This window comes from Streptomyces sp. CBMA291 (assembly GCF_014596525.1).
Classification (GTDB): domain Bacteria; phylum Actinomycetota; class Actinomycetes; order Streptomycetales; family Streptomycetaceae; genus Streptomyces.
The window spans coordinates 1-41,666 of the sequence record NZ_MSJP01000075.1; the positions used below are offsets into that span (position 1 = coordinate 1).

Below are 41,666 nucleotides of genomic sequence, written 5' to 3' on the forward strand. Positions count from 1 at the left end.
CCCCCCCCCCGCCCCCCCCCCCCCCCCCCGCCCCCCCCCCCCCCCCCCCCCCCCCCCCCCCCCCCCCGCCCCCCCCCCCCCCCCCCGGCCCCCCCCCCCCCCCCCCCCCCCCCCCCCCCCCCCCCCCCCCCCAACCCCGCAAGGGCCTCCGCAGGGCCCGCCGCACCAGGGACCCCCGCAGCCTCCCGCGCACCAGGGGCCCCCGCAGCAGCAGTTCCAGCCGCCGCGCGCGCCGCAGGGCTGGACGGCCGTCGTCGCTCCCGACCGCGACTACTTCCTGGCGATGATGCAGCGCAGCGGCCCCGAGGCGACGGGCCTGAACCTGCCCGCGTACTCCCCGGCCAAGCAACTGCCGCTCCAGGGCAGCCAGATCTCGATCGGACGGCGTCGGCACTCCACCGGCGAGGCCCCCGACATCGATCTGTCGGTGCCGCCGGAGGACCCGGGCGTCTCGCACCAGCACGCGGTGCTCGTGCAGCAGCCGGACGGTTCGTGGGCGGTGGTGGACCAGAACTCCACCAACGGCACCACGGTCAACGGCGGCGAGGAGCCGATCCAGCCCTACGTACCGGTGCCGCTCCAGGACGGCGACCGGGTGCACGTCGGCGCCTGGACGACGATCACGATCCGGCTCGGCTGAGCCGGCGCACGCCCGCCCCCGGGGGCCCGGCGGTGCGGTCCTCCGGGACCGCCCGCCGGGCCCCCGCGCCGGTTCCGCCCCCTTCCGCCCCCTTCCGCGCGGTTCCGCCGGTCTCGCCCCGGGGGCCCGCGCTCCCCCGGCCCCGCCCCCGGTCCTCGTTCCCCGGTCCTAGGACGGGTCGTCTGAGACGATGGAACGGTGAACGAGATTCCCGGGGAAACCGTGCAGGAGCAGACCTTCTACGAGCAGGTCGGCGGCGAGGAGACCTTCCGCCGCCTGGTCCGCCGCTTCTACGAGGGCGTCGCGGAGGACCCGCTGCTGCGCCCGATGTACCCGGAGGAGGACCTCGGCCCCGCCGAGGAGCGTTTCGCGCTCTTCCTCATGCAGTACTGGGGCGGCCCCCGCACCTACGGCGAGCTGCGGGGACATCCCCGGCTGCGGATGCGGCACGCCCCGTTCAAGGTGGACCGGGCGGCCCACGATGCCTGGCTGGGTCATATGCGGACCGCCCTCGACGAGGCGGCCCTCGCCCCCGAGCACGAGGCCGAGCTGTGGCGCTATCTGACGTACGCGGCGGCGTCGATGGTGAACTCGGCGGACTGACCCCCGTATCCCCACCGTCTCGTTTCCCACCTCTTCGATCACGGACGAACACATTCCGGAGTCGAAACCCCGAATAACGGTCACGATCCCATCAAGGTCGGTCCGTCAGCTGTTTCCAGTCACCCGTGCACTCTGAAAGCATCCGGAGGAAGTACCGGGAGTGTCCGGCGTGGTTCCGCACCGCGCCCCACGCTCAGGCTGTCCAGGGGGATGGGTGACGGGGTTCGTATTTCTGCGCGTCAGGGCGCACCGGCTGCTGCTCGCCGCGGCGCTCCTCGCCGTGCTCCTGACCACCTCGGTGCTGGCCACCCTCGCCTCCCTCTCCGGGGCGATCGGTGACGCGGCGCTCCAGGCCGGACTGCGGGGGCGCTCCGCGCCCGCCGCCGCCCTCCTCGTCACCGGTCAGATACCGGCCGCCAAACGCGCCTCCGCCGAAGCCGCCGTCCAGGAAGGCACCCGGCGGACCTTCGACGGACTGCCGGTGACCGTACGGCGGCTCGAACGCTCGGGGCCGTACGCGCTGCCCCGGGACCTCCAGTCGCCCGACGCCCGCGCCGGAGACCCCGACCTCACCCACTTCGCCGCGCTCGACCGCTCCCGGCTCGCCCTCGCCAAGGGCGCCTGGCCGTCCGCCGCCAAGACCGGCGGGGTGATCGAGACGGCGGTGCCCGAAGAGGCCGCCCGCAGGCTGCGGATCGGCCCCGGCACCGTGCTCCCCCTCGTCGACCGGCTCGACGGACCGGCGGTGAAGGCCCGGGTCACCGGCGTCTACCGGCCCGTCGACACCCACGACCTGTACTGGCAGCTGGACCCGGCGGGCGGGCGCGGAGTGCGCACGGTCGCCTTCACCACGTACGGGCCGCTGCTCGTCGACCCCGCCGTCCTCGCCTCCGGGGCGGTCAGCTCCGGGGACACCTCCTGGCTCGGCACCGCCGACTACGCCGGATTCACCACCGACCGGGTCGGCGCCCTGCGCGCCTCCTCGACCGAGGGCCCGAAGGCGCTCGCCGAGGACCCCGGCCCGTTCGGGACGACGATCTCGGTCTCCACCAAGCTGCCGACCGTCCTGGAGCAGACCCAGCGGGCCCTGCTCGTCTCCCGCTCGACGCTGCTGATCGTCGCCGTCCAGCTGGTGCTGCTCGCCGCGTACGCGCTGCTGCTCGTCGCCCGGCTGCTCAGCACGGAGCGCTCCGGCGAGACCGCGCTGCTGCGGGCCAGAGGCGGCTCGCGGCGCCGGATCGCCGGGCTCGCCGCCGTCGAGGCGCTGCTGCTCGCGCTGCCCGCCGCCGTCGCCGCCCCGCTGCTCTCCACCCCGCTGACCCGGCTCTTCGCCGAGCGGTCCGACCTCTCCTCGCTCGGCGTCAGCCTGGACACGAGCCCCTCCGCCACGGTGTGGCTGGTCGCCGCCGCCGTCGCCCTGTGCTGCGCGGCGGCCGTCGTCGCCCCCGCGCTCGCCGCCGGGGACGGCTCCGCCGTCTCGCTGCGCAAGGGCCGCTCCGCCTCGCTGCCCGGTCCCGTCCGGGCCGGTGCCGACCTCGGTCTGCTCGCCATCGCCGCCGTCGCCTTCTGGCAGCTCCAGCGGCCCGCCGCCGCCGGTGGCACCCTCGGCGCCGACGGGCCGGACGGCGGCTCCATCGACCCGGTCCTGATCGCCGCCCCCGCCCTCGCCCTGCTCGCCGGAACGGTCCTGACACTGCGTCTGCTGCCGCCCGCCGCCAAGCTGGCCGAGCGGCGCGCGTCGGGCGGGCGGGGGCTCTCCGTCGCCCTCGCTGGCTGGCAGTTCAGCCGCCGCCCGCTGCGCGGCGCGGGCCCCGTCCTGCTTCTCGTCCTCGCCGTGGCGATGGGCATGCTGGCCATCGGACAGAGCAACTCGTGGGAGCGTTCACAGCGCGACCAGGCCGACTTCCGGGCCGGTGCGGCCGTCCGCGTCCTCGGCTCGGGCCCCGGCGAACCCACCCAGACCGAACAGCTGGCCGCCGTGCCGGGCGTCCGTGCGGTCGCCCCCGTGCACCGCGCCACCATGGACGTCTCGGGGAAGAGCGCGACCGTCCTGGCCCTGGACACCCGCAAGGCCGCCGACGGAATGCTGTTCCGCCCCGACCTCGCGGGCACCCCCGTCCGTGACCTGCTCGGCCCGCTCGCGCCGCCGAGGAAGCCGCGCCCCGGGCTCGCCCTGCCCGCCGGGACCCGGACGCTCACCGTCGACCTGCGGCTCGCCGAGCCCGTCGGGCCCGCCCGGGTCACCGCCGTCCTGGAGGACCCGGACGGCGTCCCGTACCGGCAGCTCCTCGGCGAGCTGCCCGCCGACCGGCGCGTCCACCGGCTGAGCCTCGATCTGGCCGCGCTCACCGCCACCCCCGGCGAGCAGGGGAACCAGGGCTCCACCGGCCTGCTCACCCTCACCGGACTCGAATTCGGCGGTGACGTCCAGCCCGGCGAGGAGGCCGCGCAGACCCTGCACGTCGAGCGGTTCGGCGTCGTCCGCGCCGACGGCGGCGAACAGGTCCACGCCCCCGGGGAGACCCTCGCCACCTGGGCGCACTCCTTCGAGCAGACGCGGCTGGGCGACCCCCAGTCGCCCATCCCCACCTCCGGTGTCGCGGGCTCCGCGACCGGCGGCCGGCCCGCGCCCTTCCGGCTCGCCTTCCAGCTCGCAGGGCCGCCCCTCGACTCCAACTACATGGGCGTCGAGTCGTACACCGTCCGGATGAACGCCCCCGGGGCGAAGGCGCCCGGCTACCTCCAGGCGATCGCCACCCGGAGCTTCCTGACGGGCATCGGGGCCAAGCGCGGCGACCTGGTCGAGGTCGCCCTCGGCGGGCGCCGGATCGACGTCGTCGTCCGCCAGGTCGTCGACGAGCTGCCGACCACCGGCACGGGCGCGGCCACCGCCTCCGCCGCCTCGGCCACCGCCGAGGACGGCGGCACGGTCCTCCTCGACCTGGCCGCGGTCAACCAGTACCTGTCCACCGACGAGGCCGTGACCGTCCCGGCGACCGAGTGGTGGCTGACCGTGGAACCCGGCCGCGCCGCCGACGTCGCCGCCGCCCTGCGCGCCCGGCCCAACACCGACCCCGCCCAGGTCCTCGTCCGCGACGAGATGGCGGGCGAACTCCTCGGCGACCCGCTGGGCGCCGGTCCCAACGCCGCCCTGATGGCCGTCGCCGCGGCCGCCGCCGCGCTCGCCGCCGTCGGCTTCGCCGTCGGCTCGGCCGGTGCCATGCGCGAGCGGTCCGCCGAGTTCGGCGTCCTGCGGGCGCTCGGCACCCCGCAGCGGCGCCTCGCCCGGCTGATCGCCGCCGAACAGGGCCTCCTCATCGGCATCGGGCTGCTCATCGGCATCGGACTCGGCACCGTCCTGGCCCGCGCCGTCGTCCCGCTGGTCGTCCTGACCGGCCAGGCGGCCCGCCCGGTGCCCCCGGTCCTCGTCGAACTGCCCCTCGGCCAGGTCGCCCTGCTGCTCGCCGGGGTCGCCGTGCTGCCGCTCGCCGTGGTCGCCGCCATCGCCCTGCGCCGTACGGACCCCGTCGTGACCCTGCGCCACCAGGGGGTGGGCTGATGTCCCCCGTCGAAGAGCCGGACACCGGGGCGGCCCCCGGCACCTCCCCCGTACGCAGGAAGGCCCCCGACATGCCCCGGTCCCGGTCGTCCCGGCCCGACAAGCCCGCCCGCGCCGTGGCGCCCTGGGTGCGGACCCGGCTGCGGACCGCGCCCTGGGCCGCCCTCTCGCTCGCCCTCCTGGTCCTGGTCACCGCCTACCTCGCGGCGGCGCTGCCCCGGGCCATGGACGTGTACGAGACCGAGGGCCTGCGGCACGACATCGGCACCGCCGCGCCCCGCACCAGCGTCCTCGAACTGACCACCGAGGCACCCGGTCTCGAACTGCCGCTCGCCAACCGGGAGGCCGGCGTCGCCCCCGACCTCCTCGACCAGGCGTACCGGGAGGCGAGCGGACTGCTGCCCGCCCCGCTGCGGACCGACCCCCGCCAGTCCGTCCACGGGATCCGCACCGTCAAGCGCGTCGAAGGGCTCGACCCCTGGCTGCCCCGGCCCGACGGCATCCCTCCCGAGCTGGTCCTCGCCTCCCCCTCCGATCTCGCGGGACACAGCACCCTGCGCGCCGGGCGGCTCCCCGAGGGCACCGCCCGCCGCCCCGAGGCAGTGGTGACCGCGAAGACCGCCGAGGCGCTGCACCTCAAGCCCGGCTCCGTCGTCCACGTCCCCAGCCGGGTCGGCGCCGAGCCCCTCGCCTTCACCGTCACCGGCATCGTGGAACCGCGCGGCCCCGAGAGCACCTACTGGGCCGTCGAGCCGCTCCTCGGCACCCCCGCGCTCGCCCCGATCGTCGGCGACGACGTCAAGTACTTCTGGCAGGGGGCCCTGCTCGTCTCCCCCGCCTCGGCGCCCTCGCTGCTCTCCGGCACCGGCGAGCCCGAGCTGTTCTTCCGCTACCGGCCCACCGCCGGGCACCTCACCGGACGGGACGCCGAAGCGCTCTCCGCCGCCCTCGACTCGGTGACCGGCGGCCCCGACCTGGTGCGGCTGCGCCAGGTCGTCGGGCCCACCGGAGCGATGTCCACCGGGCTCGGCGGGATCGTCGACTCCTACCGTTCGATGCGCGGGGCGATCACCCCGGTCGTCGCCGTCGCCGTCTTCGGGATCGGGGCCGTCGCCGCCGTCGTCCTCGCCATGACGGGCGCCCTGTTCACCGCCCGCCGCGACAGCGAGCTGGCCCTGATCCGCTCGCGAGGCGCCTCGCTCACCGGCATCGGCCTCCGGCTGCTCGGCGAGACCTCGGCGGTCGTCCTGCCCGCCGCCGCGCTCGCCCTGGGCCTCGCCGTGCTGACCGTACGGGCGCCGGGCACGGGTCCCGGCAGTGGCACCGAGGCCATCCCGCTGGCACCGTCGGTGCTGGCCGCCGCCGGGGTCGCGCTGATCGCCGCGCTGGTACTGCCCGTGCGGGCGGTCGTCCTGCACCGGCGGCCCCGGCTGCACGGCGGGCGCGACGACCTGCTGACCGCCCGCCCCTCGACCCGCCGCACGGTCCTGGAACTCACCCTGCTCGTCCTCGCCGTCGGCGCCGTCGCCTCGCTGCGGCTGCGCGGCGCCGAGGACGGCGACTACCTGGTCAGCGCCGCGCCCGTGCTGGTCGGTCTGATCGCCGCGATGCTCCTCGTCCGGATCTACCCACTGCCGCTGCGCTGGGCGGGCCGCCCGGCCCGCCGGCTGCGCGGGGTGGTCGGCCCGCTGGCCCTGGCCCGCGCCGGACGCTCCTCCTCCACGGGCACGCTTCCGCTGCTCGCCCTGGTCCTCGCGCTGACCACGGCGGCGTTCGGCGGCTCGGTCCTCTCGGGCGTCTCCACCGCCCGCGACCGGGCCGCGCTCCTGGCGATCGGCGCGGACGCCAGGATCGACGGCTCCGCGCAGTCGACCCCGCTGCCCGGGGGCCTCGTCGAGAGCATCCGGGGCACGGCGGGCGTACGGGACGTGGCACCGCTCCAGATCGAGTACGGCGTGTCGCTGCCGTCCGCCCAGGGGACCGCCGTCCAGGCGATGAGCGGCACCCTGGTGGGAGTCGAGCCCGGCTCGTACACCCGGCTCGCCGACCGCACCGGCTTCGGCGCCTTCCCCGCGGGGCTGCTCGCCTCCACCGGCAAGGGTGGCAAGGAGGTGGCGGCGCAGACCGAGCGGGTGCTGCCCGCGATCGCCTCGCCTTCGGTCGCCGAACGCCTCGGCACCGAGCCGAAGGAGATCGTGACGGCGGCGGGCGTGTTCCGGGTGAAGGTGGTCGCCGTCCGGCCCACCACCCCGGCCCTGCCCGGCACCGACTTCCTCGTCGTCAACGGCGCCGACCTCACCTACCGCACGGACACCGCACTGCTCGTCACCGGCTCCGCCGACGGGACCGCGCTGCGGGCCGCCGTACGCGCGAAGACGACCTCCCTCGAAGTGGCGACGCGCGCCGAGGAACGCACCGGGTACGTCGACTCGCCGCTCCAGTCGGGCGCCGAGCGGATCTACCTCGGCGCGATCGGCGCGGGCGCCGGTTTCGCCGTGGTCGCGGTGCTGCTCTCGCTGCTCCAGAACGCGCCGGAACGCACCATGCTGCTGGCCCGGCTGCGGACGATGGGCCTCACCCGGAAGCAGGGGCGGCGGCTCCTCGGACTCGAAGCGCTGCCGCAGGCGCTGCTCGCGGCGGCCGGCGGAATGCTGGTCGGCTGGGCGACGGTGCCGCTGCTCGCCCCCGGCATCGACCTCTTCCGGCTCGCGCTCGCCACCACCCCGGGCTTCGCGCCGCTGGACTCCGCCCCGCTGCGGGCGGACCCGTGGTCGCTGGTGGTGCCCGCCGTCGCGGTGGTCCTGCTGACGGCCGCCGCCGCGGCCGGGCAGGCCTGGTGGGCGGGGCGCAGGGGCTCGGTCAAGGAACTCAGGGCAGGAGACGCACGATGACGAAGTCCGGTACGCCGAGCGAGGCAGCGCCCGGGGCGGGGGCCGCCTCCGGCACCACCCTGGAGGAGCTGGAGCGGCGGGCGACCGCACGCCGGGACCGTCCCTCGTACGGCCATGACGCGCTCATCGCCTGCGACCGGCTGGTGCGGATCTTCACCACCGACGGGGTGGAGGTGCAGGCGCTCCAGGGACTCGACCTCCTCGTCAAGGAGGGCGAGCTGATGGCCCTGGTCGGCGCGTCCGGCTCGGGCAAGTCGACGCTGATGAACATCCTCGCGGGCCTGGACGTGCCGACGGCGGGCGCGGCGCGGGTCGCGGGGTGCGATCTGCTCGCCATGGACGGCAAGGCCCGGCTGCGCTACCGGCGCGAGGTCGTCGGCTTCGTCTGGCAGCAGACCGCCCGCAACCTCCTCCCCTATCTGACGGCCGCCCAGAACGTGGCGCTGCCCATGCAGTTGCGGGGCCGCGCCAAGCAGAAGGCCGAGCGGGCGGAGGAGCTGCTCTCGATGCTGGGCATCGCGGAGATCCGCGACCGGCGCCCGCACCAGCTCTCCGGCGGACAGCAGCAGCGGGTGGCCATCGCCGTCGCCCTCGCCAACAACCCGGCCGTCCTCCTCGCCGACGAGCCCACCGGCGAGCTGGACTCGGCCACCGGCGAGCAGGTCTTCGCGGCCTTCCGGCGCGCCAACGAGGAACTCGGCACGACGATCGTGATCGTCACCCACGACCAGGCGGTCGCCGGCGAGGTCCGCCGCACGGTCGCCATCCGCGACGGCCGCACCTCCTCCGAGGTGCTGCGCCGCACGGAGGTCGACGAGCAGGGCCAGGAGTCCCTGGTGGCACGGGAGTACGCGATGCTCGACCGCGCGGGCCGCCTCCAGCTCCCGGCGGACTACACCCAGGCCCTGGGCATGGAGCACCGGGTGGCACTGGAACTGGAGCAGGACCACATCGGGGTGTGGCCGGACGACGTGGAGGGGTGAGCCCCCGGCCGCGCCCTGCCGTGCGGGGGCGGTCAGGGGTGGGGGCTGGTGGCGGGCGGGGCGGAAGTGGGCCCGGCTCGGGGGTGGAGCCGGGCCCTGGCGGAGCTCGTACGACGTCGGGGGAAGGGTCTCGGGGGCGTCCGGGTCCGGCGGGGGTCAGGTCCGGGGGGTCGCCGGGGCCACGGACAGGGTCGTCGGGGCGGCGGTGCGCAGGGCGATCGAGCCGTACGGGGTGCGCAGCCGGAGCCACGGGCCGGAGGCGAACAGCGCGACCGGCGCGGAGGCGGCGACCCCTGCGGGCGGCAGGAATCCCAGGGACTGGGCCGCGTGCACGGCCCGCAGCGGCAGCCCGGTGGGGGCCAGGGTGCGGGACCAGATCTCGCGGCCGATGAGGTCGCGCTCGGTCCGGGTGCGCCGCTCCTCGGGCAGTTCCCCGTCCCGGCGGCGGAACTCGGCGACGGCGGCGGCGACCGCGCCGCGCATCTCGGCGGCGGTGGGCAGTCCTTCGACCGGCCGCCAGCCGGAGCGGGGCGGAAGGACTCCGGCCCAGGGCGGGCCTGTGACGGCGCCGGGGACGACCGCCTTGCCCGCCGACTCCTCGATGCCGTCGAGGAGTTCCCCGGCGGAGACGGTGACGTCGAAGTCGGCCGCGTCGACGAGCCGGGCCGTACGGATCGCGAGGACCTCGAACGACGGCGGCCGGCCGAAGACGGCGAGCGCCCCGCCGCCCGCCTGGAGGCGGACGGCGGCGGCCCGGTCGTAGTGGACGAGCCGGGTCAGGAAGGCGGCGAGGGCCGCCGCCTCCCTGGCGTCGTCGAAGTGCAGCGGTGCGAGCACGGTCATGCGGCCGACGTCATCCCGTCGTCGACGTACTCCTCCAGGAAGCCGCGCTCCTCGGGGGTGATCCGCCGGGGACGCTGTGCTTCCAGGTCGAAGGGGACGACGACCGTCGAGGCCCGTACGTAGGTGACGTCCGGGTCCTTGATCTCGTACGCGATCGTCAGCGACGCCGCGCCTATCTTCGTCACCCACGACTCGATGATCACCGGCTCGTGCCGGTGGACCAGCGGGCGCAGGTAGTCGATCTCGTGCCGGGCCACGACGGACCCGCCGGAGAACGAGGGGGAGCCGTCCCCCGGCGCCAGCCGGAACATGAAGTCGATCCGCGCCTCTTCCAGGTACCGCAGGAAGACGACGTTGTTGACGTGCCCGAAGGCGTCCATGTCCGACCAGCGCAGGGGGCAGCTGTAGCGGTGTCTGGCCACTGACCTCAGCCTCGGGTCAGCTTCTTGTACGTGGCGCGGTGCGGGCGGGCCGCGTCCGGGCCGAGGCGCTCGATCTTGTTCTTCTCGTAGGACTCGAAGTTGCCCTCGAACCAGAACCACTTGGAGTCGCCCTCGTAGGCGAGGATGTGGGTGGCCACCCGGTCCAGGAACCAGCGGTCGTGGGAGATGACCACGGCCGCACCGGGGAACTCCAGGAGCGCGTTCTCCAGGGAGGACAGGGTCTCGACGTCGAGGTCGTTGGTCGGCTCGTCGAGGAGCAGCAGGTTGCCGCCCTGCTTGAGGGTGAGCGCCAGGTTGAGGCGGTTGCGCTCACCGCCGGAGAGCACGCCGGCCGGCTTCTGCTGGTCCGGGCCCTTGAAGCCGAACGCGGAGACGTAGGCGCGGGAGGGCATCTCGACCTGGCCGACGTTGATGTAGTCCAGTTCGTCGGAGACGACGGCCCACAGCGTCTTCTTGGGGTCGATGTTGGCGCGGCTCTGGTCGACGTACGAGATCTTGACGGTCTCGCCGACCCTGACGCTGCCGGAGTCCGGGGTCTCCAGACCCTGGAGCATCTTGAAGAGCGTGGTCTTGCCTGCGCCGTTCGGGCCGATGACGCCGACGATGCCGTTGCGCGGCAGGGTGAAGCTCAGGTCGTCGATGAGGACCTTGTCGCCGAAGGCCTTGGAGAGGTTCTCGACCTCGACGACGACCGAGCCCAGACGCGGGCCCGGCGGGATCTGGATCTCCTCGAAGTCCAGCTTCCGCATCTTGTCGGCCTCGGCCGCCATCTCCTCGTAGCGGGCCAGACGCGCCTTGGACTTGGCCTGACGCCCCTTGGCGTTCGACCGCACCCACTCCAGCTCTTCCCGCAGACGCTTCGCGCGCTTGGCGTCCTTCTGGCCCTCGACCTTGAGACGCTCGGACTTCTTCGTCAGGTAGGTCGAGTAGTTGCCCTCGTAGGGGTGGGCGCGACCGCGGTCGAGCTCCAGGATCCACTCGGCGACGTTGTCGAGGAAGTACCGGTCGTGGGTGATGGCCACGACGGTGCCCTTGTACTGCGCGAGGTGCTGCTCCAGCCAGTTCACCGACTCGGCGTCGAGGTGGTTGGTGGGCTCGTCGAGGAGCAGCAGGTCGGGGGCCTCAAGGAGGAGCTTGCAGAGCGCCACGCGGCGCTTCTCGCCACCGGAGAGGTTGTGGACGGGCCAGTCGCCGGGCGGGCAGCCGAGGGCGTCCATGGCCTGCTCCAGCTGGGCGTCGAGGTCCCAGGCGTTGGCGTGGTCCAGGTCCTCCTGGAGCTTGCCCATCTCCTCGAGGAGCGCGTCCGAGTAGTCGGTCGCCATCTCCTCCGCGATCGCGTTGAAGCGGTTGAGCTTGCCCTTGATCTCGGCGACGCCGTCCTCGACGTTCTCCAGGACGGTCTTGGTCTCGTCGAGCACCGGCTCCTGCATGAGGATGCCGACGGAGAACCCGGGCGACAGGAACGCGTCGCCGTTGGACGGCTGCTCAAGGCCGGCCATGATCTTGAGCACGGTGGACTTACCGGCGCCGTTCGGGCCGACCACACCGATCTTCGCGCCCGGCAGGAAGCTCAGCGTCACGTCATCGAGGATGACCTTGTCGCCGTGCGCCTTGCGCGCCTTGCGCATCGTGTAGATGTACTCAGCCAAGAGAAACCGTCCGGCAAAGAGTGAGTGGGCAGATACACCCCATCTTGCCTGACCGCCAGCCCGGGGCGAAAACCGGTGAGGCGGGAGCGCGGCGCCCGGATGGAGGCGCGACGGGGGCGCGACGAGGGCGCACCAGGCGGGTACGGGGGTGGAACGGGGTGTGGACCTCGGCGGGGACCGGGGCGGGAACCCGGGCGGGGACGCGCCACGACCCCGGGCGCTCGCGCGGTCCGGGGTCGGGCGGGGTCACGGAGCGGGCACACTGTGACGCGGATCACTCCATGGGTCGTGGTCCCGGGCCGGGGTCCCGGGCCGGCGCGGGGCCGGCGCCGGGGTCCCGGCTTCGGGATCACGACGTCAGGATCGTGAATTCGGGATCACGACGCCGGGATCCCGGGTTCGGGATCGCGGCTTCGGGATCGCGGCTCACTGGCCGGTGGCCTTCTTCCTGCGGAGGAAGAACACCGCGCCGCCGCCGATCACGACGAGCGCGGCGGCGATGCCCGCGATCATCGGGGTGGCGCTGGAGCTGCCGGTCTCGGCGAGGTCGCCGCCACCGGTGGTGGTGCTGGTGCCGGTGGTTCCGGTGGTGCCGGTGGTCGTGCCGTTGTCACCGCCGGTGGTGTCGCCGGTCGTGCCGCCCTCGGTGTCGCCACCGGTGGTCTCGCCGCCCGTGGTGCCGCCGGTCGTGGCGTCCGGGGTCGACGGGGACGGCGCCGGGGTCGAGGGCTCCGTGCCGGGGGTCTCGGACGGCTGCGGACCGGGCGGGGCGGTCTCGCAGTCCAGGACGCCCTCGAAGGTCTCCGCGAAGCCGTTCGGACCGGTGATGGTGAACTTGTACGCCTCGTCCTCGGCGAGCGGGACCGCGATGGTCTTGGTCTCACCGGCGGCGACGGTGTACGAGGTGCCCTTCAGGTCGAAGGTCCAGTCCTCGTCGCCCTTGTTGGAGGCGACGACCTCCAGGCCGCCCTTGGCGCAGTCCTTGGCGACCGTGACGGCCGGGACGGCGCCCTTCTTCGCCCAGGTGGCGGAGGCCTTGGCGGTGACGGTGGAGTCGCTGGAACCGGCCAGGATCAGGGTCTGCGAGGGGCCGTCGATGGAGACGAAGGCGCGGCCCAGGGAGACCTTGGTGGTGGCGGAGGCGGTCAGCTCGGCGGTGCCGTCGGGGGTGCCGGCGGGAACGTCGAAGTAGACCTCGGCGCCGTTCTTGGCCTCGGTGATCGCCTTGCCGTCCTTGTCGACGACCTTGACGCCGCTCGGGGCGCCGGGGGCCGTCGCGACCTTGGCGATCTCGGCGTTGGTGGAGACCGTGACCGGACCGATCCGGTCACCGGCCTTGCCCGCCACGGAGGACGGGGAGAGCGAGAGGGACGCCTTCGGCTCTTCGAGCTTGACCGCCTCCTTGAGGAGGTAGTCGGTCAGCTTCCGGGCGTCCTTGCTCTTGGGGGTGGCCTTCACGTCGTCCGAGAAGGTCCAGATCGCGGCCTGGGTGCCCGCAGCGGCCTCGTTCTTCGAAAGGTCGACCCCGAGCTTCTTGCCGAGCGCCTCGGCGGAGAACTTCGGATACGCGTTCTCCAGGACCCAGAGGATCTTTCCGGCGTTCTCGTTGTTGTGCAGGGAGGACTCGCCCCAGCCGACTTCCTTGTAGTCGAAGTCGTGCTTGGCCTCCGTGCGGAGGTCGATGCAGTAGGTCTGGAGGGTACCCCCACCCTCGACCTGCATCTTGAACAGACCGCCGGTGACCGTCCTGGGCCACTTCTTGCCGTTCTTCTCGACGATCTCGACGTCACCGCGGTCGGACATGCCGCCGAGCTTGGCCGTCACACCGCCGGTGCCTGCGGCACCGTCGGCGGCGAGCGCCGGACCGGCGGTCGCTATGGCACCGGTCACGACGAGGCTGGAGACCAGCGTCGCGGCGGCGAGGCGGGCGGCGCCGCGCCCACGAACTGAAAACATTGCATTCCCCTCCGGGCGCGTCGCTCCGCGACCATGGTCGATTCGCGTGGGGGGAGCGCACGCCAGCAGATTCACAGACCCGATGGGCTCACATGCCTCATGAGTACCCGGGAATCCTAGGGACGCGGAACCCCTTCGTGACCGCCTATTCGGCGAGATAACCATTCCGACTCGGAATCGTTATCGCGTCGGCGATTTCGTCGACAAATCCCCACCACAGAAGGTCAGGGCGCCGTCACCAAGCGGATTTCACCCCTTTTACCGACCCCCGTCCGGGCCACCGCCGGGGGCTCTTGGTCGATGCCAGCCGCGACTCCGGCGAACTCCTCCGCCGAGACCCCGAGCCCCTCCGCCCGGGGCCCGGCGAGCCCTTGCACCGAGACCTCCGCCGCCGCGTCCGCCGCCGTCGCCCAGGGGTCCCGTCCGGGCGCCGGGGCCGGCTCCGGGGGCAGCTCGGGCGGCTCCTTCCGCTCGGTGCGCGGCGCCCGGCGGAAGGCGGCGGTGCCCCTGCTCAGGTCGTGCCCGACGGCCAGCGCGGCCACGTCCACGAAGGTCTTCCGCTGCCCTTCCCGCTCTTCCTCCCGCACCCGCAACCTGCCGTGCACCACCAGGGGTTCGCCGACCGCGACCGAGGCCGCGAGGTTGGCCCCGAGCGAGCGCCAGGCGGACACCGTGTAGAAGCTGGTGGGCCCGTCGGCCCAGAGCCCGCGCTCCCGGTCCCAGCGCCGTGAGGTCACCGCGAAGCGGAACCTGGCGACCCCGCCCGACACCGTGTCCCGGTACTCCACGGCGGTCGCCACATTCCCGACGAGCGTCACGGTCGTGTCGTTCATGGTCCGTCCCCATCCCTTGCCTTCGGCCTGCCGGACACCTCTCCGGTCGCCACCATCGTGAAGGGAAACGGGAAAAACGGCTGAAGCCTGTGGACAGTCGGGCGACTGTGGATAACTCCACCACCCGAAAGGGTGAAATAGAGCGAGAAAGGGATGGAAAGGGATGTACGGGAAATTCGAATAAGGGAGACGGTCGGGGAGGCGGAGGGGATAAGCCGACGAGCCCGGCAGACCTGTTAGGGAATACGCGGTTTACAGCCGTTTTGTACGTGCTTGAGTGCGAGTGATTGGTAGGGAATATGGACGATTTGGACCTGGTGGGGCGTGTGGGCCTGCTCAGTCGTGCGGGCCCGGGGACACCCATCGGATTCGCAGGTGCGCCTACCGCCTTCGCGTGCCCGCCCTGGTCGCCCCGAGTCTGGCCGGGGCGGAGCGGAGGGTGCCCGCGATGCGGCCCGTCGGCCGGGTGCCCATCACGGTCGCGTACTGTTCGCGGACCTCCCGGTAGCGCACGAGTTCCGCCGCCACCGGGTCGAGCACCAGGGCCCGCCCACAGGCCGCCGCCGCCTCCCGCAGACGTCGCTCGGCCTCCTGTCCGTACCGCCGGGCCGGTCCCTTCACGGCCGCCTCGCAGGCCCATTCGACGAGCGGTCCGCCGATGATGCCGCCCAGCATCACGAGGACCGGTGGGAGCAGCCCCGGCTCGATCACGCCGAGGATCTGTCCGACCAGCCAGAGCGCGCCGAAGATCTGAAGGAGCGTCATCGCCGCCTGGGTGAGGACGGCGGCGGGCCACCAGGCGGGGCGGGGCGGCCGGGCGACCGGGTCGCCGAGGGTGACCGTCAGTTCGTCGAGGGCCTCGGGCAGTCCTTTCGCCCCACGTTCCGCCGCCTCGCGGACGGCCTGCGCCCAGGGGGTGGGGAGGCCGCGCGAGGCCTCGTCGGCGACGGTCCGCACCGCCTGTTCGACGCGCTGGCGTGCGGTCAGTTCGTCCTCGACGGGAGAGGTGAGACGGGTGTCGGTGGAGCCGTGCGCGCGGGTCCGCTCGTACCAGCGGTAGAGGCGCAGCCAGGGAGTTCCGCAGGCGCGGATGGCGCCCCGGCGCCAGACTCGCTCGGCGGCCTCGCCCGCGGCCTGGGCGCCCACGGCGATGGCGAGGCGGCCGGTGAAGGCGTCGCGGGTGCGTTCGTCGAGTCCGGTGCGCCCGTCGGCGAGGTAGGCGGGGCGCAGCCGGGCGGCGGCGGCGTCGATGTCGGCGGCGAGGCGGCGTTCGGGGGCGGTGCGTTCCTGGACGAAGTGGGCGACGAGTTCGCGGAGTTCGGGGATGCCTTCGCCGGTGAGGGCGGAGACGCCGAGGACGGTGGCGCCGGGTTCGCCGTGTTCGCCGAGGGCGACGCCGTCCTCGTCGAGGAGGCGGCGCAGGTCGTCGAGGACGAGGTCGGCGGCCTCGGTGCCGAGGCGGTCGATCTGGTTGAGGACGACGAAGGTGACCTCGGCGTGCCCGGCGAGTGGTCTGAGGTAGCGCTCGTGGAGGGCTGCGTCCGCGTATTTCTCGGGGTCGACCACCCAGATGACGGCGTCGACGAGGCCGAGGACCCGGTCGACCTGGTCGCGGTGGGCGGTGGCGGCCGAGTCGTGGTCGGGCAGGTCGATGAGGACGAGCCCTTGGAGTTCGGTGTCGGCGGCGCCGCCCGCGAGGGGGAGGCGGCGGAGTCTGCTGGGGATGGCGAGCCGGTCGAGGAGCCCGGCGGCGCCTTCGGACCAGCTGAGGGCGATGGGGGCGGAGGTGGTGGGGCGGCGCAGTCCGGTCTCGGAGACGGAGACTCCGGCGAAGGTGTTGAAGAGAGTGGACTTGCCGCTTCCGGTGGCGCCCGCGATCGCGATGACGGTGTGCCGGGAGGAGAGCCGCTGGCGTGCGGCGGCTTCGTCGAGGACCCGCCCGGCTTCGGCGAGGGCTTCGCTGTCGACCCGGGTACGGGAGAGGCCGACGAGTTCGTGGAGGGCGTCGAGGCGCTTGCGGAGGAGGCCGCCGTAACTTCCGCCGAGGGGCGGCAGGGTGTCCGGCTCCGCCGGGTCCTCGGCACCGGAGGTCGCAGGGGCGGCGGGAGAGGGAACGGGGGTGGGGGTGGGGGCGGGGGTGCGGTCGGTGGCGCGGCGGGCGATGAGCCCGTCGTCCCAGCGGTCGCCGCCGGGGGTGCCGCCGGGTGCGCCGGTTTTTTGGGGGTCGGGACCTGTGGAGCCGCGCGCCCGCAGGCCCTTCCGCCCTCTCCGGTCCTGGCGCTGGTCGCGATCCTGGCGCTGGCGGCCCTCCTCCTCGCTCTCCGTACCGTCCAGGCTGTCTCGGCTGTCCCCGCCACCCGAGCCATCCGAGCCATCCGCACCGCCCAGGCTCTCCTGGCCGTGCCGGCTTTCCTGACACTCCTTGCTGCGCTGGCCATGCTGGCTCTCCCGGCTGCCCGGATCGCCGGATCCGTTCGTATCGCTCATGTCCACCACGTCACTTCTCCTCACTTCTCCTTCTGGAGTACGGAGAGCGCGGCGATCAGTTCCGCCTGCGGCTCGGGGGTCACGTCGAGCGCTTCGAGGGGGGCGAGACGCCGGTCGCGTTCGGTGTGCAGGACGCGGTCGACGTATGTGAGGACGAGGGCGCCGCCCGTGTCACGCAGCCGCAGCGCGACACGGGCGCCGAGGAGTTCGGCGAGGCGTTCGCCCGCGGGTCGGGCGCGTCGGCCGCCGAGGAGTGAGGCGGCGAGGAGCGCGGCGGCGGTGTCGGCGTCGGGGACGGCGACACGGGAGGAGGCGGGCCGCTCCACGTCCCGTACCTCCTCCTCGGCGACTTCTTCGAGGACGCGGCGCCAGCGGCGTACCTCCACGCCGATCCGCTCCGCCGTGTCGCGGTCGCAGCCGGGGCGCACGGGGCCGAGGGCGGTGGCGGCGGGTTCGCGGCGCCAGGCGTCGCGGACGCGTTCCTCGGCGGCGGAGACCGCGCAGTGGAGGAGGGCGGCGAGGGATTCGGTGAGGGCGTCGAGGAGTTCGTCGGCGGTGCTGTCGCGGGGGTAGGCGCGCCAGCGGGTGCGGGCGTCACCGGCGAGGACGGTGCCTCGGGCGAGTTGTTCGCGCACCCGTTTGCCCTGGGTGCGGTAGGCGGCTTCGACGGCGCGGCCGAGGCGTCCGGCGGCGGCGTACTGGGCGGCGACGGCGCCGGCCAGTTCGGGGAGCCGGGCGTCGAGGGAGTCGATGATGCCGGAGGCGGTGCGGTCGGCGGCCTGCTGGCGGGCGGCCGGGTCCTCGGCGCGGTGGGCGAGCCAGCCGCGGAGGGCGGCGACGGCGCTGTCGGGCAGCAGACCGGTGCCGCCGGCGGTGGACTCGGGGAGTTCGGGGATGGTGAAGCGGGGCACGCCACCGAGTCCGGCCTTGTCGAGCAGGGCTTCGTACTGGCGGGAGACCTCGCCGATGACCTGGTGCGGGACACGGTCGAGGACGGTGACGAGGGTGGCGTCGTACTCCTTGGCGGTCCGGAGCATGTGCCAGGGGACGGCGTCGGCGTATCGCGATCCGGTGGTGACCATCACCCAGATGTCGGCGGCGCAGATCAACTCGGCGGCGAGGAGCCGGTTCTCCACGACGAGGGAGTCGATGTCGGGGGCGTCGAGGAGGGCGAGGCCGCGGGGGACGGAGGCGGCCGTCTCGACGCGCAGGGCGTTCTCCTGGGGAGGGGTCTCGTCGGCGGGGTGGTCCCATTCGGCTTGCGGCAGCCAGACGCGGGTGAGCTGCGGGAGGACGCGCAGTCCGGCGAACCAGTGGTGGTCCTCGGGGTGACAGACGAGGACGGGGGTACGGGTGGTGGGCCGGATCACACCCGACTCGCTGACGCGACGCCCGACGAGGGAGTTGACGAGGGTGGACTTCCCGGCGCCGGTGGAGCCCCCGACGACGGCGAGGAGGGGGGCTTCGGGATCCTTGAGCCGGGGCACGAGGTAGTCGTCGAGCTGGGCGAGCAACTCGGCACGGGTCTGCCGGGCGCGGGGCGTGCCGGGGAGGGGGAGGGGGAGACGCACGGCGGCGACACGGTCGCGCAGGGCGGAGAGTGCGTCGAGCAGCTGGGGCCGTTCGTCCAAGGTCACCACATGCGAAGAATGCCCAATTTATGCGTGTTTTTGAAGCCTATTGGGGCCCTGCGCGCCGTAGAGAAGGGCGGTGGCCGGAAGCTCAGGCATAACGACTACACAACACCCGCCCCGAGCGTTGCGAAAAGCGCTGCGCAAATCGCGCCTGCCTGCGATTATCGTTCCGCTTCACCGAACCTCCACATCGTGCCACGCAGGTGAAGCAACCGGGCCAAGGCGATCGGAGCCCTATCCTTGTCCCGACAGGCCACACCCCACCCACAAGGGGCTCCTGGCCACACGGCCACCACCCGGCCCCCGTAGCTCAGTGGATAGAGCAGGTGCCTTCTAAGCACTTGGCCGCAGGTTCGAGTCCTGCCGGGGGCGCACAGCGAGAGACCCTCCTTCGGGAGGGTCTTTTTGCTGGTCAGAGGAGGTTCTCGGGGAGCGGTGCCGGGCCGGGCGTGCTCCCCGGCAGATGGGAGGTGTGTCCGGCCCGTCCTGGCCGAAACCGGGGTTTCCGCGAGTGGCTGCGGTGAATACGCGGGAGAAATTCCCAGCCGGTCACCGTCGCCGGGTCCGGCGGCTCCCCGCCCGCTCGGCGTGGTGCTTGAGGTCGTCGAGCTGCCCCTCACGCCCAGGGGCGCGCTCGAACGCGTCCCCTGGGCGTGGGGGCCGGTATCAGGCCGGCACCCTCGGGTGGCGTGGGCAGGCGGTGCCGCGAGGCAGTGGGATGGTGGCCGGTTGGCCGGCCGTGGGGGCATCCGGGAGCCGCCACGCGGTGCGGATCGATCCGATCAGGTGCCGTGCGCTGTAGGGCGACACCTCCAGTTCCTGACGTGCGCGGCCGAGCAGTTCCAGGGCTCCGGCGGGGCCGCGAGCCGCTGCCGCGTCGCGGCGGCGGGCGAAGTCGCCCCTGCCGAAGATGTCGAGCAGGGTCAGGGAGAACAGGGCGTAGGCCGACGCCTCGTCGAGAAGTTCCCGGGCCTCGTCCGAGACCTCTGCGACCGCCTCCTCGCTCAGGTGCCCGCGCAGGTCGTGGAAGGCCACGTGTTCGAGGGCCCACCGGAGTTCGGCCGAGTCGCAGGAGCAGGCCGGACGCAAGTGGTCCATCGCGTTCCGGAAGGCGACGAGGGTCGTGCCGGTCCGTGCCGTCCACCGCTGCTTGCCCAGGAGCGTGCGGAATCCGGCGAGTGTGTCGCCGAGTTCCTCGAGGATCAGTTGCCCCGCGATGTCGGTGAGTTCGACGAACTGCGTCTTGGTCTCGATCTCGTGCAGGCGCAGGCCGTAGCGGATGAGGTCCCTGGGCACACCGCCCGAGAGGGCGTGCGTCAGTTCCTTGTAGGGCTCGGAGAGTCCTGAAGCCCGACGCTCCAGGATCTTCTTGGACTCCTCCAGCGTGCAGGGCGGAACGTGCACGATGTCGTCCAGCGAGCTGTCGGTGATCCCCCGGTGGGGTAGTCCACGGCGCACGAAGGAGGCGCCGACGTCCTCGGCGACCGAGATCAGGTAGTGCACATGAGGCACGCCGAGGATGGCCTTGATCTCGCCGAGGAACGCGAGCGCAGCGGTATCGGAGCCCAGCCGGTCCACCTCGTCGATCGCGATGACGACCCGCTGCTCTTGCCGGTGTTGCTCGGCGGCGATCTGCGTCAGCAGCGTACGGAAGTCGGAGACCAGCTCCGGGAAGTTCGGCGGCACGGTCGACAGTGAGGTGGTCTGGGCGGCGAGCAGTTGCGGCGGCCCGGCCGTCACGGCGGAGGAAGCCGTCTGCACGGTCTGCAACCGGTACAGCTCGTCGCGGCAGGCGGTGACGAGGGGCGGGACCGGGCTCGCCGGGCTCCACGTGACCATTTTGACGAGCACCAGACCGGCGAGAGCGGCGGTGAGGCGCAGCGGATTGTCAGGGTCGGCCGCCAGCGCCTGCGTCAGCGGCACGGTGAAGAGCAGCCCGAGCCCGGCAAGGAAGAGGACCCATCCGGTCCGACGCCGCCATGGCTGTTCGTGGAAGAGGTTGAAGAAGCCGACGACCAAGACGATCAGCAGGAGGAGAAAAGCCTTTCCGTTGGTCTTCTCGGTGGCCTCCTCCACCAGGGTGCGCAGGTCTTCGTCCTTGAACAACGAGAAGAAGGCGGCGAGGACCAACCCCAGGCCCGTGATGATGAGAGCGGCCCTGGCACCTCTGCGAAAGGCACGCCATCGTTCCCACCGCCGCAGACTCCACAACAGGACGCCCGTGACCACGACGAGGACCGCCGCGCCGATCCGCTCGCCCTTCCAGATGTCGAACGCCACGTCCACTGCCTCATGCCAGAGGTCCAGCGCCCAGGCGCGCACGGCCGGCCACTGCCGGGCCGTGAGGGAACGCACTGTCGCGGCCAGCCCGAGGACGACGAGCGAGCCCGCCACCAGCCCGAAGGCCAGTACCGTGAGCCCCTTCCGCAAGGCCGGGAACAGTCGACGGGCCGCCCTGCGGACAGGTGAGATCCGAAGGAACGCGGGAGGCACGTGCCCCCTGTGCACGAGATAGCTCTCGCAGGTGCGGACGTAGAGGGACAAGAGGAAGTCGTACGGCGAGTAGGTGGCCGGCGCCTGCACGACGACCGCGAACCCGGCCTCGCCCGCGCAGGTCTCCAGGAGGGTCGACTTGCCCGCGCCCCGGGAGCCACTGACCGCGATCGTCCCGCCGCTCTCCAGCTGGGCGATCTTGCGGGTCAGGCTCCGGGCGGCGAGGCTCTCGACCACGTACTGCGGATTGCGCGGAGAGCGCAGGCCATGGAAGTCGTCCGCGAGGAGCAGCGAGTCGTGGTCCGCGCCGAGCAGGGCCTCGACCACCCGGTCGGTCAGCGGGCGGACGCCGTTCTCCTGGAGGTCCCGGCGCCAGGCGGTTGCCGCCCACTCGGTCCTTCTGTCCAGGAGGGCGACGCGCGGACGCAGGGCCAACTCCCGCAGGTTGAGCAGGACATGCATGCGCCACACCTGGTGCCGCCAGATCACCACCGCGGTCAGCGGCGGAGCCGACGCCGCGGCGAGGACCGTCGGCCAGGAGAAGAAGACCGCCACCAGCAAGGCGAGCACGGTCGTTCCGCAGAGGGTCACCGTCAGCGGATGCGTGCGGTCGCCGAGGTAGTCGAGCCGACGGCGCTGCCGCTCGCTTCGCTCCAGCAGCGCACGGAAGCGCTCCTGGGTGGCCCGGCAGGGCTCGACAGCCCGTTCGACGTTGGCCTCGGTGAGCAGGGCCGTACGGGCGTTCTCGGCCGTGGCCTGGGGTCTCACACCGAGGCGCCGTGCGACGGCGGGCACGGCCAGGCAGGCGTCGACCGCCGCGAGGTACACCGCCGCCTCCCGCTCCAGGGCGAAGAAGTCGGCGACCTGCCAAGCGGGGCGCGGGCGGCGTCGGGGCATGGGCGGAGGGCCTTTCGGAAGGGGCGGGCCGCGGAGGCCGGGACGCGATCACGGGTCGTGGGGCGGGGAAGCGGTGCGGCGCGGGGGCACCCGCCCCTGCGAGGTCGGGAAGCGGTGCGGTGCGGGGCCCTCGGGAAGGGGTGCGGCACGGGGTCACCCGCCGCCGCGGGGTCGGGAAGGGGTGCGGCGCGAGGTCCTCGGGAAGCGGCGCGGGGTCCTCCGGAAGGGGAACGGCCCGGGGTCACCCGCCCCCGCGGGCCCGGACGAGGTCGCTCCGTGTCAGACGCGTCCCGCGCTTGTGCTTGATCCGGAAGTACTCCACGAGCCCTGGCTCGTCCTTCTCGTCGTCGCCGTAGGTGACCGCGTGGGCGCCTCCGTCGTCGAGCAGCCGCCCTACGCACTGGGCGAGCGTGCTGGGTCCCGAACCGCCGTACCCCCAGGACAGCCCCGGGGCATCCATGACGGGAGCCGGGTAGAGCACTCCGTCGCCGGTGCGTACCCAGATCGGCTCGTCGAGGATGATCTCCTTGAGGACCGCGCCCTCGGGCAGGCGTCTGGGCGCCCGGCCCATGTAGGTGATCTCGCTGGCACGGCGGGAGAGGAACTTTCCCTTCACCGCGACCACCGGGCTGCCGGTCGCCGGATCGACGAAGGTGCCCACGGTCTCGTAGCTGTCGTCCCACACCCGGTGCAGGGCCGTCGGCGGGACGTCACGCAGCCGGTTGATCCACTCGGCTGCCACCCGGGTGACGTCCGTTCTGATCACCTGGAACGTGCCGCCGTAAGGGAAGTACTCGCTGCTCCAGGCGCTGACATGCTCCAGGCACTCCACGGCCAGGTCGTCCGTTCGCCCGCAGAGTTCGGCGAGTCCGGCGCCGACGGCGTCATCCGTCGCGAACTCTCCGGGGGCGAGATCGGACGGCTGCGGAACGGCCGGGTGCACCATCGAGTCGCCCGGCCCCGCCGACCAGGACCGGAGGTTCTCCATCTCCCGCGACGCGTTCTCCGCCGCATCGGTCCGGATGCGGTGGCCGATCGTGAAGCAGGCGCGTCGCACCAGGGAACCCTCGGGTTCCTGTCGCGCCAGCTCGTAGAGCGGCTCCCAGGAGGGATAGGTGGCCACGTCGACCGGGGCGGGGGCGTCTCCGGGGGTCCATGCGGTGAGGTGGGCACGGCGACGCAGCGCAATGGGCCACCAGGGAACGGGCCCGCCCACGTGCGCCGCCAGGTCGCTCCACCGCGGGTGGTAGACGAGTTCGGGCCGCTCTCGGTCCACCGCTTGCAGCTGAGGCCCGTCATAGGCGTAGAAGTGCTCGACGACGACGAGGCCGGCGGTGTCCGTCAGCACATCGAGAAGGCGCCTCGCGTCGGGCATGCCGTCACACGGGAAGACGATGGCGATGACGCCCTCCCGGGTGTCCCATCGCCCGGCGAAGTACTCGGCACGGACATCCGTACCGTCGTCCGCCTCTCGGTACTCGCCTCCCAGATATCGGGACTCGGCCACGGGCGCGGGGCGCAGCAGACGGGGCCCCGCGCCTGCCAGTCCGGGATGGGCGGATGCGAGCCATCGCGCGAACGCGTATCCGGACCATCTCTTCGGGCCGTCGGCGAAAGCCTCGTCGTCGAGAGGCTCGATGACCTCGTCCGCCAGACCCGACCACGCCTCCTCCGACAGCCCGAACACTTCCTTGAGCTGCGCGGCGGTCAGCTTCTCCAACTCGCCCTCCTCTCGATGCCACTTGCGTCGACCATCATGGTGGGCGGGTCCGACAGAGCACACCCGATTCGGCGAAGACGAGGAACTCGGCTCCGGATCACGACGTGGTCCTGCCCTTCTCCTCGTACGCCACGTCCGGCACACCCGCCCCCCGGCTCGCTCGTCTCACCCCCTGCGGCCGGGCGCCGACGCCCGTGCGGCGGTGTCGCCCCGGGCGATGGCCTCGGACACCTCCTCGATCGCCGTGCGGATCATCGCCCCGTACGCGTCCCCCGGCAGGTTCGGGGCGTGTGTGCGGGCCGCCTCGATGTGTTCTGCGGCGGCCGTGAAGGAGCCGAGTCGGCGGTGGTCGTCGGCGAGGTTGAGGTGCAGGGACGGGCGGAAGCCCGCCACCCGGAGGCCCGCGTGATGCCGGTCGACGCGCTGGTCGGTCAGGGCGTCGACGGCTTCCAGGGCCCGGAGGTTCCAGGTCAGCGCCTCGGCGGGGTCCTCGTACAGGTCCGCCAGGTAGTGCGCGAGGGAGCAGCGGTGCAGCGGGTCCCCGTTCGCGCCGATCACGGTCCAGAGGTCCTGGAGCTTCCGGCGGGCGGTGGCCGCGTCCCCGGTGCGTCCCTCGACGACCGCCCGGCCGATGGCCTCCATGATCGGGTCGGGTGCCGGGGTCGCGTGGGGGCGGGTGGTCGCGTCCGAGTCGGCGGATTCGGTGTTCATCTCGGTGTTTCCTCGTCGTCTCTCTTCAGGCCACGCGGTCGTGGGCGACCGGCATGACCACGGTGGTGAGGTCGCCCCGGTCGGCGGAGCGGACCGTGACCGGCTGGTCGGGGCCCCGTAGGTCGAGCATCAGGTCGGGGCCGATGGCGGTGCTGACCGCCGGATGGAGTGTCGGCAGTTCGAAAGAGATCCGCAGGGCTTCGCCGCTCACCGCGGCCGGGAGCGGGAAGCCGGGGTGCTGGGCTTCGCGCGCCGCCGTCGGAGACCGCAGGCCCTCGGGGGTGACGTGGAGCGCGATCCGTTCGGCCGGGTGTTCCTCCAGGGCCGCCAGGAGGCGCCGCTTCGAGACCGTCACCCGGGTCCTGGCCTCGGGCAGGGACGCGAGCATCAGCCGGTGGTCCGGGAACTCCTCCGGCAGGAGACGGCAGTGCCGGGCCTCTCCGTTCGCCGTGCGGAACCGGATGCCGTCCGGCGTGGCCTCGCAGCGCACCAGCATGCTCCGGCGTACCTCGCCGACGGCGGTCCGCAGCTCGTCGCCGCCGACCGTGGCCGCCCACGTCGTGTCCGTCGGCTCGGCGGGGACCAGGGTCCGGGTCGCGAGCCGGTAGCGGTCGGTCGCCGTCAGCGTGACCGCTTCCGGGGTCGCCTCGACCCGTACGCCCCCGAGCACCGGCAGCCCCGGATCGCGGGCGGTCGCGGTCAGGACCTGCTCGATCGCGTCGGCCAGTACCGGCCCCTTCAGCGTGGCGACCGGCACGCTCGGCACGTCGGCGAGCGAGGACTTGATCAGCGCCGCCTTCCGCCGTACCGCCTCCGCTTCCCTCACGACCTTCGCCACGTGCTCGTCGATCAGCCGGGAGGCCTCCCCCGGCCCGGCGTCGAGCACCGTCTCCACCGTGCTCAGGGGCATGGCGATCCGACGGAGCCGACGCAGCTCGACGGCCCGCGCGACCTGGTCGGCGCTGTAGTAGCGGTAGCCCGAGACCGGGTCGGTCTCGGCGGGGGACAGCAGCCCGGAGTCGGCGTAGAACCGCAGCGCGCTGGACGTCAGCCCCGTGCGCCGGGCGAAGGACCCGATCGGCATCAGTTCGGAATTCGGCACCCCGTCATCGTGGGGCTTCAACCAGCTCGAAGGTCAAGCGCGCCCCGTGAACGGCCCCCGCCGCGACCACGCCCGACCGGCGCACGGGCGGCGACAGGATCCCGGAGTAGGGTGTGCGCGCGACGACACGACGCCCGTCCAGGAGGTCAGGAGGTCACGAGTGGGTCCGGAACCCCCGGCGATTCGCGTACCGGTCGGGGAAGGGTCCGATCAGTGGACGAGCCGGACCACCCGGCGGCGGGTCCTGCTCGTCGTCCACAACGTCACCTCGGCCGGGCGTCTCGGCGATCTGCTGCCGCTGTTCGACGACGACTTCCGCGTCCAGGTTCTCGTCACCTCCACCGGCTCCTCCGCCTTCCAGGACGGCATCCGCGAGCTGCTCCGCACCTGGCAACTGCCCGAACTGCCCTGGGAACAGGCGCTCTCCACCCCGGTGGACCTGGCGGTCTCGGCGAGCTTCGGCGGCGAACTCCACCGCATCCAGGGCAAGTTGACCGTCGTCTCACATGGGGTTGGATACACTAAAAGGCTGGACACGCCGGGAGCCGGGAGCCGGGAGCCGGGAGCCGGGAGCCGGGAGCCGGGAGCCGGGAGCCGGGAGCCGGAAGCCGGAAGCCGGAAGCCGGAAGCCGGAAGCCGGAAGCCGACGTTCGGGCTCTCGCCCGAGTGGCTGCTCTCCGGCGAGCGGCCCTTCGCCGAAGGGCTCGTCCTCTCCCACCCCGAGCAGCTGGCGCGCCTCTCCCGCGTCTGCGCCGAAGCGCTGCCCTCCGCCGTGCTCGCCGGGGACCCGTGCTTCGACCGCATGCTCGCGGCGCGCCCGTACCGGGACAGGTTCCGGCGGGCGCTGGGGGTGCGCCGGGGGCAGCGGCTCGTCGTCCTGAACTCGACGTGGAACCCCGAGGGGTTCTTCGGCAGCGGCGGGCAGGACGTCCTGCCCGGCCTTCTCCCCCGGCTCGCCGCCGAGCTGCCCGCCGACGACTACCGTCTGGCCGCAGTCCTGCATCCGAACATCTGGTACGGGCACGGCCCCGGCCAGATCAGGGCCTGGCTCGACCGCGCCCGGCGCGCCGGGCTGCTCCTCGTCGACCCCGTCCGCGCGTGGCGGCAGGCCCTCCTCGCGGCCGACCTCGTCCTCGGGGACTTCGGCGCGGTGTCGTACTACGCCGCCGCCCTGGGCACCCCCGTCCTGCTGGCCGCCGACGGCGAGGACGTACTCGACGAAGAGGCGCCCCTCGCCGCGTTCGTCCGGCGGGCACCCCGGCTCGATCCGCACGCGCCGCTGCTCCCCCAGGTGCGGCGGGGGATCGAGGGACACCGGCCGGACCCGGCTCCGGCCGGGTTCGTCACCTCGGATCCCGGGCGGTCGGCCGAGCTGCTGCGGCGGCACTTCTACGCCCTGATGGACCTGCCCGAGCCGCCGGGCCCCGCGTCCCTGGAGCCGCTGCCGCTCCCTCCGTACGGTCCGGCGAAGGTGACGGCTCCGCTGCACGTACGGACGCGTGCGGAAGGGGCGGACATCGTGGTCGAGCGGTCCGCCGGGCATCCGGCGGGGGCCGCGGGCGACGCCCATCTCGCCGTGCACGAGGAGACCCGGCACCCCGGCGACCTCGATCTGGCGGATGTGATCACCCGGGACGGGCAGCCGGACGATCCACGTCTCGGCGGCCCCGAGGCGTGGACGGCCGAGGTACTCGGTCTGTACCCGCACTGCTCGACGGCGGTGTACGTGACGGGCCCGCACACCTGTGTCGTACGGTGCCGGGGGCGGCGGGGCACCTTCCGGCTCGCCGGGGAGACCGGTGCCGACGCGGATCCTGCCGCGTACGCCTCGGCCCTGCACGCCTGGCTGGCGTACGGCGGGACGGTCCCCGCACGGGGGACCACGCTGCGGCTGCACACCGCCGGAGGGGCACATCCGTTCCGCGTGGAGACGACCGACCGAACCGGCGCCCGGCCGGAGTAGGCCGGGTCTTTGGGATCAGGCCGGGTTCGCGGCGTGTTCCGGAAGGCGCCCCGGCCTAGGCCGTCCCTTCCCCGCACCGTCGTCGCAGACCCGCGAGATACGCGAGGTGCGGCCTGGCGGAGGCGGGCAGCAGGGGCTCGGCCTCGGCGATTCTGGCCAGCGCGGCCGGGTCGTCGTCGCTCTCGTGCAGGGTCTCCGCCAGGTCCGTGAGGGCACGGGCCTGGTTGTACGCCTCCGGGGGCGCACCGGTGCGGCCCGCGAAGAAGTCCACGGCGCGCTCCAGTCGGCGGCGCGACTCCTCCAGTCGGCCCAGACCGCGCAGGGCCCTCCCCTGGTGCCGTTCGACGAGGGCGAGAGCGCGGGGAAGGTCGGCCGCGCCTTCCTCGCCGGGGCCGATCCTCCGGTAGACGGACTCCGCTTCGGCGAAGTTCGCGTACGCGGCCTCGTACGACCAGCGGTTCAGCTCCAGCAGGCCGAGCAGTTCCACGGCCGAGGCCTCGCCCCGGCGGTGTCCTGCGGCCCGCTCGTAGGTGACGGCCGCCCGCGCCGCCCGCGCGGCCTGCTCCCCTCGGCCCGTCTCGCCCAGACAGTGGGCCAGCTGGAAGTGGAGCGCCGCCGCCATCCGTTCGTCCGCGCGGCTCTCCTCGGCGCACCGGGCCGCGTCCCGGAGCGCCGGAAGGACCTCGTCCCAGTGCCCCGCCTTCAGCTGGAGCGGCCAGAGCGCGCGGGCCAGCCACAGGGCGGTGTCCGTGCGCCCCTGTTCCTCGGCGACGACGACCGCCCGTGCCACGTTGGCCACTTCGGCGGCCAGGACGGCGAGGGGGTCGGGCATCGAAGCGGGCCCCGTCCCGTACCGGGCCGGGACTTCGGTCCGCCAACTCTGCGGCAGGGCCGCGCGGGAGGCCGGAAGCACCAGCGCGAGGAGCGCTTCGAGCACCCGGTTCACCGCGTCCGCGCAGGCTTCGAGGCCGTGTTCGGCGGTGGCCGTCTCGGCCAACTGGCGTCTGATCTCGGGCCGGAAGCGATACCGCAGGTCGGGCAGCGCGTCCAGAAGTCCGACGTCGACGGCTTCGCCGAGGAGCGGGGCCGCCGCGGTCTCGTCGATGCCGGCGGCGGCCGCCGCGAGCGCGGGGCTGACGGACGGCCAGCCGCCGAGCGCGGTGAGCAGGCAGAGGCGCCGTGCCTCCGGGCCGAGCCGGAGGGCGGCGAGGTGCGCGGCGGCACGGACCGGCTGGTCCGGCGACCCGGACGGGGATGCGGTGCCGGGCGGGGAGACGGTGCCGGATGGGGACGCGGTTCCGGAAGGGGACACGGTTCCGGAAGGGGACGCGATGCCGGGCGCGGGCGCGATGCCGGGCGCGGGTGCGGTCCCGGGTGGGGACGGTGGCGGCGTGGCCCCGGCCCGCGGCATGGCGGTCCCTGCCTGTGGCATGGTCCCGGGCGCGGGTTCGGCCCTGGTCAGGAGCCGGGCCTCGGCGTGGAGGGCGAACGGGTTGCCCTGGCAGCGGTCGAGTACGCCGGGCAGTCGCGCCTTGACGCGTGCGGCGTGCTCCGGCCCGGCGACCTTCCGTACGAGCCGTTTCGCGTGCCGGTCGGTCAGCGGCGGTACGGTGACGCGCTCGGCGTCGAGGAGCAGGGGCGGCCCGGAGACGACCACCAGCAGGAGGACGTCGGGGGTGGCCGGGACGAGGCCCCTGACCTGGGCGAGGGCGGTCGTGTGGTCGATCACCACGAGCGCCTTGCGACCGGCGGTGAGCCTGCGGTAGAGCCGTTCACGGCCCGCCTCGGTGGCCGGCATCCGGTCGGGGGCGACGTCCATCTCGCGGAGCAGTCGCAGCAGGACCCCGGCGGGTCCCGGTCCGGCCTCCCCTGCGGCGGCGCGCAGATCGACGTAGAACCGGCCGTCGGGGAACCGGTCGCGTGCCTCGGCGCCGAGCCGGAGGGCGACCGAGGTGGAGCCGCTGCCCGGGGGGCCGGAGAGCAGGACGACCCGGGGCCGCCCGTCCCAGGGCCGGTCGGCCTCCCGCAGCAGGCGCTTGAGCGTCTTGTCCTGGTTGGTGAACGCCCACGGCGCCGGAGGCATCGCCCCCTCGGAGGGCCGGCCGGCCTCGTCCGGGGCGCCCGCCATCATCAGCGCCCATTCACCGGCCCGGCGCGGGTCGCCCTCCAGCAGTTCGTGGACGCGGCCCGCCAGGGCCCGGCGTTCCTCCGCGCCGGCCGGCAGCGGGGTCTCCCTCCCGAGGGTCCGTCTCACCAGGGCCCCGGCCGACAGGGAGAGGTTCTTGCCGATCTCCCCGGCGGCCCCGTTCCCCACCCCCAGCAGGAACGTGGTCAGCGCACTGAGCGCCACGACCTCCAGCACCTCGGCCCCTCCCCCTGGTCGCAAGCCTCGCGTCCGTCGGACTGTATCGCCTCCCCCGGGGCCCGACACCGTGAAACCGGCCGGTGCGCGAGAGCGGGACCCCGCCGGGCGGGCACGGCGTGCTTCCCGCCGGAACCGGTGGTGTCAGCGGCCGACGGAAGGCTTCGGCCACGCGGTTCCCTCCGCCGCCGCGTCCAGGAGGTCGCCCAGGCGGAGCCAGGCGGTCGGTCCGGAGTGGGTCGCCGGGCAGTCCGCGAACCGTTCCCACGCGGCCGGGTCGGCTCCGAGTGCTTCGCGTACGACGGAGACGACCATCGGGTGCGCGGTTCCGTATCCGCCGCCCCGGGCGCGGAGCGCCGACCAGGCGGGCAGGGCGCGGACGAGTTCCGTGCCGGTCTCCGGTCTGGCCAGGACCAGTCGGGTCCACGTCTCGCGCCAGGACGGACCCCCGCCCAGGTGCCGGCGCAGGTCGGTGGTGAGGCGCAGGAGTGCCTCGCAGGGGGTGCGGTGGCGGCGGAGGACGTCCTCGAAGTCCCTGTCGGATCGGGGGGAACTCGCGGCGGAGGAGAGCAGGGCCTTTTCCACCAGGGAGTCGTCGCCCGCGTGCCGGTCCAGGTACTCCCCCAGGTGCCGTGCGGAGACGGCCGACAGGGTGCGTACGGTCAGTTCCCCGGGTGCGCCCAGCGCGGCGCGGCGGCGGTCCGCTCCGGTGGCCGGTGGCGGGTCGGCGAGGACGCGTTGAACGGTGGCGAGGATCTCCTCCGTCTGGCGTCGCTTCTCCCAGCCCGAAGAGAAGTCATGGCGGGAACCGGCCAGTTCGAGTCGGGCCTGCTTGACGATGGGACGGACCGCGGCCTTGATGTCCTCGGTGACCGTCGGAAGGTGGAGGAGCATGTCCCGCACCCAGGCCACTTCGTCCGGGCCGGTCGTCGCGTACCTGCCGGCGGGCTCCCAGTAGGGCAGGGCCCTGACGGCGGTCTCCGCGAAGCGGGTGGCCAGACCGGCGAGGGTCTCGGCCGGGGCCTTCCAGTGGACCTGCCGGTTGCCGTCCACGGCCTGGTCCGGGTTGAGGAGGTGACGCCATGTCGTGGACGCGGAATGCCGGATCCAGTCGACGGGAGCCCGGCACCCGAAGGCGAGGGCGGTCCCGCTCCTCGCGTCCATGTCGCTCTCGAACCACCCGCGGTCCTCTGCCGTCAGCGAGGACAGCTCGGCGGCGAGGTGCTCGTATATCCGCTCCTTCTCCGCTCCGTCCCGGCGCATCCGTGCGCCCTTGGCCAGCAGGATCCTGAAGTCGAAGCGGCCCAGGTCGGCCAGGGCCAGCTCCGTGAGGAGTCCGGTGTCGACGGCCCAGGGCAGCTCACCGAGCAACTGGTCCCGGACCACCCGCTCGGCCTCGGTGCCCTCGGCCCATTCCACGACGCTCCGGTGCCGATCCGTGTGCCGCCCGAGCACCTGGCCCCACAGGGTCTGCCACGCCTTGTGCGCCTGCCGGTAGTTCTTCCAGCTCTCCTCCCTGCCCCCGTCTTCCGGCTCGGGGAAGGTGGGAAGGGTGTCCCGAGCGGCCTCGAAGACGAGATCGTGCAAGGGCCACTGCCCGAGCACCACTTGCGCCGGGGTCGGCTCCTCCAGGAGCCGGGGGACCATGGGCGTACTGCCGAAGGCACGTACGGCGTCGGCGACCGCAGCGGCCAGTCGCTCGTCCGCGCGGGGGCCTGCGAGCCGGGCCAACTGCCCTGGTGTGCACTGTCCGACGACCCGTTCCCGCAGTTCCGCCGTGCACGAGGGATGCCCCAGGGCGAGCGCGGCCAGTCTCAAGTCCCGGCCGTGCAGGTGCTCCTCGCCCTCGGCTGCGAGGTCGGCCGCCACCGCCGCCTCCAGCAGCCAGTCCGGCGCCTCCTCGGCGAGTGGGCCCGACAGCAGGCCCTCGCCGAGCGCGGAGCGGTCCGACCAGTCCGCGCGGTCGGAGCGGTCGGGCCCGGAAGCCGTCGACCGCAGCCGCTGGACGGCGAGTCGGACGACGGGATCGTCCGAGTCGCGCCCGGACATCGCCGTGAGGAGAAAGCCGGGCGGGAGCACGGCGTCGGAGTGGGAGCCGGTCACGGGAGGTCCTCCGTCGGGCTTGCTGGCGTGCGAGTCCACACCATGCTCGCGCACGGCACTGACATCGGGCCGGGCGGCTCGTCCTCGCGCGCGCTGCCGGACAAGTCGCGGCCGGACCGGCCGCTGCCGGACAAGTCGCATCCCGCCGCCTCGCCCTGGCCCCGGGGCTCGTCCCGTCCCGTCGGCCTACCCCCCGGAGGGGCTCATCCCGTCGCCGAGCCCGGGTGGCCGAAGAGGTCCGCCGTGCCCGTGAGGGTGAGGAGGTGGGTGACGCGGGGGCTCGCCTTCGGGATCGTGAGGGGCGTCCGGTGGCTCAGGGCGAGGAGGCGGAGGCGGAGGAGGGTGTTGAGGCCGCTGGAGTCGCAGAAGGAGACGCCGGAGAGGTCCAGGGCCAGGGAGGCGCCGGGGGGTCCCTCGGTCAGGGTGCGGGTGAGGGCCGCTTCCAGCTCCCCGGCGGTGTCCATGTCGATCTCTCCGTCGACCCGGGCGAGGGTGCCCGCGCCGAACCGTTCCGTCCTGAGCCGCATCCGGGCGCTTCCGGAGGAACGACGAGGTGCGGGGGATGGCGTCATGTCCTCCTCCTGGGGCGCGGATCCTTCACATCGAGTGTCCACTTTCCTCGGATATGCGGCAATATTTACGTGAAAGCTATTTCGGGTAGTCGGGTAGCCCGGTAGTCGGGTAGTCGGAAAGCCAGGCGGTCGGGCCGTCGGGGTGGTCGCCGGAGAGGAGGGCGGCAGTGCGCGGGAAAGACACGGGGCACTCGGGGTGGACCTTTCTCACGAGCCACGCGCGCGTGCTGCTGGCGCTCGCCCGCGACCCCGGGGTGCGGCTGCGGGACGTGGCGGAGAGCTGCGGCATCACCGAGCGCACGGTGCAGACCATCGTCGCCGACCTGGAGGAGGGCGGGTACCTCACCCGTACGCGGGCAGCCGACGGGCGCCGTAACCAGTACCTCATCGACACCGCCTCCCCCTTCCGGCACCCCGCCGAAGCCGGACACGAGATCGCCGGACTCCTCGAACTCCTCGCCTCCCGCGACGAGAAGCCGTCGCCGGACGAGCAGCCGTCCCCGAACGAGAAGCCGTCCCTGGGCGAATAGCCGTCCCGGGAGGCCGAGTCGTCCCCATAGACCGAGTCGCCCCCGGAGAGCGAGTCGCCCCCGGAAGCGGACCCGTCCCCTTGAGCGAGGCAACCCCGGACCGGGCCCGTCCTCCCGGCGTTCGGCCCCGTCCTCCCGGCGTCAGACCGTACGCCGGTTGCCGTCCGCGTCGCAGGGGAGGTCCGCGTTCGGATGGTTCGCCGTGAAGTCGCGGTAGGCCTGGCCTTCGACCTCGGCCATCGACGTCGGCTCCACGTCGACGATGCCGCCGAACGGGCGGTCGACGTCCCGGATGATGCAGAGCGTCGTGGTCAGCAGCGCGGTGATCACGACGAGCGTGGTGATCTGCCCCCGGTTGTTCCTGCGCGGCAGACAGATCCCGAGCGCCGTCACCGTGACGACCAGGGTGGCGAGCAGGAACCAGAAAATGGCGCTGGGAATGCTGGCGGTCGCCTGGGTGAGGCGTTCGTCGCGTTCGTCGGAGCGCTTGTTGTCGGCGGCGACCAGCATCCCGAAGACCGGCTTCCCCTCCAGGGACTTGAACACCTCCCGGAAGTCCGTCGACCACACGCTGGGGGCCTCGGAGCCGTTGCCGTCGGACATCGCGGGCCACTCCTGGGTCCGTACGGCTCGGGCGTAGCAGACCGCGCCCGCCTGGATCCGGGCCCGCTGGGCGGCGGGCGCGTACTCGGCCGTCTCCACGAGCTGGTCGAGGGCGCGGGCCTCGCCGTGCGAGGCGACCTCCGCCTTCCCGTACGAGCCGTTGGCGGTGACCAGGACGAAGGAGAGGAGCAGCACCGTCATCGTCAGCAGGGGGCCGACCAGGTCCTTGACCGCCATGCCCGTGCCGTCGTCCTCGGTGAGCAGCAGCGGCCGCAGCCAGCGGTTCGCGGCGAGCCCCGCGAGCAGGGCCAGGGCGGCGACGACGATGACGAGGAGCACGGGCGGTCACCTCCGGGGACGGGAGAGGGGTCCCGGAGCGGGCCGGGGTACCGCGATCATGCGCCTGCCCGGGGTGCCCGCCCCTGCCGGGGAAAGGACGGGTCCCCCTTTCGAGGGACCCGTTTTCCGCCAGAGGGGTGTGTGCCGCCACTCTTCCGGGCCGGAGCTTCCGCCGGAGGGGGCGCGCCGCCTCGGCCGTACGGCCCCGGGTCCCCGTACCGGCCCGGAGCCTGTACTCCCCCGGCCCCCGGCCCCGTCGCCGCCCGCTTCGGTGCCGCCCCGCCCCCTCCGTACCGTCTACCGCCCCGCCCCCGCCTCGATCGGGCGGATACGCAGGAGGGAGCGGGTCGGAAGGCCCGTGGCGGTGAGGGTGAGCAGGAGGGTGGCCGCGACCAGGGCGAGCGCCGTGCCCGGGGGGATGTGCGGGGCGGCTCCCGTGAGGCCCCGGGCGAGGGGGACGAGGGCCGCCCAGGCGATGGCCGCGCCGACGGCGAGGCCCGAGACGGCGACCAGGAGCGCTTCCCAGCCCATCATGCTCCGCACCTGGCGCCGGGTGGTGCCGGAGAGCCGGAGGAGGCCGATCTCGCGGCGCCGGTCGAGGACCGTCATCGCCAGGGTGTTGGCGGCGGCGACGGCGGCGAACCCGCCGAGCACGGCAGCCATGACCGTGTTGGCCCAGGCGTTGAGTTCCTGTGCGCGGTCGGCCTCGGCCGCGTATCCGGCCGCGTCGGTGACGATCGTGCCCGGGACCAGCGCGGTCAGCGCGCGGTCCGTCGCCGCCGGGTCGGCGCCGGGGGCGGTCGCGACGAGCACCTCGCTGTCGAGGTCGGCCGTCACATGTGCGGCGAGCGCGGCCCGGTCCATCACCATCTGCCCCACTCCCAGGCCCCGCGCGTAGGTGGCGACCACGGTGGGCCGGACCCGGGTGCCGTCGCCCAGCCACAGGGCGACCCGGTCCCCCGTCCGTACGCCCATCGCCCGTGCGGTCGCGGTGTCGACGGCGACGGTGTCCGCCCGTCCGAGGTCCCGCAGCGCGCCGTCGCGCACATCGAGGTCGAGCACCCGGGCCAGGCCCTCGGGGGCGCCGGAGACGCCCAGGACCGACACCGTGGACAGCTGGTCGTCCGAGCGGTGGACCGCCCCGGTGCGCAGCACCCCGGCCGCGTACTCGACCCCGGGTGTCCGGGCCGCCCGCCCTGCGGTGTCGGCGGGGAGGCCGATGCCGGTGGAGCCGATCACCCGGTCGGCGACGACGGCCTTCCCGACGTTCTCGCCGGAGGCGTGGCGGAGGGTGCTCTGGAGGAAGAGCAGGGTTCCGCAGAAGGCCGTGACCATGATGATCGGGGTGATGGCCGAGGCCAGCCTGCGGGCCTGGGCGCGGGTGTTGTCGGCGGCGAGGGAACCGGCCGCCCCGGCGGCGCCCGCCCTCAGCGGCAGTCCGAGGACGCTCGCGCAGAGCCGGGCGGGCAGCGGGCCGAGCAGCGCCACGCCGAGCAGGAAGCACATGATCACACCGAGGGCGGTGTTCGCCGCGTCCTCGCCGCCGAGCCGGCCCGCGAGCACCGCGAGGAAGCCGCCGCCCGCGAGGGCGGTGAGCCCCAGGACGATCCGGACCACCCCTGGCCTGGCCCGTTCCACCGCCGCTGCCCCGAGTGCCTGGCCGGGGCGGAGCCGTGCGGGCCGCCGGGCGGCGACCCATCCGGCCGTCAGCGCGGTCAGCGTGCAGGCCGCCACGGCGGCGGCCATCGGCAGGGCGCCGATGTCCAGGGAGACCTGGGCGGGTACGGCGCCCCGGTCGACGAGTTCGCCGAACCACCAGCGGGCGAGCGCCAGGCCCGGCGGGATGCCCGCCGCCGCCGCGAGGGGGGCGAGGATCGCCGCCTCGGTGGCGATGGTGCGGCGGATCTGGCGGGGTGTCGCGCCGATCGCCCGCAGCAGGGCGAACTCGCGGGCGCGCTGCCCGGTGGCCAGGGTGATCGTGCCCGCGACGACGAAGACGGCGGTGAGGGCCGCGATGCCGCCGAAGGAGCCGCCGATGCCGGAGAGGACCGTCTGGCCCTCGGCGAGCGCCGGTACCTCCACGGCGCCGCGCGCGTCCCCGGTGACGACCTTGGCCCGGCCCCGTACGGCCTGCTCCACCTGCCCGGCGAGGGCGGTGGCGGAGATGCCCGTGCGGGGGGTCACGGCGATGGCGTCGACGGTCGCGGGGTGCCCGGACAGCGTCCCCGCCACCTCGTCCGCGAACCAGGCGCCGGGGCCGTCGGGCGTGGCCGGGAGCAGTCCGGACACCACGTAACTCCCGCTGCCGCCGGGGGCGGTCAGGGAGACGCGGTCGCCCGGCGCGAGGCCCGCCGCACGGGCGGCGCCCTCGTCGAGGACGACCTCCCCTGCCCTGGGCGCGGACACCTTCGCGGTGGCGGTGGCACCCGTGCCCGTGGAGTCCGTGGCGCCGGTGACCGCGCCCCCGGCCGCCCCGGCGGGGAGCGCGGTGGACGCGAAGTTCCGGCCCGTGAGGGCGAGCGGCGGACCCGCGCCCTTCACCGCCCGCGCGGGATGCGCCGCTTGTGCGGGAGTCGCCGCCTGTACCGGATGCGCCGCCCGTGCGGGATGCGCCGCCCGTGCAGGATTCGCTTCCCGTACGGGATGCGCCGCCTGTACGGGATTCGCTGCCTGTACGGGAAAGGCCAGGTCCGGGATGGCGGCGGCGACGCCGGGGCGGGCCGCGATCTCGGCCGCCAGGCCGGTGGCCACGCGGGCGCGCTCCGGCAGCGCGGTCTGGAACGACTGCCGCTGCCCCTCCTCCAGGAACTCGATCCGCACATAGGGGTCGGCGGCGACGACCACGGGGGTGTCCGCGTACCGCACCGGCCGGACGTGGGCCGTGACGCCGGTCTGGAGCAGGGTGCCGCAGGCGGTGACGATCGCCGCCGCGAAGAGCAGCGCGACGAAGCTGCCGACGAAGGACGCCGGCCGGAAGCGGACGGAGGCCCGCGCGAGCCCGTTCGTCATGCCACCGCTCCGGCGAAACCGCCCGCCGCACCGGGAGCACCGGCCCCACTGGGCCTGCCAGAGCCGCTGGGCCCACTGGGCCCACCAGGCCCATCAGACCCACCGAACCTACTGGGCCCACCAGAGCTGTCAGGCCCACCGGACCCACTAGGCCCACCTGAGCCGTCAGGCCCACCAGCCCCATCGGCCCTACCAACCCCACCAGCCCCACCGGCCCCGCCGAACCCCCCGCTCTCCGCCGTCAGCGTCACCATCCGGTCCGAGACCGTCTGCGGGTCCGGGTTCCACAGGCTGCCCGCCCAGGAGCCGTCGGCGAGGAAGAGCACGCGGTCGGCGTGGGAGGCGGCCACCGGGTCGTGGGTGACCATGACGACCGTGGCGCCCAGGGTGTCGACCGCGCGCCGCAGCAGGCCCAGGACCTCCCGGGCGGTCCGGGTGTCCAGAGCGCCGGTCGGCTCGTCGGCGAACACCACCTCGGGCTCCGTGATCAGCGCGCGGGCGATCGCCACCCGCTGCTGCTGACCGCCCGACAGCTGCGCCGGGCGTCTGCCGCCGTGGTCCGGAAGCCCCACATCGGCGAGGAGTTGCTGCGCCCGCCGCCTGTCCTGCCGTACGCCCGCGAGCCGTTGGGGCAGCAGCACGTTCTGGAGGACGGTCAGGGAGGGCAGGAGGTTGAAGGACTGGAAGACGAAGCCGACGCGGGTGCGCCGCAGTCGCGTCAGCCGGTCCTCGTCGAGGCGGGTGATGTCCGCGCCGCCGAGGAGCACCTGCCCCGAGGTGGGCCGGTCGAGACCGGCGGCGCACTGGAGGAACGTGCTCTTGCCGGAGCCCGAGGGGCCCATCACCGCCGTGAAGCTGCCCCGTTCAAGGGTCAGGTCGACGCCCCGGAGTGCCTGGACGGCCCCGGTTCCCCGTCCGTGGGCGCGGGTGAGGGAGCGCACCTCGATCGCGGGCGTCCCACCCCCGGTCCGCTCGATGTCCACACGGTCCCCGCGCCGGCGCATGACGTTCCTTTCCTTGCTGGTCAGCGACGGTTTCGACGGTAACCAGGGCGCGGCGCGGGGGTAATGGAGTCAGCCGGGCTCCCGCGGGTGGGGAAAACCCCCGGCGCCGCCGGGGGCAGGCTCCGGCGTTCAGTCCGGGATCGGCGCCACCACGTGCGAGGTGACGGAGCAGACCCAGGCCGCTCCCCCGGGGGTGCGCGTGGCGTGCGGGACGACACGGTGGTCGGGGCAGAGCGGCCAGAGGAAGCGGTCCCGGTCGGCGAGCAGGCACTGCACGCCCTCGGCCGCGCAGACGGCGATGTCGACGGGGTCGAGCCCCCAGACGGCTTCGTGGCCCGCCGAGAGCCGGCCGAGGGGCTCGTGCTCGTCCGGGGGTTCGTACGAGACCGGTACGGCGAAGGTGCGGCCGGTCTCGGCGCGGATCCGGGCGAGGAGCGCGGCGACGGTCCGTTCGGCGCTCTCCTCGCGGAAGCGGACGAGCAGCGGGAGGAAGTACGCGGTGGGCAGATCGCCGTTGCGGAGGAACGTGGTCCACAGGAAGGCGAGGACCCTCGGGGCGCCGAGTTCCTCCGTCAGGTCGGTGGCGAGTTCCTCGGAGACGCTCCGGAGCCGGCCGAGGAACGCGGGGTCGTCGGCCGTCGGTGCGGGCGCGTCGGACATGTCACTCCGGGGAGGCCCGCCCCGGCCGACGGCCTCCGGGTCGGGAGCCCGGGGAAGGGGCTCGGCAGCCCGAAAGGGGCCCCGGGTCCCCGAAGCGGGCCCCGGGTCTCCGAAGCGGGTCTCCAGGGCGGCGCGACCGGCGCCGCCCCCCTCATCGTCGCGTACCCCCTGATCGTCGCGTGCACCGGTCATCGTCGCGCACACCGGCCGCGTGCCCCGAGGGAATTCGGGTCCTCAGCCCTCCGGGTAGCTGCGCGCGGTGAGGCGGCGGGCGGCGCGGGGGGCGATGACGAGGGCGAAGCCGTGGTTCGCGGCGACGGCCCGGGTGTAGTCGGCGGAGAGGGAGCCGTGCCGTTCGAGGGTGAGGGCGGGCAGACCCGAGCGGCCGTAGCCGGTGGTGTGGTGGAAGGAGAGGACGGTGACGGGGGTCGTCGCGTGGTACGGGTGTCTGCGGCGGGCGGCGGCCTCGTCGGCGTGGGCGAGGATGCGGACGCCCGGGTCGTGGCCGAAGTCGGCGGCGACCCCGTCGGCGCGCCAGTGCGCCGGGGCGCGGTCCGTCCCGGCGGCCTGGCGGGCGGTGTCCACCGAGGCGACGGAGAGGAAGCCGCCGCCGGTGTCTTCGAGGGCCTCGGCCAGGAAGGCGTTGGAGGGGCAGCGGTAGCCGGGGCCGATCAGCCGGACCGTGGGGACGCCGTCGAGGACGGTGGTCAGATGGGGCGGTACGTGCGCGGCGGCGGGGCCCCGGAAGCCGAAGGGGCCGATGCCGAAGAGTTCCTCGACGAGGTCCTGGACCTGTTGGCGGGGGAGGGCGGGGGGCAGCCGGGGCCAGTCGAAGACGGAGCGGACCCGGGCGCGGACGGTGGTGACGCTGCCGGGGCGGGTCGCCGGGCGGCCCTTCATCAGGTTGACCCGTTCGACGGTCTCCCGGTCGGCCCTCGCGGTGAGGGCGTAGGAGTTGCCGAAGCCGTGGGCGACGGCGCACCCCCGGCCCAGGGCCTCGGCCGCCCCGCGTACGTCCTCGGCCTCGCCCATGACCAGCTTCCGCGCCGTGCCCCTCCGTCGTCCGCTCACTGCACACCTCCACGTGATCGATATTGACCGGGCAACGAGCCGGGCCCGCAAGGGTCACCTGGACCGGAGCGGGCGGAGGGGGACGGCGGTGCCCGGGGCCGTCCGGGCGGAAGCGGAAGAAGGAACGATCCTCCGCAGGGCCGGGACGGCACCCGCCCGGGGCTTCCCCCGTGGTCCGGCCGCCGTCCCGGACATCACCCGCCCGGCCCCCTGGGAGGTCAGCGGACGGGACGCCCCAGACGGACCTTGACAAGGGTCGTCTCGATGCCGCTGTCGACGAGCCGGCCGTTCGCGTCGAAGGCCTCGGGGCCGTCCGTCATGCCGAAGTCGTTGTCGTTGATGAGGACGAGGGTCGAGGAGCCCTCGACGGCGATGCCCTCGATCTTGCCGGGGACGCCGGGGACCGTGTTCAGGTCGACGACCAGGCGCTTGGGGAGGAACGGGCCCTTGTCGGCCGCCTTGCCGTCGAGCTGTTCGAGGGCCGGGGCGGCGGTGGTGTCCCAGGGGGTGCCGAGGATGTCGGAGGAGGGGCGCAGGCGCACCTCGTGGACGCGGGCGGACTTGTCGGTGCGCTCCTGGACGAGGAGGCGGTCGCCGCCGAGCGCGACGACGGAGGAGATCTTCAGCTCGGAGGTCTTCGTCTGGCCGGGCTCGACGGTGCCGACCGGGTCGAAGCGGTAGGCGTACTCGGCGGTGACCCGGTTCTTGCGGGGCGAGAAGCGGACCAGGCGCGTGTTGCGGGACTCCTCGCCGGTGGCCTTGTCCGGGTTGAGCAGCGGGCTCTGGAGCGCCATGACGAGGTCGCCGTCCGGGAGGAGCGCCAGCCCCTCGAAGCCCCGGTTGATCTTGCGCTTGAGGAAGACCGAGGGGAAGGACTCGATCACCGGGTAGTCGGTGCCGGTCAGACCGAGGCCCTTGGGGACGTGCCGGGCGAGGACCCGGCCCTTGGCGGAGACGTGCACGAGCGAGGGCCCGTACTCGTCGACAAGCCAGAAGCTGCCGTCCCGGTCCCGGACGACGCCCTCGGTGTCGAGGCCGTTGGGGTTGTACGGGAGCGGGGTCGAGGCGTCGTAGGTGTACGGGGCCTCGTCGCGGCCCGGCTGGTTGGGCAGACCGGTGACGGGGGCGCCGGAGCGGGTGGTGAGCGGGATGGACTGGAGGACGCGCAGCCGCCCGCCCTCGGCCCTGACCTTGACGATCGCCGGGTCGAAGCCGGGGACGGGGAAGGTGCGCCGCTTGTCCTTGCCGATCGCTATCTGGCCGTTGGGGCCCCGGTCGGTGACGGTCCAGTACTCGCCGTGCCGCTCGGCCGGGTAGAGGTCGCTGCCGATGCCGCCGAGGTCGACGTTCCGGTCGTCGTCGACGCTGCCGGGGATCAGGCCGTTGCTGAAGCGGGCCAGCGGGATGTCGGGAAGGGTCGCGGTGGAGACGACCCGGGCGGCGGAGCCGTGCCGCGAGGGCTCCGCCTCCGCCGTCCCCACGACCACCGTGAGCGCGAGCGCGGCGGACAGCGGCAGGGCCACCAGGGCGGGCCGGCGCAGGAGGCGCGGATTCATCTGAACTCCCTTGAAAACATGGAATGTCACCCGTGAGGGCGGCCCCATGGTCCAATTCCGGCCACAACGGCGGGTGGCGCCGGTGCGAAGGGAGGGAGAGTCCTGGGTGAACGCCCGGCTGCGCGGGCCTGGCAGGATCCGGAAGAGGGGGTCTAGGTCGTCTCTTCCGGATCCTGCCGGTCAGGCCCGCGTCGTCCGGTGCCGTGCATCGCAAGGCGGAGAGGCTGCCGCGTACTGGGCGTACCCGGGTGCCTCGACAACGCGGCGAGGTGCGGTGCCGGGCGGCGCGGGCCAGGCAAGATCCGAAAGGGACGGCCTAGGCGCTGTTTCTTGGATCATGTTCGGAGCCAGATGGTGAGGGCTGCGAGGGTGACGGTGCCGAGGTAGACATAGGCGCGTTTGTCGTAGCGGGTGGCGACGGCGCGGAAGCCCTTCAGGCGGTTGATGGCA

At 73.8% G+C, this 41,666-nt stretch carries 25 protein-coding genes, 1 tRNA gene and 3 pseudogenes; 8 read left to right on the forward strand and 21 right to left on the reverse strand.

All coding sequences use genetic code 11. From position 1 onward, the window contains the following. From BU197_RS18135 to BU197_RS18155, 5 genes are all read left to right on the forward strand, one after another. Positions 1-640 (forward strand): FHA domain-containing protein (locus tag BU197_RS18135; protein WP_188269333.1); only part of this gene is annotated, 640 nt, incomplete at its 5' end. A 198-nt stretch (positions 641-838) separates the two neighbouring features. Next, entirely contained in the window at positions 839-1,243 is a 405-nt protein-coding gene (locus BU197_RS18140) for a globin (protein ID WP_188269334.1), read from the forward strand. Between the two features lie 214 nt (positions 1,244-1,457). Continuing rightward, positions 1,458-4,802, forward strand: a complete 3,345-nt coding sequence (locus tag BU197_RS18145; protein WP_188269335.1) for an FtsX-like permease family protein — start codon at positions 1,458-1,460, stop codon at positions 4,800-4,802. A gap of 71 nt (positions 4,803-4,873) precedes the next feature. Further along, positions 4,874-7,693, forward strand: a complete 2,820-nt coding sequence (locus tag BU197_RS18150) for an FtsX-like permease family protein (RefSeq protein WP_188269354.1) — start codon at positions 4,874-4,876, stop codon at positions 7,691-7,693. Continuing rightward, the gene (locus tag BU197_RS18155) at positions 7,690-8,676 is read left to right on the forward strand and encodes an ABC transporter ATP-binding protein (protein WP_188269336.1); all 987 of its coding nucleotides are present in this window, start codon (positions 7,690-7,692) and stop codon (positions 8,674-8,676) included. The genes BU197_RS18150 and BU197_RS18155 overlap by 4 nt, the downstream gene beginning before the upstream one ends. 156 nt (positions 8,677-8,832) lie before the next feature. Here BU197_RS18155 and BU197_RS18160 read toward each other — a convergent pair whose 3' ends face one another. From BU197_RS18160 to BU197_RS18190, 7 genes and pseudogenes are all read right to left on the reverse strand, one after another. Continuing rightward, positions 8,833-9,519 carry a hypothetical protein gene (locus BU197_RS18160; RefSeq protein ID WP_188269337.1) on the reverse strand — a complete coding sequence of 229 codons (687 nt, stop codon included), beginning with the start codon at positions 9,517-9,519 and terminating at the stop codon, positions 8,833-8,835. Beyond that, positions 9,516-9,941 carry an acyl-CoA thioesterase gene (locus BU197_RS18165; protein WP_188269338.1) on the reverse strand — a complete coding sequence of 142 codons (426 nt, stop codon included), beginning with the start codon at positions 9,939-9,941 and terminating at the stop codon, positions 9,516-9,518. The genes BU197_RS18160 and BU197_RS18165 overlap by 4 nt, the downstream gene beginning before the upstream one ends. 5 nt (positions 9,942-9,946) lie before the next feature. After that, positions 9,947-11,611 carry an energy-dependent translational throttle protein EttA gene (gene ettA / locus BU197_RS18170; RefSeq protein ID WP_188269339.1) on the reverse strand — a complete coding sequence of 555 codons (1,665 nt, stop codon included), beginning with the start codon at positions 11,609-11,611 and terminating at the stop codon, positions 9,947-9,949. 426 nt (positions 11,612-12,037) lie between these two features. Continuing rightward, positions 12,038-13,567: an LAETG motif-containing sortase-dependent surface protein gene (locus tag BU197_RS18175; RefSeq protein ID WP_188269340.1), complete on the reverse strand. Its 1,530-nt coding sequence runs from the start codon at positions 13,565-13,567 to the stop codon at positions 12,038-12,040. 470 nt (positions 13,568-14,037) lie between these two features. Further along, positions 14,038-14,400: pseudogene (locus BU197_RS31510) on the reverse strand (single-stranded DNA-binding protein); the annotation flags it as partial. A 381-nt stretch (positions 14,401-14,781) separates the two neighbouring features. Beyond that, positions 14,782-16,887: a YfjP family GTPase gene (locus BU197_RS18185; RefSeq protein WP_223182547.1), complete on the reverse strand. Its 2,106-nt coding sequence runs from the start codon at positions 16,885-16,887 to the stop codon at positions 14,782-14,784. 20 nt (positions 16,888-16,907) lie between these two features. Beyond that, positions 16,908-18,518 (reverse strand): dynamin family protein, encoded by a 1,611-nt coding sequence (locus tag BU197_RS18190; RefSeq protein ID WP_188269356.1) that lies wholly within the window; start codon positions 18,516-18,518, stop codon positions 16,908-16,910. 302 nt (positions 18,519-18,820) lie between these two features. On the opposite strand from BU197_RS18190, the gene BU197_RS18195 reads away from it, so the two are divergent. Beyond that, a tRNA-Arg gene (locus BU197_RS18195) sits at positions 18,821-18,893 on the forward strand. A 294-nt stretch (positions 18,894-19,187) separates the two neighbouring features. On the opposite strand, the gene BU197_RS18200 is transcribed toward BU197_RS18195, so the two are convergent. From BU197_RS18200 to BU197_RS18215, 4 genes are all read right to left on the reverse strand, one after another. Then, complete coding sequence (locus tag BU197_RS18200) at positions 19,188-21,911, reverse strand: P-loop NTPase fold protein (RefSeq protein ID WP_188269341.1); 2,724 nt, start codon at positions 21,909-21,911, stop codon at positions 19,188-19,190. 241 nt (positions 21,912-22,152) lie between these two features. Beyond that, the gene (locus BU197_RS18205; RefSeq protein WP_188269342.1) at positions 22,153-23,631 is read right to left on the reverse strand and encodes a hypothetical protein; all 1,479 of its coding nucleotides are present in this window, start codon (positions 23,629-23,631) and stop codon (positions 22,153-22,155) included. A gap of 165 nt (positions 23,632-23,796) precedes the next feature. Continuing rightward, complete coding sequence (locus BU197_RS18210; protein WP_188269343.1) at positions 23,797-24,342, reverse strand: hypothetical protein; 546 nt, start codon at positions 24,340-24,342, stop codon at positions 23,797-23,799. Between the two features lie 25 nt (positions 24,343-24,367). Next, a complete protein-coding gene (locus BU197_RS18215; RefSeq protein ID WP_188269344.1) occupies positions 24,368-25,444 on the reverse strand; it encodes a MerR family transcriptional regulator in 1,077 nt (358 codons plus the stop codon). A gap of 160 nt (positions 25,445-25,604) precedes the next feature. On the opposite strand from BU197_RS18215, the gene BU197_RS18220 reads away from it, so the two are divergent. Further along, on the forward strand, positions 25,605-27,407 hold the full coding sequence (locus BU197_RS18220) for a hypothetical protein (protein ID WP_317452034.1): 1,803 nt from the start codon (positions 25,605-25,607) through the stop codon (positions 27,405-27,407). Positions 27,408-27,462: 55 nt separating this feature from the next. Here BU197_RS18220 and BU197_RS18225 read toward each other — a convergent pair whose 3' ends face one another. From BU197_RS18225 to BU197_RS18235, 3 genes are all read right to left on the reverse strand, one after another. Then, positions 27,463-29,769 (reverse strand): ATP-binding protein, encoded by a 2,307-nt coding sequence (locus BU197_RS18225; protein WP_188269345.1) that lies wholly within the window; start codon positions 29,767-29,769, stop codon positions 27,463-27,465. Between the two features lie 144 nt (positions 29,770-29,913). Continuing rightward, the gene (locus tag BU197_RS18230; RefSeq protein WP_188269346.1) at positions 29,914-31,872 is read right to left on the reverse strand and encodes a hypothetical protein; all 1,959 of its coding nucleotides are present in this window, start codon (positions 31,870-31,872) and stop codon (positions 29,914-29,916) included. Between the two features lie 203 nt (positions 31,873-32,075). Then, the gene (locus BU197_RS18235; RefSeq protein ID WP_223182546.1) at positions 32,076-32,444 is read right to left on the reverse strand and encodes an STAS domain-containing protein; all 369 of its coding nucleotides are present in this window, start codon (positions 32,442-32,444) and stop codon (positions 32,076-32,078) included. Positions 32,445-32,668: 224 nt separating this feature from the next. Here BU197_RS18235 and BU197_RS18240 point away from each other — a divergent pair, with 224 nt between their 5' ends. Next, positions 32,669-32,974, forward strand: coding sequence for a helix-turn-helix domain-containing protein (locus BU197_RS18240; protein WP_317452033.1), 306 nt, complete (start codon positions 32,669-32,671; stop codon positions 32,972-32,974). 141 nt (positions 32,975-33,115) lie between these two features. On the opposite strand, the gene BU197_RS18245 is transcribed toward BU197_RS18240, so the two are convergent. The 7 genes and pseudogenes from BU197_RS18245 to BU197_RS18275 all read right to left on the reverse strand — a co-directional run. Then, positions 33,116-33,916: a hypothetical protein gene (locus BU197_RS18245; RefSeq protein WP_188269348.1), complete on the reverse strand. Its 801-nt coding sequence runs from the start codon at positions 33,914-33,916 to the stop codon at positions 33,116-33,118. A 297-nt stretch (positions 33,917-34,213) separates the two neighbouring features. Then, a complete protein-coding gene (locus BU197_RS18250; protein ID WP_188269349.1) occupies positions 34,214-36,925 on the reverse strand; it encodes an ABC transporter permease in 2,712 nt (903 codons plus the stop codon). Between the two features lie 215 nt (positions 36,926-37,140). Then, positions 37,141-37,929, reverse strand: a pseudogene (locus BU197_RS18255) (ABC transporter ATP-binding protein); the annotation flags it as partial. A 129-nt stretch (positions 37,930-38,058) separates the two neighbouring features. After that, complete coding sequence (locus tag BU197_RS18260; protein WP_188269351.1) at positions 38,059-38,589, reverse strand: hypothetical protein; 531 nt, start codon at positions 38,587-38,589, stop codon at positions 38,059-38,061. Positions 38,590-38,823: 234 nt separating this feature from the next. Beyond that, positions 38,824-39,660, reverse strand: a complete 837-nt coding sequence (locus BU197_RS18265; RefSeq protein ID WP_188269352.1) for a hypothetical protein — start codon at positions 39,658-39,660, stop codon at positions 38,824-38,826. Between the two features lie 218 nt (positions 39,661-39,878). Continuing rightward, entirely contained in the window at positions 39,879-41,216 is a 1,338-nt protein-coding gene (locus BU197_RS18270; RefSeq protein WP_188269353.1) for an esterase-like activity of phytase family protein, read from the reverse strand. 335 nt (positions 41,217-41,551) lie between these two features. Next, positions 41,552-41,666: pseudogene (locus BU197_RS18275) on the reverse strand (IS5/IS1182 family transposase); the annotation flags it as partial.

Bases quoted from the DNA above. Each gene is read 5' to 3' on its own strand.
- BU197_RS18185 (WP_223182547.1), bottom strand. From the start codon at position 16,887: ATGAGCGATACGAACGGATCCGGCGATCCGGGCAGCCGGGAGAGCCAG.
- BU197_RS18150 (WP_188269354.1), top strand. From the start codon at position 4,874: ATGCCCCGGTCCCGGTCGTCCCGGCCCGACAAGCCCGCCCGCGCCGTG.
- BU197_RS18260 (WP_188269351.1), bottom strand. From the start codon at position 38,589: ATGTCCGACGCGCCCGCACCGACGGCCGACGACCCCGCGTTCCTCGGC.
- BU197_RS18200 (WP_188269341.1), bottom strand. From the start codon at position 21,911: ATGCCCCGACGCCGCCCGCGCCCCGCTTGGCAGGTCGCCGACTTCTTC.
- BU197_RS18250 (WP_188269349.1), bottom strand. From the start codon at position 36,925: ATGACGAACGGGCTCGCGCGGGCCTCCGTCCGCTTCCGGCCGGCGTCC.
- BU197_RS18160 (WP_188269337.1), bottom strand. From the start codon at position 9,519: ATGACCGTGCTCGCACCGCTGCACTTCGACGACGCCAGGGAGGCGGCG.
- BU197_RS18175 (WP_188269340.1), bottom strand. From the start codon at position 13,567: ATGTTTTCAGTTCGTGGGCGCGGCGCCGCCCGCCTCGCCGCCGCGACG.
- BU197_RS18210 (WP_188269343.1), bottom strand. From the start codon at position 24,342: ATGAACACCGAATCCGCCGACTCGGACGCGACCACCCGCCCCCACGCG.
- BU197_RS18155 (WP_188269336.1), top strand. From the start codon at position 7,690: ATGACGAAGTCCGGTACGCCGAGCGAGGCAGCGCCCGGGGCGGGGGCC.
- BU197_RS18235 (WP_223182546.1), bottom strand. From the start codon at position 32,444: ATGACGCCATCCCCCGCACCTCGTCGTTCCTCCGGAAGCGCCCGGATG.
- BU197_RS18270 (WP_188269353.1), bottom strand. From the start codon at position 41,216: ATGAATCCGCGCCTCCTGCGCCGGCCCGCCCTGGTGGCCCTGCCGCTG.